The organism is Pseudomonas sp. ANT_H4, from assembly GCF_008369295.1.
Lineage (GTDB): Bacteria > Pseudomonadota > Gammaproteobacteria > Pseudomonadales > Pseudomonadaceae > Aquipseudomonas.
Map to the genome: position 1 here is coordinate 1 of NZ_VOBG01000032.1, position 57,627 is coordinate 57,627.

Below are 57,627 nucleotides of genomic sequence, written 5' to 3' on the forward strand. Positions count from 1 at the left end.
ACTACCGCGCCTACGGCCAAATCGCGAAGCTTGACGTTAACACCGTCAACAACCCGCTGCGCTTTCAGGGCCAGTACTTCGATCAAGAAAGCGGGCTGCATTACAACCGCCATCGCTACTACAATCCGGACAACGGTCGCTACCTGACGACCGACCCGGTGAAACTGGCGGGTGGGCTGAACGGATACCAGTACGTACCTAACCCTACGGGGTGGGTTGATCCGTTGGGGTTGAGTACGTGCCCGGGTGGGGATGGGTGTAAACCGGCGACCAAGGTTCAGAGCCCCGCTGGCAAAGCTACAATTGATCCCGGCGAACCATCTACCCCACAGCCAGGAGTAACAGTAAGACAGGCAAAAATCGAAGAGTTGACTGAAAAAAATGCGAAACGTCGAATTACGGAATTCGAGGGTAAGTACGGAATGCACATGGTTACCAAACATGGTCCTGAAGTACCCCATGCTGCACTGGTCCAGCGAGCGATAGATGGTACTGACCCAATAACTGGCTACACCCCACCAAAATCAAAAGGCAATCCCAGCTCTCAGTTCACAAGTTGGAAAATGCAGTTAAATGCATGGATTGAGGCGACCACAAGAACCGATAGAGGCATGACCCGATATACAGGACTTGACGATAAGAAAAACCACATAGTACGAATAGAGCAACCTGGAGCGGGAAGAGGCTACAGACCCAATAAAAATGATAAACAGAATCCTGTATTTAATAACTCCATGAATGGCGCCGAGATGAAATTTCGGCAAGACGGAACCCCCTTCACACTATTTCCAATAGAAGGAAAATAAAATGCTGTTCCATCCACTTTCAGACCACCTACCTTTCGACGCAAGCTTGAATTATTTCGTAGGAATATTTGATATATATGACCGAGAGGAGACAAAAGGTGTAGAGCTCGCAAAATACAACCCAAACGATCCAAAAGATAGAAAAGAACTGATACTCAAGTACTGCCTCGACCCAGACAAAATTTTTTCATATAGGCACAAATACAAACTAATGGAGAACTTAGAATTCGCACTAACCACGAAAAATTTCGACTTTCATATTTATTTTGAGGACAATCATGACGAGTACACATCTATGGCCTGGGACGAGACCGAAATAGATGATCCACGAGGATTTTTCGAAGAGGTTTTTAGATTAGCTAATAAGGAATGGGAAGATGACATCCAGAAGGCCAGCCTAGAAGATCAGTCTACTTGGTAAGAATCAAGATCTTTGGCGACTGCCAGGCCGCCATCGCAGACAAGCCAGCTCCCACATTTGGTCTGCGTACAACCATGAAATCTTTGTGACCTTCAACATAAAGTGGGCGGATATATTTACGTACAACTTCAAGATAAAAGGGACGTACCTATTTACGTAAAATCTCAAAAAACAAAATAGATCCGCCTCCGTTACACAAAGTCAACAGCAAAGCTGGTGCGATGCCTTCTATAGACATGGAAAAAGTCATTGGCGAGGGATATAAAAATGATGGCCTTAAATATGGTACACAAACCAAAGCAATTGTGGTTCTCGACAAAAAACGGCAAGCCCATTACCGCCTTACGGAGTTTGGAAAATGAAAAAGCCACCTAACCTTTCGATAATTCGAGGCCTTCTATTCACATACAGCACTGAAAACATCAAAGACTTAGAAATAGAAGAACTTATCGTCTCGAAAAACGTGAACAACACAACAGAACTATCAGAGCTTTTCGATACCCTAACCAAACCAGAGTTTATTTCATATACAAAGGACGACCAGAATTGGCTTATTAGTACCTTAAGTCATTACTTGTCCACCGATGATAACTTCGACTCCGTTTTCTACCTATTCGATACATATTTTGATGATGAGGTTTCTGATCATCGCCAATTTATGAAAGTTTTACTTGAGTGTTTGACACGATATCAGACGGAAGCCACAGAGAATAAATTCGACTAGCCAGTAGCAATCACAAACACACAACACACTCTGCAAATAAAAATTAAATAGATCAGTCCCTTTTACTCCTAATAGAGAGCACCCATGAAATCACGTAAAATCACCATCATCCAAAACAACAGTCGTGAAAGCGCAATAGTCGAATACGAGGGAGGAAAGCCAAACCTTACACTATCACTAAGTAACGGACTTAAAAAAATCTATACAGCCAAAGACCTATACGACTGTTTTGGCCTAGCTAGATCAGACTTTAAAGATATAAGATTCTTATGCAAGGGGGCCAAAATTAATGTACACACCTCTGGAATGTCATCGCACATGTCAAATGGGCTTGTTGCTTACGAACTTACAATGGGAGAGCCCGACGGCGAACTAGTCCATATTTTCGATCACGAAGAAAATGACTTAACCAACGACATTCAGGAGCAACATGATTTCTGCACACGCTGGGCAGCCTCTTTCTAATTGAGCTCGGCATCCAGGTTGCCGATAAAGCGATAAAGGAGACGAATCTATTTACGTACAATATTAAAAATCCGCTCGGGCTGATGAGCGCGCAGAGGAAAACCACCTACCTACGCTTAGACGTAGCACGAGCGTGCGATGTCCTCATCCAGCGATTGCGTCGTACTTCCCAAAGCCCAAAACCTCATACCACCTACTGCAACCGACTAGACCGAAAATCCTTAGGCGACACCTCAAACTGCTTCTTGAACGAGCGACTAAAGTGCGCCGAATCAGTAAACCCCCACTTATACGCAATCGAGGTGATCGACTCACTGCGCAGAAACGGATTAGTCAGATCATCAGCACTACGCTTGAGCTGAGCCCGCTGGATGTAGCGGCAGACACTGTCGTCCTGCTCTTCAAACAACCGGTACAAATGCCGCACCGAGATATTCAGTCGATTGGCCAACCCCACCGGGCTCAGTCCAGGCTGGGTCAGGGATTCATCAATGACTTTCTGCACGTAGCTGCGCAGGTTGCTACCCTGCAACACCCCGCAGTCGTCCCGTTCATCATCCTGCTCAAAAGCCGAGCCAAGCAGTGATACAAACGCCGCCTGCAAAGCCTCGACTTCGCCCACGGCGCCTTCGCCTGCCTGGGTGTCCTTGCACAACTGGTCCATCAACACATGAAGCATCCGCCCACAGGCCTTGCTGGAGGATATCTTGCCGAAGGTTTTGGGTTGGCTGCCTAACTGCCCATTCGGCGTGATCACAACCACTGCTCCAGCCCATTTCACCGTTGAACAGCACACCGCCTTCGGTTTCTTCTGTACGGCCGAACGGTGCGATGCTGCTGCTGGCCGTGGCATCCGGGTTATCGCCCCAGACCTCTTGCTGCAAGGTGGCCGAGAACAACGCCAGTTGATGGCTGTGGGTACAGAGCAGGCTCATCGCCCAGGCGGTGCTGGCGCAAGAGCCTGCGAGCAGGGCAATGCAGTCGGCAAATTGCGGCAGCATATTTCCATGCCACCGAAAGTCTTGGGCTGGAAGGCACGGTGCATGCCGATGCTTTTGAGCAGCGTAATGTTTTCGTCAGGAACCTTGCGGTCCTGCTCGGCGCGAAAGGCATTGGCGGCGATGGTCGGCAGAATGGACTTGAGGTCTTCAAGGAACGCGTTTGGCTTTTTCATGGATGGCCCTGCTTATTATTGGATGTCCTGCACCTGTTCAAAATCGAGGAACGGTGCTGGATGCAGGGCAAGTATGGGATCGGCCCATCGAGACGAAAATGCACCTTCCACAGCCAAGATTGCACTTTTCACAGCTGACGGTCTGATCGAGCTGGCAGCCACAGTCAAGCCCCGGCAGCCACCTCTGGTTAACCTCAGGCTTTCCTTTATTCGTAATCAGGAAACCCCATGAGCGATATTCCCCTGCTACCCCAAGTCGAAGCCTTCCTGGGTCGAGACTACAGATTGTTTATCGACGGTGGCTATGCCCAGAGCCATTCCAGCCAGACCCTGGAAGTCATCAATCCCGCCACTGGCAATGCTATCGCCCGTGTCGTCGATGCCGATCACGTCGACATCGATGCGGCGGTGGAGTCAGCCAATCGCGGTTTCAAGCTGTGGTCCCAAGTCGCACCGGCAACCCGTGGCAACGTGCTGCTGAAACTGGCGGCCCTGCTGGAGCGCCACCGCGAGGAACTGGCGCAGATCGAGACCTGCCAGTCGGGCAAGATCATTCAGATTTTCCGGACCTTTGAAGTCGACCAGGCGGCGCACTTCCTGCGTTACTACGCCGGCTGGGTGCACTGAATATCGGCTCACCCCTGGATGAACGCACCGAATTCGGGCCGGTTACCCATCGTCAGCATCAGTTGAAACTCGAAGGTTTTTTCGCCACCGCACGCGCTGAAAACAACACCATCATCCACGGAGGCAAACGGATGGATCGGCCCGGTTGTTATGTCGAACCCACGGTGATTCTCGCCAACAGCGCCAACGACACCTTGCTCGACCCAGCGGTGCCGTTTGGTGGCAACAAGTCCTCGGGCATGGGTCGGGAGTTTGGCGGTGCGTTTATCGAGGATTACACCGAGCTGAAGTCGGTGATGATTCGCTATTGAGCCCTGGGTGACCATAGAAGCTTGCTCAGTCAGGAATCAACGCCTGCGCCTCAATCTCGATCAACCACTCGGGCAGTGACAGGCCGCTGACGATGATCCACGACGATGGCGACAGATTGCTCGGTGATGTCGGGGCCGACAGTGTTCTCGTCGGCGTCCACACCCACCTGGCCAGACAGCAGAATGCGCCGACCGTCGCGCACTTTGATGGCCTGGCTGAAGCATCAGACGCCAAACCTGAGGTAGCGGACGAGCGTAACCGTCACGGTTAAGACCGCTCCTCCAGCCTGTACCTCAAGAAACGATGATCGGCTGAAAACAGCCGTCGGTAGGTGAGCAGTACAGCCCCTACCGTGCCCAATGCCGATGACGCGGCGATCAGAAACATGATGACGATCTGGTAACGAACCGCGTCCGCCGGGCTCTCTCCCGCCAACACCTGGCCGGTCATCATGCCCGGCAGGCTGACAATGCCGACCACCGTCATCTGGTTGAGGGTCGGGATCATACCGGCCCTGACGGCCTGGCGGATCGCATCCTGCGCCGCCTCCCACCGCGACCCGCCCAACGCCAGGATCATTTCGATGGTGTTGCGTCCCGAGGTCAACTCCTGGGTCATGCGTTCAATCCCCAGGGACACGCCAGTCAGCGTGTTGCCGAGGATCATCCCCAGGATAGGGATCGCGTACTGCGGCTCGTACCAAGGATGAATGCGGATAACGGCGAACAACCCCACGGCAGTCACCAGCCACGAACTGCCCCACACCGACACAATGCTGTCGACACGCTGGCCCGCATACGTGCGCTTGCCCCGCCCCGCTGCCGACATGCCGGCGATCAGGGTCATCAAGCACATCAGCGGCAACACCACATACCAGTAGGCAAACTCGAACACCCAGCCCAGCAGGTAACCAATCGCCAGCAGTTGAACCACCGTGCGGATAGCGGCCCAAACAAGTTGCCGCTCAAGGCCCAGCTTCAGCAGCAGTGACAGCGCACCGTTGATGAGGATCAACGAGGCGGCGATAGAAATATCCAGCGCCGACAGGTTTTGATAGTTCATGACGGGACGGCTCCGGTTAACACACCGGCGCTCATGTGCAACCGGGTGGTACTCATTCGTTGCGCCTGGGTCTGGTCGTGGGAAACCCAAATGTAGGCATGGGCCGAACCCGAGCCGTTGTCAAACCAGGCCTGTATCAAGGCCTCAACCTCTAGAGACGATGCAGGGTCGAGTGCCGCTGTCGGTTCGTCCAGCAGTAGCACCTGCGGGTCCAGTTGCAGTGTTCTGATCAACGAAACGACCTGCGACTCGCCGCCCGACAGATCAGCCGCCATTTTTGACAGGAATCCTGGCTCTTTTCCGGCATGGGCCAGCAGGACTTTTACCGCTTCCAGATCGAAGTCCAGGTGCTGCCAGATATTGAGGCTGTAGGGGAGACGCAGGTTATCTTCCACCGTGCCGTCAATAAGTGCCGGCCGCTGCGAGAGGTAGCAGATGCGACTGCGATACCTAGGTATTAGCGCGTTGGGGACGGGTTGGTTGTTCCACAGGATGTCTCCAGACGTCGGCGCGTCCAGCAAGGCAAGCGCCCTGAGGAAAACGCTTTTTCCCGAGCCTGATGAGCCGGTGATGGAGATACGGTCTGCGCGGTACAGCTTGAAGTCAGTAGTGTGCAGCAGCTGAGCCTGATGGCGCTCATCCATTCGCGTCAGTGCCCTGGCTTCGATCAACGGGTAAACGGTGTCCGTCATGGACTCAATCCTCTACTGAACGGCTTGCAATCAAATACGCCACTGCCTATATTCCCGCAAGGCGCCATCTACGCCTCCATCCGCGGAAAGGGCTGCGCCCAGGACCTTGACTGAATACCACATCTCTACGACTCCCAACCTTAAAGCGGACAAGGTTTGTGCAAGGAGATCGTATGTCGCAACATCCAGCATCCTCGTCCCATGACGGCCGTATCAACCTTGAGCAGCAACGCAAACGCGCCAAGGAACTTCTGTTGCGCATGAAAAGTGGTGCGGCGCCCGAACAACTTTCCCTGATCCCTGGCGGCCCTCCATCCTCACCGCCCATCTTGTCCGACGCCCAGTGGCTGATCGCCAGACAGTTGGGTTTCAGTAGCTGGCCCAAACTCAAGGCACACGTGGATGCGGTTGATTTCGCTGCTCGCCATCCAGACTTTGCGGCGAGCGATGAAGCGCTGACCACCCACTGGCGATGCGGCAACGATATTGCGCATAGCCTGCAGTTGGCGGGGTTCAAGGGCCACTTTCAAATGCTGTCCGACCCATTATGCATGGGGCCTGTTCCAAACCTGCCTGCCGAACAATACCAGGCAGTACGCAGCCGCTATATCAGTGAGGCGTTTGAGATGGACAGCGCCGATGTAGCGCGCAGACTCAACGACGAATACAACCACCTCACGTTATTGGCCAACGACGAACACAGCGTGCTGTGGTGCGAGGCGGACGCCTACGACCAACTGTTCCTGATTCGTGCCCTGGCAGGACTTGAGCGCGTACCATTCAAGCTTGAGCTGATAGAAGTCGACCGCATCCCCGGCGTCCAGCGCTTCATCGGCATCGGCCAACTGGCTCCCGACGTATTGGCCTGGTTATGGCCGCAGCGCCGCCCCATTGATGAACAAACCGTACAACTGGCCCGGCAGGCATGGCTGGCCTATTGCGACAGCTCACCGGTCAAACTTGCCGAACTCGCCCACGGCACGCATCGCTGCTTGCCACTTCTAGCGCCGGCACTGCTGCGCCAGTTGCAGGAACTTCCGGGGGTTCGGGACGGTTTATCATTGACTGAACACCTGGCGTTACAATTTATAGAGGAAGCAGGCCCGGTGGCATTCGCCAGGGTTTTCGCCGAGTTAATGGCCCAGCGCGAGCCGCTGCCGTATCTGGGGGATTTGATGTTCCATGCGCTTATGCGCCCGCTGATTGACTGCAAGACGCCGCTGTTGACCGAGTCAGATACCCATCTGCAATGGCCCCGGAGGTTGCTGACGCTGACACCGCTGGGGCATCAGGTGCTGAAGGGAACGGCGTATTGGCTGGACCATGGCGCCAAGGAGCGCTGGGTAGGTGGCGTATGCATACAGGCCGGCCAGCCTCATTGGATGGTTGATGATCGGTGCATGCCTGTGTGGCGTAATTGACCCGCAGTGTCTGGAATACTTCACTGGCGGCTGTGTCACCCAGCAATGCTAGCGAACCAGGATTTTTCCGTTTCCTCTATCTTCCCCATGCAACACTGACGATGGCTATCAACTAAACATGCCCTCTTGCGAAGAAAACGGGCAAAATTCCTACCTTCTAAAATGGAGTGAATGCATGAAGTTGCTCAAAGGCGTAATTCTAGTTGCTGTACTGCTTATAGTGAGCGCTGGCGCACTGGGGCTTTTCTACGTCCTCCCTCAACATGATGTGGTGCTGATCACGGGAGTTGAAGTCAAGCGGGTCGACCACGATGGCGTCATCAATGCTGAAAACCCAGCTGATGGCCCGACCAGGGACGTTTATTTCATCAACACCGAAGACCCAGACTCCAAGAAAGTCATGGTCTACCGCAATGAAGATACTGGCTGGTCCTTCCCCTGGTATTTCAAGTTCGACTCTGCAGACGTCCAAGCGAAGGCCCAGGGCTACTCTCGTGATGCTGAGCAGTTGGCGATCATTCGGTACTACGGATGGCGCATTAAGATATTTTCGGTTTTCCCAAACATCACCGCTATCGAATCCACGAACAGCCGTGCGGAGCCATTTCCATGGTTCAATACGGTGTTCTTCAGCGTAATGACGCTAGTGCTTATTTTTGTAGCTCTGTTCGTAAAGCGTCGCCTGAAGCGGCGTCACCAGACCTTGGTAAATTGATCCAAGTCCTACAGATGACATGACCCTGTTATAAAAAATCCGGCCATCCGCCGGATTTTTTGTATCTGACAATTGATCAGCCGCTTGATCGAACGACAGGCACAGCCAGCCATGCATGCGTAAAAGGCAGACAAGAAAAAGCCCCGCTCGAAAGACGGGGCTTTTTTTCAACCCTTTGGGTTAGCCAATGCTAACGCCGTGGGCTTCAGCCAGAGGCTTCAAGCCGCCAGCAAAACCCTGGCCGATCGCCTTGAACTTGAACTCTTCACCGCTGCGATAAAGCTCGCCGAAGATCATCGCGGTTTCGGTCGAAGCGTCTTCGCTCAGGTCGAAACGCGCCAGTTCTTTACCGTCAGCCTTGTTCACCACACGAATGAAGCTGTTGGCAACCTGGCCGAAGGTTTGTTTGCGGGTTTCGGCATCGTGAATGGTGACGGCGAATACCAGCTTCTTCACCAGCGGGGCCAGGGAAGTCAGTTTCACAGTCACTTGCTCATCGTCGCCTTCGCCGGCACCGGAGCGGTTGTCGCCCATGTGCTCAACGGAGCCGTCAGCCGTTTTTTTGTTGTTGTAGAAAATGAAGCTGTTGTCGTCTAGCACTTTGCCATTTTCGCCCACGACGAAAACCGACGCATCGAGGTCGAACTCGGTGCCGTCAGTGACGCGAGGATCCCAGCCCAGACCTACGACTACTTCAGTCAGGCCTGGTGCTTCTTTGGACAGGGATACGTTGCCGCCTTTGGAGAGACTTACAGCCATGATCAATTTCCTTGCTCAATGGACGTGGAGTTTAGAAGTTCATACCGAACGAGTTGGCCAAAGCCTTCAGGCCACCGGCAAAGCCCGAACCAACGGCGCGGAATTTCCACTCACCGTTGTTACGGTACAGCTCGGCGAAGATCATCGCCGTTTCGGTCGATGCGTCTTCCGCGAGGTCATAACGCACAATTTCAGCACCGCTGATCTCGTTGACTACGCGGATGAACGAGCCACCGACCTGACCGAAATTCTGCTTGCGAGCGTCAGCATCGTGAATGGTGACCGTGAAAGCGATCTTGTCGATATCCGCAGGTACGCGGCTCAGATCGATTTTCAGCACTTCGTCGTCGCCATCGCCGGCACCGGTGCGGTTGTCGCCGGCGTGCTCGATGGAACCGTCAGCGCTTTTGAGCTGGTTGTAGAAAATAAAGTCGGCGTCGCTACGTACTTTACCGTTGGCACCCAGCAGGAACGCGCTGGCGTCCAGGTCAAACTCCGTGCCGTCGGTAGCGCGCGGATCCCAACCCAGACCGATCAGAATCTTGGTCAGTGTCGGATCGGTCTTCGAGAGGGACAGGTTGCCGCCTTTTTGAAGGGTCAGTGCCATGAGTACAACTCCTTAGTGGGTAATGTATTTGACGTTAAGGTTTTTCAGCTTCTGTTTCTTCCTTTTGCGGGAAGAGCAGACTGGCAAAAACACCAATGGCCAGAACCACGACAACGATGATCAAACTGGTGTTCGGATCAATGGTGTAGCCGTGTTGGAAAATATGGTCCGTCGCACTCAAGCCAAGTTTTACGGCAATGAAGAACAGCAGTGCGATGACGGCTTTTTCCAGGTGCACCAGATAGCGTTTCAGGGCTTCCAGCACAAAGTACATGGTCCGCAGACCCAGAATGGCGAAGAGCATGGCCGAGAAAACGATCAATGGTTCGCGGCTGACGGCGATGATTGCCGGGACAGAGTCGAACGCAAACAGCACGTCGGAAACTTCCATCACCACCAGGCAAAGGAACAACGGAGTGGCGAACAAACCGCCTTTGGCGGCCAGGGACATGCCCTTGTTTTCTGGTTTGGTCAGTTCGGCTTCCAGGGTCTTGCGACGCACGAAAAAGTCATGACCATGCAGTTTCGGCCACACAGGGAAGAGTTTCTGGGCGAAACGGTAAGCCATATGCGTGGAGTAATCCTCTTCTTCTTCGTCGTCTCCACCGCTTCTGAGCATCATCACAGCGGTCCAGGCAACGATCAGGGCAAAGACCACCTCGACCCACGGCCCCAAGGCCAACAGGCCGGTACCAATGGCCACGAAGATCAGGCGGAACACGATCGCACCGAGAATGCCCCAGTACAGTACGCGGTGACGCAGACCATTCGGCACCTTGAACCAGGCGAAGATCGCCATGAACACGAACAGGTTGTCTACGCTCAGGACTTTTTCAAGGGCGTAACCGGTGATGAACAGCGTAGCGACTTCCGAACCGTGCTCGAAGTACAGGAACCCTGCAAAGGCGAACGAGATGAGGATCCAGAACACCGACCAGGCCGAGGCCTGGGCCAGGCTGATGGGTTTGTCACCACGATGGGTAAACATGTCGATAATCATGGCGCCGAGCGCCAACGCCACGAACACGGCGATGGTCAGCGGGGGGAAACCCAGTTGGCTAACTTCCACAGTGTCGTTCCTTACAGTTCAAAGTCAGCTGGGGGAAGGCCCAGCTCAAGGCAGATCAGGCGGCAAACGGCTTTTTCCTTGTCGTCAAAATTGCCGTCCGAGGCACCGATAGCGCAGGCGACACGAACGAGCAAGCGTCCAGCACCGTCCTTGCCTTTGATCTTGCTGATGTTTTTCAGGGCTTCGGCCTGACCGATCTGAAAGTCGAACTCGAACTTGGCACAAGCGTCGTTGAAGACCTTGATAACGTCGGTCAGATTGAACACTTTCAGTTCAGGCGAGTTGCTGATGAATCCGGCCATTTTCGTTTTTTCTGCCGAACTGACTTCACCATCAGCCGCTGCAACCATGGCACAGCTGTTGGCGACCGCTTCCATGAACTCTTTGTTCTTGAACTTGGCCACCTCGGTGGTCAGTTTCTCGCGGGCAAGCGCCGCATTGGTTTTCAGCCATGACAACATGTTGTTCACCTCAAAGGCGGACCGGAATGGTCCGCCGCATTCAACTTTAGTTTGATAATCGGATTACTTGGAACCTGCCGCCCAGCGCATGCCCCAACCGTAAGCCTTGTCCATGGCCGAATGTCCATTGTGGAAGTCCACGCGTCGGCTCACCTTGACGCCGCCGCCAACATTTTCCAGCAGGGCAATTGCACACATGCCCTGACGGCCTCCTTCTTCATTCAGCCGAACTTCAATCGGCGGCTGGCCCGGGACATGAATGGTCACAACACCATCGGTCTCCCGCCAGTTCGGTGCGCCTTTGTAAATGAACGCAAACACCAGAACCTGTCGAATATTGCCCCAGTGTTTACCGTTGATATGAAGCCATTCGCCATCACTGACGGCGCCGGTACGGTCGTCACCCTTGAGCTGAATGTAGGGCTCGTAATCCAGATCGCCGAAGCAGTTGCCCAGCGCCTGAACGACGCCCTTGGAGCCGTCCTGCAACTCGTAAAGGCACCCGACATCCAGGTCGATGGAGGTGTTGCGCGCGAAAAAGCCACCACCGCCCTTGCCTTTGTTCCAGTTCAGGTTGACCTTGATTTCGCCAAAGCCCTCGGACGTTTTTTCCAGACTGATCGACGAGCGCGTCTTGTCGAGGGTGATTTTGCTGAGACTGACCGAAGGCTTCGGCGCCGCTACCGGAACGGGCGCGGGGGCCGGAGCGGGTACAGGCGTTACGACCGGAGCAGGCGCCGCAACTTCAACACCAAAGTGCTTGGCCAACGGCTCCAGGCCGCCGGCAAAACCCTGGGCCACACAGCGGAATTTCCACTCACCCTGGCGACGGTAAAACTCGCCAAGAATCAACGCAGTTTCCTTCATGCCCGTGGTGGGTATCTGCGCCTCGATACCGCCCGTGACGGTCAGCGCAAGATGAGATACTCGGTCAAAGCTGGCTTTGTTCTCGTAAATCGTCGCGGTCAGCGCCACTTTCTCGACCACAGCCTCAAGGCGCGACAAGTCGAGGGTGAACACCGCGCGACCGGCCGAGGACTCGGTCATTTGCACCGTGCCGCCCAGTACCGTGGTCTGCCCGTAGAAACACATGTCGGTGTCGCCACGGACTTTCCCGGTGGCCCCCAGAACAAACGCAGACACATCAATATCAGCGCCCGGAATCGGCGAGTAGCTGATCTCGACCTGCGCCTGACCGGTGGCGACCGGAGCGTTTGCGCCTGGTCCCAGGGTCGTCATGAGCGCACTGCCTGAACGGCCAGGCTGACCAGATCGTCAGCGGTGCGGCCGTTGGTCACTTGACCGATGGCCTTGAATTCCCAGTCGCCGCCCTCGCGCACCAGGCTTGCCATGACCACACCGGTATGACGGCCCTTCTCGGACAGATTGAAGCGCGCCAGTTCGGTCTTGTTGCTCGCATTGACAATGCGGCAGTAGGCATTGGCAATTTTTTCGAAGTTCTGCCCCGTGAAACTGTTCACGGTGAACACCAGCGATTTGACCGTAGCCGGCAGGCGCTGCAGGTCAACGGTGATGGTTTCGTCGTCGCCATCGCCTTCACCGGTACGGTTGTCGCCGGAGTGTTTGATCGAACCGTCGCGCGATTGCAGTTGACGGAACCACACCAAGTCAATCGGCTTGAGGTTTTCATCGAACAGAATGCAGGAAGCATCCAGGTCGACTTCACCGCTGTTGCCCATCAATCGGCCCAGGAACCCGGACTTCTCCGGGTCCCAGCCCAGGCCAAGGCTGATCGATGTAAGACCACCACCGCCCGCTGTTTTTTCTAGGGAGATTGTTTGGTTTTTAGTCAGAGTCAGGGCCATCTGTACGCTCCTTGTTGATCGTCGTTTTCTGGTGTTTATCGTTGTTGCCTTCAGCCGGGTGAGTTGCAACGGCCATAATGCCTGCACCTCGATCCCCGGCCTTGGCTACCCGCATACGCCCACGGCGCCATACGGGGTGAAAGTGTCGCCAGTGTGGATCTTGTGCTGCGGCCAACAGTTCTTGATCGCCGCGCGTATCGCCCCAGGCGCGCAGCCGGTAGTGGGTCAAGTCGCCGTACACAGCTTCAAGGCGATGTACCTTGGCTTCACAACGGCAGTTATTACCCGATATACGTCCTGTCAGACGTCCATCAACAACCTCTAGTTCAGTGCCGATCAATTTGATATTGAGACGATCGGCAAACGGCTTCAAGACTAACGCTGGGGAAGCAGAGCAGAGCGTGACCTCATGGCCAGCCTGCCTTTCGGCCGCGACAGCAGTCAAACCGACCGGGCGCATCAGGCGAGCCCAATACAGGCCGCAGAACTCTGCAGCCTTGTGCCGTACCCATTCTTCCTTGGTATCGGTCAGGAAAGCGGCAATCAGCCTTGCCTTGAGTTCGTCCCGCGACAAACGACGCATCAGGTAGCTCACGCTCGGGCCCAGGAGACGCGGCAGGCGCTGGATAAATTCTCGCTTACCAAATGCAAATTTAAGAAACGGTACAAAACTGTCATGGCGCGTCAACGTGCCATCAAAGTCAAAGACAGATAGCACTTTGGCTCCCACAGGGCCGCGCTCAAGCATTTCCTGGGTCATCGGCCAGCCTCTGCAAGACGGATTAACGGGTCGGCATGACCCGTCTCGGCAAGCCTGACACCGTGCCACTTGGCGCGTTCAAGGATATTGGTTGCCCATTTGAGGTGAGTCGCTGGTTCGCACATAGCGTCATTGTGTTTGAAAACAGCGGGCGCAATTTCATTCAGCATTAATTTGGCACAATTTAGATCCTCCAGGCTAACGCGCAAGCTGTCCTGGATGGTGTTGATCTGGCTTGGATGAATCGCGGTTTTACCCACCAGGCCATGGGCAATATCGAGACTCAACTCTTCCAGCAGCAGATGGGGTGTCGCCAACTGCTCGAACACCGGCGCGGTCAAGGCAAACCCCTGGGACCCCATCACACCGGCAAGCATGGGGATTACATAGCCCATCGGTGTGTCGTACAGGGTCGTGGCCGGATTGCGTCGTAAACCCAGGCAGCCCATTAAGTCGTTACCGCCGATCCGCAGCGCAATGATCCGCGGGAACAGCGTTTCTTTAAGGGCTTCGCCCAACTCGACCATGGCCCCCGGGTTGAAGACTTCCCGGGTCTCCAGGGTCGGCATGAGCAGAATTTCTGGGTTAGTGACCGCCGACTCCCAGGCGCGCAGGTTCGACAGGCTCAACTTGGGCACGACAAAACCGTCGACATGGACCATCAGCGGCCACTCGTTCAGAACCGCGGCCATTTGCGAGTCCCGCGGGCGCACGAACAGCATCGGCCCGTCATCCGAACGCCCGCCCTGCTGTTCAATGGCACTGAGCAGGCGGTGCAGGTTGCGCAATGCCGTGTCGACATCTATTTCGGCAACCGCATCCTCAAGGCACACCACCATGGACCGCAGTTCAGGCAGTTTTTTGCGAAAAACCACGTCCAGGATGTCCTCCCGGGTGGCCGGCATGTAGAGCGTGGCGCCGAGGGCGTAAGGCGAAAATCTTTTCATCAACTCAAACTCCGAATCACGGTCACGGCACGGTAAGGGCCAAGGGCCGCACCGACTTCCTCGACCGTCAAACCGGCCCGTTCGGTCAGGTGCATCAGCAACTGCACGTCCGGGTCACTGCGATCACGCACCAGAACCTGATCCGGCACACGGCGCAGTACGGCCCGCGTGGCCTCGGCAATACCGGGTTTTACCCGATTCAGATTGGTAATGCCAAAACGCCCGGAAATAACATCGATCACCTCCAGCGCCGCAGACTGCAACTCGGTGCGCCGCGCTTGCGTCCACGGGGCGACAGCCTCGACCGCAGGCAACGTACGGCGCACAGCCTCGATCTGGTCGATGAAGTCGCGAGTCACGTCGTGTTCGTGCAGGTGGTCGTAAACCACGCAACCATGCAGCCCGCCCTCGGCAGGCCAGATGGAGCGCGAGACCAGGCCGGAAACCGTGGCCCCGAGGATGCCGGATGGAATCACCCAGTCCTCGGCCGAAGCCGCCATCCAGGCGCGCCCACAGGGGTCGGCCAGCACCACAAGCCGTGGCTGCTCAGGAAACCGCGCATCGCCCTTGAGGCTACGCTGGATCTCGCCAGAGATCGCGCCCTTACCCGTCCAGCCATCCACGAACACAATGTTTTCAGCGCCGTGAGCTTCGATAACGGCTTCCAGGGCGATCATGTCGATACCGCGATCACGTACGATGCTGATGCCGTAATGATGGGCCTCACGCCTCAGGTCCAGTAGCGCGCGGCGCAGCAGCACGCCCAGCGGAAGACCCGCACGAACGAAAGACACGAGCGCAATCGAAGGGCCCTTGCAGGCCTGATCCAAAGCGATGGCCAGGGACTGCACGTCGCCAGCCATCCTGGCCGCATTCTGCTGCATGGCGCGCTGGTACAGTTCTTTGTGAACCTCGGTAGGCGCCGACTCTTGGCTGATCATCTCCGAGTAATGCTTCTGTTGTGTCTGGATCAGGCGCTCTTTCTCCTGAACATCCGTCACTTCGATCTCGACGGGCTGCAACAGGAAAAGCACGTCGTCGGCCAGGTAGCTACCGCTGCCGACGGTTGTCAGATGAGCGAAAGCATCAAGCATGGATCATCGCCTCCACAACCTTTGCCAGCTGGCTATTGGCCGGCGTCGCCCAGAAGTTGCATTCGTTCATGAAACCCAGGTCGGTGACACTATCGCCAAACCCCAACACCGGGCGTTCGCCATTAATGGCTCGGTCTCGACGCAGCAATTCCTGGACCGCCTGGCGCTTGGCCAAGCCATTGGGCAGGAAGGCCAGGTTGTTGCCATTGCCGTGAATATGCAGACCTTCCAGCAGGCCACGGGCCTGCACTTCAGCCAGGACCTTTTGCAGCACCGAGTCGTCGGACTCGTTGTGCTTGGTCACCACGTAGTTGAGCAGGCCTTGTTCTTCGACTACCCAACCGCGCAGGGAGAACCCCATTTCCTGGCCAATGGCCAAGGTCGCCGCGCTGAGCGCAGGCAGGCGACTTTGATAGGCCGCGAGCACATCAGTCATCTGCCCATGCCAGTCCATGTCCAACGTCCCATCGGGCTGAAGGATCACGCCACCGTGGGAGCACACCGCACCCGCGACAAAGGGCAATTGCACACGGCTGTAGGCTTCGACACTACGCGCCGTGACCGGGACCACATCGGCAGACTCCAGCAGCCACTCCACGAAGGTTTTCTGCACCGAACTCATGTAGCCATTGGGCTGGCCATCGACATCCAGCGTCGCAGTATGCCGGGCTGCGCCTTCGGGCATCTTGCGGGCAGTCTGAAACAGCGTGTCATCGAGGTCGATGAGTATCAGGGGACGCTTACTGCTCATCGACAATGACCTCTGCGCTCAGTGCGTCAATCAGCGATTGGGGAACCGCTTCGACAGGTGTTTCGCTACAAATCAATACCCGATCGAATTGCCCTGGCCGCACGTTGTAAAGAAAATTAGGAATACCTAGACCGTAGTTGTCGGCAAACGACAATGCGCTCCCGATCTCATGGCCCAAGGCAATCGGCGAGCGAGTAGTGGAGCTGAAATGGACGTCAGCCCCTGCCTTTTCAAGGCGCTCAGCCAACAGGAACGGACGCCACACGAACTCGCCAGTCCCCACAACGATGATCCGCTCACCCGGCTTGACCTGAATATCCGGTGCCAGCGTGTCATCCACATGACGCACGCCCAGACGGCCCCAGTCATTGCACGGATCAATCGGCCACTCACCCACCGCAACCGCCCCCACATCGGGCATTTGTGGCAATGGCGCGCTCACATCCTCAAGGAAACGATACGTGCCCTGCAGCAGGGACACCTCATCGGCGGTCTCGCCCAGCGCATTGCGCACAGCGCCCTGGGACCAGTCGGTAAGCACGCAGGTCACTACCCGCTCTACCTTGCTCAGCCCGGCCTCTATCAGTGCCCGGTGCAGATTGATGAACGTCTTGCCGGTCGAGGCTTCATCGTCCACCAGCACCAGGGAGCGCGCTTGCTGCATCATTTCCCGAATATCGGGGTCGGTGGGCTGATGGATCAGGTGTGCACTGGCGTGACTGTGCTCTTCTTCAAAATGGGCGAACATTTCAGTGCCCACCGGATGGCGCGTGCTCACCAGATAAACCGTGTCCGGGCGAGTCTTGCTAAAAGCGCGGTGTACACCGGCCCCCAGGCCCACTGCGGTCTCGGCCATACCGATCACCAGCACTGGCCCCGGCAAGTCCGCGGGAATCTTGGCGGCCAGGCTTTCGTAACTGGCCTGCATAGTCGATGGGCGCACAGGAATATGCTTGCCCAGCACGCGGGATACAAACAGGAACGCACGCTTTGGATTACGGCGCTCGGCGAACCCGAACAAGGATTCGGGGGCGATGGAGGATTGCTCTACATCAACTTCCATTAACCCGCGCTTGAGCTGTGCGCTGAGTCGATTGATCGGTGCTTTCACTACTGCGGCTTCCATGTACAACATTCCTAAAAGAGGCGTTTTAGTGAGTCAGACATCGCTCACTATTGTTTCAAGCAAGGTGCCTCTACGGATTTCTGGCCTCGATCCGCCAGAGCGAGGATTGTGCTTCACGGGCCATTTGCGAGGTCGAATACAGGCGGCCCGTTGGCGATTTGGAAGGGGACACCTGGCAGGCATCCAGGAAAGCCAGAAGCAGGCCGGCCTTGACGGCAAAGTTCATGTTTTGCGCGTCCGGCAAGGTCGACGTCACCATGGCGATGACCGCGCCGCTGGTATCAAACAATGGGCTACCACTGGACCCAGGCTGAATCGCTGCGGTGAATTGCAGCAAACTGGCATCGTTGTGTAGCCCAAACAGGCCCGACACCCCTCCCTGTGTCACATGAACGCCACCGCCTGCCAGGCCCGCCATCGGAAAGCCAAGGGCAATCACCGATTCGCCCAACGCGCCGCTGGCGCCTTCCTTGAAGACCACTGGCGCCAGTGGCGGGCAATCCTGAACCCGCAACAGGGCAATATCATTTCGTTGATCGACCACCACCACTTCGGCGCGGTAACGACCGGCAAAAGAGGAAATGTGCAGCTCCTGCATGTCCTCAATCACATGGGCACACGTCATCACATGACTGGGTGAAACGGCAAAACCGGTGCCCGTGGCAGAACCACGGTTTCTCGGTGAATCGCCTGAATACGAACGGCGGGTCGGGTGTGCGTCATCGATGACAATGCCCATCCGTCGCCCCATCGCGGCAAGGCCATAGGCCGAGCCTTCGGCGAGCGCGCGGAACTTCCACTGGTTGTTACGTTTGTAAAACTCGCCAATGACAATGGCCGATTCGCCGTTATTGCGCAAATCGAGGGACAGTTCGACCTCGTTATCGACCTGTAGACGCAACTCCTTGAGCTCACTGACAGGGCCTGCTGCTGCGAACGTATAAACGACCAGCAACACCCCCTCACTGCCGCCGGGCAGCGCTGACAAATCAAGGGAGCAACCAATTGAGGCTGGCGTGCCGCTCCACTCCATCCATTTCTGGGTGACTTGAAACAGCGCAGGGTCCCCCGTCGGCATACGCTTCTCGGTGACAGGGAGCAACGCCACGGCGGCGTACTCACCGAAGGCGCTGGAGTTACTGCAGTCCAGTGTCCATGCAGTCTTTACACCTGAAATCGCGGTGTTTGCTCCGGGTGTAAGCGCCTTCATCCTGGTCTTCCTTGAACGATGTGGCTGTAATTATGCCAACACATCAAGAATCATTCACTGTCTGTATGGCCCTGTAATATCAGGAAGATGCTATCACGGCAACCGTGATGGGCTTCACGCGCACGCCCTCGACCCACTGCCTCGCAGGCTCCGGCAGACCCAGCCGACGAGTGGCAAATATTCCGGCCAGGTTCACCCCTGTCGCCCGGGTGTAGCCAATACCTCCGGAGTAGCGCGGGTTGATCTCCAGCAGATGGGGAATACCCTCGTGGTCATCCCGCGTCTGCACGTTCACCAAACCATCGCATTTAAAGTGCGCGGCTGCCTTGAGGGCTAACTCCACGGCGGCCGACTCGCGTTCGAATGTCTGGTGAACGCCCTGCTTTCTTCTGCCCACGAATGCCACGGGCCTACCCGCTTCGCACACCATGTCCACCGAGCACTCGTTGCCGGCCAGATAAGGCATAACCAACATGGGCACCCGTTCTGCCCCGGACATGTAAATCTTCAGGTAGGTATCAAAGTCGACTTCCCGCGCGTCTGGGTTTTCCAGACAGCGGAACGGGTCGACACCCGACTTAAACCGCCAGAACCCCTGGCCATAGATCCCGACCACAGGCTTGATGCAAACCTCTCCCTGGCTCGACAACACCTCATGGGCAGCGGCCAGTTCCTGGGCATTGGTCACCGTCAGCGCCGGCGTGCAAGCGAGCCCCGCACGCTCGGCCTCGGCAGTGAACAGGCTTTTATCGTCCACGTTATTGAAGGTATCCATGGACATACCGCCAGTAACAAGGCGCAAGCCAGCCGCGTCGAACCGATCTCGGGCCGCTTCGTACAAACTGCCGATACGGCCAGCAAGCACCACCTCGATGCGATGCTCAAGTGCCGTTTCAATCACCCAGTCAATACGCTCCTGGTTGTCTTGAGGCTCTTGAAAGCTAACGTCGGCCTGCCCTGTAATTTCGGGCCGGTCCTGACGATGGGAGGCAAAAACCCTGACACTCGCCGGCAATGCTTCACGCGCGCCCATAATAATGTCGCGTTGGCTGGATTGACCTTCAAGAAACCAGATCACGTGTACGCTCCTAAATGAACATCGGCGGAAATTGCCGCACTCGTCGGGTAAGAACGCCCAACGCTAGGTAATTTTTCCGACACGATAACGGACATCAAGCAAAAGGCTACTTAAATCCTGTGTCGCCATATCACTGGCTGGAAATCGGCTGCCTAGAGCAGCAAGCGTGCAAGCTGCGGTGGGAATGGGAGATACGGGGGCAGGATCTACGCACCAGCGTGTTTCTGATACTGGCCGGTTTCGGCGGGAGAAGTGACAGAGCCGGAGTGGAGGACGGCGTGTCGGTCAGCTTTTTCTATCGTTATCGGTGGGGCGACCAGAACAAAGAGTACTCCAGAGGAGTCCTGGCCGCGTAAATCCCTGACTGACATCCGCAATCTGGCACTCGGCAAGATTGGTGTGCCAGCCTGTCGATCTATCAGCATCCCTTTAGATGGGTAAGTGCCTGGTTCTTAACGCCAATTAGAAAAGCACGCCGGCCTCAGCAAGCACACGAACCTGATCGTGCTGGGTACCGCTGTCGCCAAAGGTTGAGCCAGAGGTGGCCTCCTCGGCGCGCACGTAGGCGAGTTCGCCGCGCACGAAGAAGCGACCATCTTGATAGGTCGGCGTAGCAGTCAACGACCAGGCGTTGGAGCCTGCTCCATAAAGCAGGTTGGTGGGCGAGCAGTCCTCGTCGGCTCCGCAGCCGCCGCCGTTGCTGTCCAGGTATTCGGCGCGGGCACCGATCGACCAGTGGCTAGAGAAGCTGTACTTGGCAAGGAACGCTGCCCCGTACGTTTGCGCTGCGCGATCTATACCTGCTTTCGCGTCCTTATCGACCCGGGTGTATTGCAGGTAAGGCGTGAGCGTCAATGCCCCATCGGTGTGGGTGAAGATCACGTTGTAAATCTGGCTGTTGTTCTGCGCAGTGGGTGTCGCGGCCGAGGACTTCGAGTTGCTGGAGACGTTTGCTCCCCCGATCACGCTCAAGGTGTTGGCGGCATCAAAGGCATATGAGAAGGAGCCCGTCACCCAGTTGTACTTGCGGGAATAGAAACCGTCGTTCAGCGATAGCGCTGCATTGGTCTTGCCACCGGAATAGTTGACCTGCACACCACGGCTGATGGCAGGTTCCTGGTTCCACAGCAGCCCGCGCTGGATGTTGATGTTCTGGAAGGTGAAGGTCGACTCGGCCCCGATCATTGTGGGCAGCGAGCCGGCCATTACGGAGATTTCCGGGCTGATCACTGCCTTCAGGTAACCAACGGGAACGTCGCCGTAAAGCCTGTCCACGGTCTTGCTCGACTTGAGATAGGCGGTACCAAGGGAGGGCAGCACATACGATCCGGCCTGAATGTAGAACTGCAGCGGCCCCTCGATCGTCTGGATTTCCACCTGGGCGTTGCTGACATCGGCCAGCGACCGCGAATTGCCGGTGTCGGGTGCATCGACCACATGGTTTTGCCACAGGGCGATCCCTGTCAGTTGCCCGCTTACGTAGACTTTCCCCAGAGGGCCAGCATCAATGGCAAAAGGGTTGTCGTTCGGCTGCAACGTGCTGGAAAGACTAGGTGCGGACAGCGGGTCGGCTGAAACACTGGTGACCGCAAGCAGGGCTGCAACACCACCATATGTACGGAGAAACATACTGGCTTGGTTCGAACTTTTTTCCGAAACGAGGAGACAACCATCAATACCTGAAAAACGCGTGACGCACTGCTTCATAGTGATGCTCTCGATACCTTGGATAAACAGCGAGAGAGCGTATTGGAGTCGCGCATCAAGGCGCTGTTGTCTTTTTCTTTGTCCGCATAAATTTTCAATAAAAAACAATAGGTTGTTATGGTTTAAACAATGCAATGCCTTCAAGGTCACTCTATTCCAAGTCAATCGACCCAACGCCATGTTGCAGGGATCTCATCAATGCATTCACGTGTTCAGGAAGGCCAACCCTATCCACTCGGAGCGACATGGGACGGTTCCGGGGTCAATTTTGCAATTTTCTCGGCCCACGCTACAAAGGTCGAACTTTGCTTATTCGATGCCGATGGGAAAGAGGAAATCGAGCGAATTGAGCTGCCAGAGTTCACTAACGAAACGTGGCACGGTTACCTACCCGACGCCCGGCCTGGCACTTTATATGGCTATCGAGTGCACGGGCGTTATGAGCCGAAAAACGGCCATCGTTTCAACCATCACAAACTTCTAATCGACCCGTACGCCAAGCAGATCGTGGGTGAACTGCAGTGGGACGATGCGCTGTTTGGTTACACCATAGGCCATCCCGATGCTGACCTATCGTTCGATGAGCGCGACAGCGCGCCGTTCATGCCGCGCTGCCGGGTGATTGATCCAGCGTTTACCTGGGGCAACACGCCCAAGCCAAATATTCCATGGGCCCGTACCGTTTTCTATGAAGCCCACGTGCGCGGTTTTACCAAACAACATCCCAGTGTGCCGGAGGTTGCGCGCGGTACGTTTGCCGCTTTCCACGAAAGTGATGTAGTGGAATACATCAAGTCACTAGGCGTAACTTCGGTTGAGCTGATGCCCATCCATCACTTCCTGGATGACAACCACCTGCTTGAGAAAGGCCTGCAAAATTATTGGGGCTACAACACGCTGGCGTTCTTCGCGCCGCATGCACGCTACATGGCTGGCAGTTCGATCGGCGAATTCAAGATTATGGTCTCGCGACTCCACAAGGCTGGCCTTGAGGTCATTCTTGATGTTGTCTACAACCATACTGCCGAAGGTAACGAGATGGGCCCTACTCTCTCACTCAAGGGCATCGACAACGCCAACTATTACCGCCTGATGCCGGACGATGCGCGCTACTACATCAACGACACCGGTACGGGTAACACCCTAAACATGAGCCACCCTTGTGTACTGCAAATGGTCACCGACTCGTTGCGTTACTGGAGTAACGAGATGGGCGTTGATGGCTTTCGCTTCGACTTGGCGACCATCCTGGGCCGCGAACCCCAGGGCTTCGATGAAGGCGGTGGCTTTCTCGACGCCTGCCGCCAAGACCCTACCCTGAACCACGTCAAATTGATTGCAGAACCCTGGGATTGTGGCCCTGGCGGCTATCAGGTCGGTAATTTTCCCCCAGGCTGGATGGAATGGAACGACAAGTTTCGCGACGTCTCCCGCGCCTTCTGGAAAGGCGACGATGATCGCCTCGGTGATTTCGCCAAGATCTTCCTGGCCTCAGGCGATCAGTTCAACCGACGCGGGCGCGAGCCAGCCTCCTCTGTAAACTTTATTACCGCCCACGATGGCTTCACGCTCAACGATTTGGTGTCTTACAACGATAAGCACAACGAAGCCAACGGCGAAGATAACCGCGATGGCCACTCGGACAACCGCTCCTGGAACTGCGGCGTCGAGGGCGAAACCGATGACCCCGAGATCATCGAATTGCGCTACCGACAGATGCGCAATTTACTCGCCACGCTGTTCCTGGCTCAAGGCACGCCCATGCTGCTCGCCGGTGACGAGTTTGCAAGAACTCAAGGCGGTAGCAACAACGCTTACTGCCAGGACAGCGAGATCAGCTGGATCAACTGGAACATCAGCGAAAAAAGCGCCGAGCTGCAGGACTTCACGCGATACCTGATCGAGCTACGCAAGCGCTACCCATTGCTGCGTCGCAACCGGTTCTTCACAGGCGTCTACAACGAGCACCTGGATATCAAGGACGTCAGCTGGCTACAGCCCAATGGCCAGGAGATGGGCAACGAGCAATGGAGTGATGGTAGCAACCGATGCATGGGCATTCTGCTGGATGGCCGTGCGCAACCTACCGGCATTCGCAAAGCGGGCGGAGAAAATTCGCTCTTGATTATCGTCAACTCACATTTCGACGTAGTCGCCTTCGTCTTGCCCGAAGTGCCGCAAGGGCAACATTGGAAATTACAGCTAGATACCAACCAGCCGGAACTGGTGGCGGAGGAAGTGTTCAAGTTTGGCGACCACTACCAAGTGACTGGGCGTTCGACATTGCTGTTTGAACTGGCCGTCAGCCAGAAAAGGAAACGCCGATAGCCTGCCCCTGAGCGATCCTGCCGGCTGGAAATACCTGACGGACTGAAGCGAACGTCAAAACACCACACTCAGCAGCCATCCGGCAACACCACCACCGATCACGACCAACCATGGCGCTAGCTTCCAGAACATCAGAGCGACCAGGCACGCCAGCGCCAAGCCGAAGTCCTGTGGTTGGTGGATCGCGCTCGTCCATACCGGCTGATAAAGCGCCGCGAGCAGCAAGCCCACCACCGCTGCATTGATACCAAGCAACGCTGCCTGGGTGTGTACGCTGCGTCGTAACTGCTCCCAAAACGGCAAAGCGCCAACGATCAGCAAAAAAGACGGCAGGAAAATGGCCAGCAAGCAAATGAACCCACCGATCCAGCCAGAGGGTGCGGTGCTCATCGAGGCACCAAGGAATGCAGCAAACGCTAACAGCGGCCCTGGGACAGCCTGCGTTGCCCCATAGCCAGCCAGAAAGGTTTCATTGCTGACCCAGCCTGAAGGCACGACTTCTGCTTGCAACAACGGTAAGACCACATGCCCGCCACCGAACACCAGGGACCCGGAGCGATAGAATGCATCCACCATGGCGAGCGTCTGACTGGGGAGCAACTGACTCAAGATCGGTAAACCAACCAGCAACGCGAAAAACAATGACAACCAGAATAAACCTGCCCGGTAACCGACCTTGATCGGCAATGGATCATGTTCGGCGGCTTGTGCCGGCTTGAACAGGAATAAGCCGGCAACAGCGGCTACGGCAATTGCACCGATCTGCCCCCATGCAGACGGCACCAGCAACGCCACACACGTCGAAATCGCCATGATGGTAATCCGCAACGCATCCGGGCATAGATTGCGAGCCATTCCCCATACCGCTTGAGCAACTACCGCGACAGCCACGACTTTCAGGCCATGCAGCACACCAGGCGCGATGATTTCACCGTAGTTGGAAATACCTAAAGCAAACAGAATGAGAAGGATCGCCGAGGGCAATGTGAATCCCGCCCACGCAGCCAGCGCCCCACGGTAACCCGAACGTGAAAGCCCAAGTGCCATGCCAATCTGGCTACTCGCGGGTCCCGGCAGGAATTGGCAAAGAGCAACCAAGTCGGCGTAACTGCGCTCAGTTAGCCATTGTCGGCGAGTGACAAACTCGTCGCGAAAATACCCAAAATGTGCAATTGGACCGCCGAAAGATGTCAGTCCTAGACGCAAAAAGATAAGAAATACAGAGAGCGGTCCACGATCATCCGTGCTGTTTATTCTCATGCGCATGCGTTCCGCATATAGAGGTCAAATCCTCACATCTGTTTACAGGAGATTGATGAACATCACATTGTTAAAACAATCAGCTTCCCCCGCCCAATCAAATTCGGGCAGAGCAAACAGGCTGAAATATATTTTGTCGTCGCAGAGGTGGAGGCCTGGTTGGAGAGGCAAATTTTCGAACGAGATGAGGAAGCGCTAGATCCGGGTGAGCACTGCCAATTTGATTTACAACGAGAGTTGCCGTAGTAATGTAAAGGCCTGCTTCATTTGGTCCTCACTGACGACGAACGCCCGTAGCTGCCCTGCCATGTCCAGCCCTTTGGCTACCAGCCCCTGTGGCTCAAGGCTGATCTGCCATTGCAAGTCCTTCCGGTTGGTTTCTCCGGCCAGGTGCATCGGCATTTCCGGGGTCTTGATCTTCACCAGCATCGCCGGAAACTTCACTTGCTCATCGCCACCCAGCACATTACGCGCCAGGGTCATGGCGCTTAACTGAATGGGTTGCAAAAACGGCAGCAGCTTGCCCTGGATTTGCGCGCAATCGCCAACGGCAAATATGTGTGGGTCAGAGGTGCACATGCGTTCATCAACTTCAATGCCACGATCAACCCGTAGGCCAGCCTGCGCCGCTAACGTCGTATCAGGTTTCAATCCGATTGAGGCAATGATCACATCGGTGGAGATTTGCCGACCATTGGACAAAGTCGCCAACAGGCTATCGTCTTTCTTTTCAATGGATTCCAAAGCCTGATTGAACACCATTTCCACACCCATCTGGCATAACCGATGCTGCAAGCGGCTACTCACCTCAACAGGCAGCAACGATGCCAGCAGGCTGTAGGACTTATCCATCAGTACCACCTGCTTTCCGGCACGATTGACATCCATTGCCAGTTCACTGCCAATCAAGCCGGCTCCGAGGATCAGTACGCGCTGTGCAGCTCGCAGTGCATGTTGTGCCTGACGGTATTCCTGCTGACTGTTCAAAGTCACCATCCACTCCCGTCCGGGAATCGGCGGAACGATGGCTTGCGCACCCGTGGCAAGAATCAGTTTGTCGTAGCTGAATGCCTCACTGCCGGCGCTGATACGCTTGTTTTCGCGATCAATTGCAGTCAGTTGGCAACCAGAATTCAGGGTTAACCGATACATCTCGGCAAACTCCGCCGCAGACTGACGAGTCATGTCGTCAGCTGTCTGATTGAGACTGATGACGTGACTCAGGTCGGGCTTGTTGTACTCATCGCAACTGTCTGCAGCGATCAACCGAATGGGCACCGCTGCATCGAGCCTGCGCAAGTTCTTGACCACCTGACGAGCCGCGAAGCCGGAGCCCACAATGACGATTTCCTTGTTCATTTCGCCTCCGAAGCAAGCTCATCGAATACCGATTTACCCAGTGAACATTCAGGGCACAGGAAGTATTCAGGCACATCACACCAGGCCGTACCGGCCTGTACATCCTGCATCGGCTCCCCGATCGCCGGGTCGTAAATCCATTGGCAGACACTGCACTGCATGCGCGGGCCGTTGTCCGCGATTGGTTCTGCCTGGGCAGTTGCGGTGGCTGCAGGTCGTGCGACTTGTGCGTCCGTCAATGAATGCAGCGCCCATTGCCGAGCGATTTCGCGACCATGAGCTCGGCAAACCTCAAGCGAGTCACCGTCTGGCCGCCACTTGGCTTTGAGCGCCAATGTGGTTTCAAAACCAGCGTCCATCAAGCGCGTCTGGATACGGTCTACCGCCCCGCCATTCCAGCCGTAACTGCCAAACGCCGAAGCCTTTTTGTTCCGAAAACGCAGCCCGGTTATTTCCTCCAGCAGGGCGGCGACTTTCGGCATCATGACGTTGTTCATGGTGGACGAGCCCACCAGAACACCTTTTGAGCGAAACACGTTGGTCAGAATCTCATTCTTGTCGTGGCGCGCGACGTTGAAAATCTTCACCGCCACACCCGGATCGACTTCGTGAATGCCTTGTGCGATGGCATCGGCCATCATGCGGGTGTTGTTCGACATGGTGTCGTAAAACAGTGTGATGCGGTCCTCCTGATAGTCCGCCGCCCATTCCAGATAGCGGTGCACAATCTGCGTCGGATTATCACGCCACACCACGCCATGAGCGGTGGCAATCATATCGACCGGCAGATTGAAACCGAGGATCTCGGTAATCTTCGGAATGACCAGACGACTGAATGGCGTGAGGATGTTGGCGTAGTAGCGTTGGCACTGATCGAACAGTTCGTTTTGATCCACTTCATCATTAAACAGGTGTTCGTCGCAGTAATGTTGGCCAAAGGCGTCGTTACTGAACAGCACGGCATCGCCGGTCATGTACGTCATCATGCTGTCTGGCCAATGCAGCATCGGGGTTTCCACGAAAACCAACTGTTTGCCATTGCCGACATCCAGGGTGTCGCCGGTATATACAACGTGGAAATTCCACTCTGGATGATGGTGATGACCGTTGATCGAGTCCACGCCATTGGCGGTGCAATAGATCGGCGTATTCGGGATCAGCGACATCAACTCTGTCAGCGCCCCTGCATGGTCCTCTTCGGCATGATTGATGACGATATAGTCCAGCGTGTTCAGGTCGATTTCCATCGCCAAGTTCTGTATGAACTCCCGGCTGAACCTGTGATCAACCGTATCAATGAGTACGGTCTTTTCTTCACGGATCAGGTAGCTGTTGTAACTGCTACCTTTGTGGCATTTGTATTCTGTGCCATGAAAGTCCCGCACTTCCCAATCGCGCTGACCGACCCAATGAATGTTGTTCTTGACGTGAATTGACATGACCTACCTCGGTATAGAAATGATGTTCTACACCAAAGATGGCAATGTTTATGCCAGATCATAAGCTGTTGATAACAAAGGATAAATAAAAAAACGATTGTCAATATGACATTGCCCGACTATTGTCTTTATGACTAATTCATTGTCAAAGTGACAAAATATGAGTCTCTCCGTTGAATCCCTGGCACGCATCGCTATTCAGTTGCAAAGCGGCATTTCCCATCAGGACCGCTTTCAACGTCTAATCAATACCTTGCGCCAATTGCTGGGTTGCGACGCTTCTGCCTTGTTGCGTTATGAACAGCGACAGTTCCGTCCGCTGGCGATTGACGGCCTGGCACCGGATGTTCTGGGGCGTCGCTTCAGCCTTGATGCACATCCGCGACTGGAAGCCATTGCCCGCGCCGGTGACGTGGTGCGCTTTCCGGCAGATAGTCATTTGCCTGATCCCTATGACGGACTGATACCGAACCGGCAGGACCTCAAAGTACATGCCTGTATCGGATTACCGTTGTTCGCGGACCAGACACTGATTGGTGCGCTGACGATCGATGGCATGGACCCGGCACAGTTTGATCACTTCAGCGACGAAGAGCTGCGACTGGTGGGAGCCCTCGCTTCTGCTGCCTTGACCAATGCATTGCTGGTGGAGCAACTGGAAAGTCAGACCATTACTCCTCTCTCCATCAGTAATATCCCGGCGGGCAAACCCGGCACCGAAATGGTCGGGCTCAGCGAAGTCATGCGACAGTTGAAAAGAGAGATCGAAATGGTGGCAGGTTCCGACCTGAACGTCTTGATCACTGGAGAAACCGGAGTCGGCAAGGAACTGGTCGCCAAGGCCATACATGAAGGCTCATCACGCGCCGGTCAGTCTGTAGTCTATCTGAACTGCGCTGCGCTGCCGGAATCAGTGGCTGAGAGTGAGTTGTTCGGCCATGTCAAAGGGGCTTTTACCGGCGCTATCCATCATCGCACCGGCAAGTTCGAAATGGCTGATAACGGCACACTGTTTCTCGACGAAATCGGTGAACTGTCACTGAGTCTGCAAGCGAAACTGTTGCGGGTACTGCAATACGGCGACCTGCAACGGGTCGGTGACGATAACGTCTTGCGGGTCAACGTACGGGTGCTTGCCGCGACCAATCGTGATCTGAAGCAGGAGGTGTTAGACAATCGGTTCCGTGCAGACCTGTTCCACCGTTTAAGCGTATTCCCGGTTCATGTACCACCACTGCGTGAGCGAGGGCAGGACATCACATTGCTAGCGGGTTTTTTCTGCGAGAAGAGCAGGGAACGCATGGGATTGAAACGGGTGGCTCTGGCTGCCAACTGTCTGTCGTTGCTCAAGCAGTATACGTGGCCAGGAAACGTTCGCGAACTGGAGCATGCTGTTTATCGAGCGACAATCATTGCTCGTGCGACCCAGCAAAGTGACGAGCTGCTGCTTGAAGCACAGCATTTCAATCAAGTACCCGAGCAGATGGATACGCCGCCTGTTGCTCTGGATGTTCCTTCCCTCGGCGTTGACCAGGGTCTGCGGGATGCGACGGATGACTTCCAGCGTCAGCTGATTGACAACACGCTGAATAATTGCGCAAGGAAATGGTCTGCCTGTGCTCGAATGCTGGATATGGACGTAGCCAACCTGCACCGACTGGCGAAGCGGCTTGGTTTGAAATAACACTCACGACCGATCAGGGCTCAATTCAGCCAGAACCAAGCATTGATCGACTGACCGATTGTAGGTCACTCAAGGTCGCTATCGACACCGGCGTTGCGAAGCTGCATTACCCGACGCAGCGCCCGCTCTAAGCTGACGTCAATCATGCTGACCCACATGTCGGTCTCGCCGCCAAGCCGGCCTGTCCCGGGATCATCGAATCTCGGGGGTCAGGCAGGCTCCCAAAGCTTGGGAAGACGGTTTTTGAATCCGCAGGGGTAGAGAAGAAAACCCGCTGGCAGGGAAAAACGCGTTCACTGGTTCCTTATCCGGCGCCAGTATAATCCGGCTGGTGCGTCCAAGCAGTTCTTCCATCACTATCCGTAGCTCCAGTCTGGCAAGCGGTGCACCGGGGCAGACATGAATGCCGGCACCATAGAGCAGGTTCAGCTCGGGATCGCGATCGAGGCGCAATTCATCGGAATCTCCAAAGACCGCTTCGTCCCGATTGGCGGACGCCCAGTTGAGGGCGATACGCGAACCCTTCGCCAGCGTGCGCCCGCCCAGCGAGACCTGTTTCGTAGTTACCCGACGGTTCATGATCAGTGGTGCATGAATACGCAGTATTTCATCAATGGCGGCAGGTAACAGCGCGGGTTGTTCGCGCAATTTCTGCTGCCACCCGGAGTTGATGGCCAGATAATGCGCGAGAATGCCGACTGAGGCGGAAATGGTTCCGAGTTCGCCGACCGTCCAGTTACGTAAAATGCTGACGATCTCGTCGTCTGTCAGGGGCCTTCCCAAGGACTGATCGCGTAGCAAGATGGTCGTGATGTCGTTCGGCGCAGCAGCGCCGGCTGTACGGCGCACGTCCAGCAGATCCTTGATGTAACCGTCAAACTCGAGGGCCACGGCACTCAGGGCGGCGTCGTCTCTGGACAGGGTGGCCGAGTGATTCTTCAGCGTCCACAGGCGCAGCGGTTCATGAAGATCCGCCGGCCAGCCCAGCCAGGCACACTGGATCTGCAACGCAAAGATCTGAGCAAATTCGCCTATCAGTTCTGAAGGGCCTTCATCCGGTAACGCCCGCACCAGACGAACCGCTATGTCACGGCACGCCGGGGCAAAGGCATCCATATGTTCCGGGCTGAAATAAGGTTCTATGAGGTTCCGGTACACCGTATGCACGGGCGGATCCATTCCATTGGGGACCGAGGGGAAACGCGAGACAGCATTACTGAAGGTTTCATGATCCTGAAGTACGCGCAGCACATCCTCATGCCTGAATAATGACGTATAGCCATATTGACTGTATGCGACCGGGCAACGGTGGCGCATGTCGTCGTAGGCTGTCGTCTGATCCTTTAATACGGCTTCAGACCTGGGATCCCAATCAGGTAGCGATTTCTTGTCCATCGTTTACTCCATAAACCCGTCCCGCTGAATCCGGAAACATGGTAGCCAGGTTTGTCGACCTACCCGTACTAGGTCGGGATATGTCGGAAAAGCCCGCTAGACCGAAACAGTGCACGACGTCCACTATGTCGGCATCACACGGGTGAAGTCTGTACGGGAGTGTAGGGAAAACCGGGCCACTAGCTGACCAGGGAGACGTGATGAGTAAGCTTCAGCAGTGGTTAAACTCGCAGGACAGCACTGCACTGTGGGTGGTGTTCTGGCTCTACGGCGTAGTACTCAGCAATTTACTGTTTGGCCTGATCCTGGTCGCCTTCAACAAAGTTGCCCCCTCCCTGTTTGGTCTGATGCTGCTGGGTTTTGTGGCCTACATCGCTTGCATGCTCAATGCTGTATGGCGCAATGCGAATAATGTCTGTGACCCCATCTACGGTCAGATCGCTCGTTTCCTCACGGTGGCCTGGTCGATCAACGCGGTATTGGTTTCGGGGTTTCTCTTCCTGGGCCATCTGAATGCCATTGCCTTCCCCCTGCCGCTCCCTTTTTAACCCCAAATAACCAGGGCCCTCAATGTGGGACTTGAACGTTAAAGCCCTGACTATTTACCTTCTCGATCTGGTCAAGCCTCAGTAAACCCCTCAGCTATAGTCGAAAACAGCGGCAGGCGCGCAATGTCAGCCTGGGCGATTTCAATCTCAAGAATGGCATCCCGGGCGTGATCGGCCTTTACCCAAGTCATTGCGGAGTCACCGATTATCGCGCTAATTGATTGCCTGCATAGTTGATCAATATCAAGTCAAGGATGAAAAACGTCTTTTCGAGAAGCGATTTTTAATTTAACCACCGCGGACATATTGCCGAGCGTACACAAGGCTTTGCTGACGTCCAACATATCATTCTCGCCATACTTTAAATTCAATATATTCTAGTGACTTACGCAACACCAATTTAAAGGAGCGATTATCAAGATAAATCACCAGCACTCAACTCCGGTAGTTGCGAATACGACACACTTAGCGCACAACAATTAATTATCCACTGGCGACAATTAACCACACGCATTCCAATATATCCTGATAAAATTGAACGATTGCTCAAGATGGCAAATCTAATAAAGGTGTAAAGAGCGTTTTTACACCAGTCGGCTCCCCACCGACAATCATCAACACCTGAAGAAATGAGTTTGTATTGCCGACAAACTCACCCTAATAATATTCAATACGATGCCTGTTGAATAAACCGGAAGCGGGTCGTTTCGAATCTGCTTCTTTGTCTGAGGAGACACTGATGAAAAGTATTCTTGTTCCACTGCTGGCCCTGGGTGCCGCGCTGACTTTGCAATCAGCTCAAGCCATTGATGGCGAGGCGCTCTTCAAGAGCAAAACCTGCGTTGCCTGCCATATGGTCGACGCCAAAATGGTCGGTCCAGGCTACAAGGAAGTGGCGGCCAAATACGCCGGCCAGGCCGACGCATCGGCAACCCTGGTCAAGAGCATCAAAGAAGGTAGTACGGGCAAATGGGGGCCGATAGCAATGCCGGCCAACCAGGTGACCGACGAAGAAGCGAAGACCCTGGCCGACTGGATCCTGACGCTGAAGTAAGATTGCCCCAGTAAAAAAACCACACACCGCAGAAGCGAGCCCGCTCTCTTCTGCGAAACGGGCCGCTCGGCTACATCGTCGGGGTTTGCTGTAATAGCGCCAGATCGATTTCATCAAAACGCAACACCCTGCCCCCCTGCTCGCTGGCCAGTTTGCGTGCGGTGGCCTCCTCGGAAAATGACGCCAGAACGACACCCATGGAACCTTTAAGCGAGGTGCCGACGACATAGTAGGCTTTGGTTGCATCAATCAGATAATGGTCGTCGGGTTTCTCCCAGGCACTTTTCCCCATGTCGTGCACATACAATTTCGCCTCAGTGTGGTGATTCTCCGGTTGAAGCCACCATCCGAGCATTTCCGCAGTGGAGCAGAATTTCTTGACCGTACCTTTTTCCACGACCTGACCTTTGGGGCCCGGAAAGTCGGCGATGACCATCCCGCAGACATGACACTCGTCACTCTGATGGAAGGCCACGGGCCCAAGGGTTTGCTTTTCCTCTGCGCGATCGTTGCACGCCGCCAATCCCAAACAGGTAATGATGATGACCAGGACACGGGCCCCAGCCAGGTACAGAGTGTTCATATCAATTGTCCCGAGCGTAAAAAATCAAGTAAGCCGCCGGCGAAACATCCAATAAGCCAACAGCAGCGAAACGCCTACCCAGAGCAGCAGACAGAGCCATAGCAACGAAGTCGGCACGGGTAAATCGCTGCTCAATGCCATAAGGCCGACGGCATTGCCGCTGCCCTCGAAACCGGAGAGGTTGATCAAGCGGTAGACATCGGTCGGGTTGAGCAGCAGCAACCACGGCAATAGATCCGGGTTGAACGTGCCTTTGCTGAGCACCAGCAACGCCAGCAGCGCCAGATCGAATACCAGCACGAAGAGAAACCACACGCCCAAGGCCATTCCGGCTGCGCTGGATTTTTCGCTGGCCTTGCTGCTCAGCACGTAAGCCAGCGCCAGAAACACCCAGCCCAGTAGCGTGGAAGACACCATGAAGCGGCCAAACGCCCAGAGCAGCATTCCCAAATCAACATCATCGACCAGCAAGGCAATGGCCACGGCGGCACAGCCAAATCCGATCAGCGTGGCCAGCGCCAGGATCAGACCGTGACCGACAAACTTGCCCAACAGGATTTGTCCACGCCCCAAGGGGTAGGTCAGCAACAGCATCAGCGTTCCGCCCTCGTCCTCGCCGACGATCGCGTCATAGGCCAACAGCAAGGCAATCAGCGGCATCAGGAACGTCGCCAGGCTGGCGAGGCTGGCGATGGTGGCCGGAATGGAAGTGAAGCCCACTTGCCCGGACGCCGCCGCGCCGAGCCAGGCGATACCCACCGCCAGAATGGCGAACAACAAACTGATTGCTAGCAGCCAGCGATTGCGCAGCCCGTCGCTGAACTCCTTACCGGCGATACTCCAGATCTGCATCATGGCTGGGTGCCTTCTGTGCCGGTGGTCGCACGACTCATGTAGTAGCCGTAGAGGTCTTCGAGGGACGGTTGCAGTATCTCGATGTCCTGCGGTTGATCCTCGTGGAACAACTGGCGCAGCAGATCAACTTTGTGGCCATTGACAGCCATCACCTCGACCCCGTTGCCGCCCATGGCCGTAGCGATGTGCCCGGCGGCATTCCAGCGCTGCAACCATTGCTCGCGTCGGCAAAGACCACTGGCCCGGATCCGCACCGGCAAGTCGGCGTCTTCACGCAGTCTGGACAGACTTCCGATCGCCTGTAAGCAGCCATTGGCCAGGATGGCCGCACGGTTGATATGCGCTTCGACGCCTGCCAGCACATGGGAGCAAAGGATGATACTCGCGCCCTGTTGGCGCAGACGGTCGATCAACAGGTAAAGATCCTGGGTAGCAATCGGGTCCAGCCCCACCGTCGGTTCGTCCAACAGCAAAAGGCGCGGCTCGCCGAGCACCGCCTGAGCCAGGCCCAGACGCTGACGCATGCCCTTGGAATAGGTTTTCACCCGACGGTCTGCGGCCCCCGCAAGCCCGACCTGCTCGAGCAATTCGTCCACTTGCGTCAGGGCGGCTCCTTTGAGACGGGCGAAATACCGCAGGGTTTCGCGGCCACTGAGTTGCGGGTAGAACGTCACGTTTTCCGGCAGGTAACCAAGTTGGCGACGCACGTCGGCTTGTGCGGGTCGGCAGCCGAGTACATGCACCTGGCCGGCGCTGGCCTTGAGCAGGCCAAGGATCAATTTCATCACCGTGGTCTTGCCCGCACCGTTGTGGCCAAACAAGCCCAGCACCTCGCCTTCACCCAAACTCAGGGTCAGATCGTGCAGCACGGTCATGCTGCCGTAACGCTGGCTTACCCCTTCGATCTCGACGGCGTTCATAAGGTCGGCCGCTGTGTTTGGGGCATCGTCGGAAGGTTCATCAGCGGGAAACTGTCTTTGACCCCCGGCGATTTTGTCACGGGGAAACTGCTCTGAACCCAACGCAGTAATTGAATACTCGGGCTATTCATCAACAGACGGACCTGCGGGTACAGCCACAGCAGACGGTCGACGTTGTCGTTGGGTTCGTAGATCACGTCGCCCACCGCATCGTTATTGCGATCCCAACCCAGGTAATCGCTCCAATAATTGCCCTGTCCCTCGGCCGACCATTCCTGCAAGCGGGTGGCGACGTATTTGACTTGCTGCTGATTGTCGACGAAGGCGTTGCTGGCGATTCGGTTGTCTTCGGAGCCTGCAGTGAGGTGAATGCCCACGGCACTGCGCTCGAAGTGGTTGTGTTCGATGACATTGAACAGCGAGTTGTAGATAAACAGCGCCTTGCCCTCGGCACCGCTGACCATACCGCCATCGGCGGAGCCGCTGCGCACGTCGCTGACGAAGTTGTCGCGCAGCTCGGAATAGGTGATGTAGTTCATCAGGATGCCATAGCTCTCGTCCTGCTCGGAACGGTTGCCAATCACCGTCAGCTTGCGGCTCTGCATCAAGGCATAGCCGGTGCGTGTCCGGCGGGTGGTGTTGCCGAGCAACTGGTTGTCGTTGGCGTACATGTAGTGCACGCCATAGCGCAGGTCTTCCAAAGTATTGCCCTGCAGCAGGTTGCCGTTCGAGGTGTCGATGTAGATCCCGTCGCGGGTCTGTCGCACGTGATTACCGATCACCTTGGCGCCGTGCACGGCATACAGATGAATCCCATTGCCGCGATCCTGGGAGCGAATGCTCGGGTCGCCTTCGATATCGTTGTCAATCAGGCTGACGTCGTGGGTGCTGTCCACCCAGATGCCGAAGCCTGGTCCTTTCATGCGGTTGTTGCGTATCACCGCACCCCGGGCTTTGGGACCGATGAAAATCGCTGAGTTCATGGCCGTCATGTCGCGCCCCCAGTCAAGCAATGTGCAGCCCTCGATCCGAACGTCGGGAGCGCTGATGAACACAGCGTTGCCCTGCCCCTGCGCATTGATGACCGCACCTTTCTCGCAATCAATCTGCATCGGCTGATCGATAGTGAACTGCCCCGGGTACTCTCCGGCCGGCAACTTCCAGTGGTGATCACCATCGGGTTGCAGGGGCAGCTCGGTGATGGGCCGTGGCGACGCCTGGGCAAATGCCGATAGAAACACCAACACAAAAAGTGCCATGCCGTGTAATGAGTCATTTGTCAGGGGTTTGAACACTGCGTTTACCTTTTTGCGGCCCTGATGCGACCAGCCCTCAAGCCTTCTCGACCAGCATCCGGCCGACCATTTCCATGTGCAGCGCATGGCAGAACCAGCTGCAGTAATACCAGTGCAACCCCGGCTTGTCGGCGACGAAGGTGATCGAGGATGTCTGCTGTGGGCTGATCTCCATGCTCACACCGTGGTTGGTCATGACGAAGCCGTGACTCACGTCTTCCACCTTATCGATGTTGGTGATGGTCACGGTGACCTCATCACCCTGCTTGACGGTGAACTCAGTGACACCGTAGACCGGGGCCATCGAGGTCATGTAGACGCGCACTTTCTTGCCGTCGTGGATGACCTTGTTGTCGGTCTCCAGCTTGATCCCGTCTTTGGCGGCGATCGCCACGGTCTCGGCGAAAAACGGGTCGTCACGGTCCCAAATCTTTTTGGTCCGGATCTGGTCACGACGGGCCATGACGCAATCGTGGGGTTCGGCAAAGGCCGGGCCGTCGTGCACCAGTTTCATCTCGTCGCCGGAAATATCGATCAACTGGTCGTTCTCCGGGTGCAGCGGACCGGTCGACAGGAAGCGGTCCTTGGAAAACTTGCTGAGCACCACCAGCCACTGGCCGTCGGCTTCACTGGTTTCGGTCAGCGAGGCATGGTTGTGGCCCGGCTGATAGTGCACGTCGAGTTTCTGCTTGATGCAGTTGACCTTCTCGCCGCCGTAGGCGCGAACGGCTTCATCGATGTTCCACTTCACCACCTGGCTGTCGATGAACAGTGTGGTGTAGGCATGACCGCGCCCGTCGTAGGTGGTGTGAAGCGGCCCGAGCCCCAGTTCCGGCTCGCCGACCACCACGTCGCGCGGGTCCTTGAATTTGTCGTCGAACAGATCATCCAGTTTGGCGGTGGCTATGATCGTGCAGGTCGGTGAGAGTTTGCCAGCGGCAATGAAGTACTTGCCATCGGGCGTCATATTGATCCCGTGAGGGTTCTTCGGCACCGGGATATAGCGCGTGAACTCGCTGTCCTTGCCCTCAGTTCTACGACCATCGACCACCGGTGACTTGGCGTCACCCAGGGTGATGAACTTGCCGGCCTTGATAGCCGCTTCGATGCGCGGGATGTTAAACACCACCACCCAGTCGCGCTCGTTACGCATCATGCCGCCCAGGTCGTAGGCCTTCTCGGAGTTGTAGCAGGTCGACGCTGCGTACTTGCCAGTGTAGTCAGCGTCGGTGTTATCGAGGTTGCCCTCGACGATCACCTGAAAGGCCATCTCCATTTTTTCGGCATCAATGACGTTGAACATGGTGTAGCTGTTCTTGTCCTGCAGGTCGAAGGTGCTGCCGTCATTGGGGTGCGGAATGACAAACTCGGAATTGGCAAACACGTATTTGGTGTGCGGCATTTTCTGCAGGCGCAACCCATGAATGGTCTGCACGTTCGGCACGGTGAGCATCTTGTCGCACTTCATGATGTCCAGACGGATACGCGCAACGCGGCTGTTGGCCTTGTCATTGATGAACAGGTACTTGCCGTCGTACTTGCCGTCGGTCATGGACAAATGCGGGTGGTGGCAGTCGCCATTCTGGAAGTGGGCGCTGTCGCCCATGACCCGTTTGCTTTCGTTGGTCAGGCCCCAGCCGGTAGCGGAATCGACGTTGAACACCGGGATGCGCAACAACTCACGCATGGATGGAACGCCCATGATCCGCACTTCACCCTGATGGCCGCCGCTCCAGAAACCGTAGTACTGATCCAGCTCGCCCGGCCCTACATGAATTTTTGACTGCGCGTCCTTGGCCGCCGCGGCCCAGGACTCACGAGTGAATACCGCGCTACCCAACGCCGTGCCACCCGCCAGCGCGGCACCTGTCAGGGCTGAGACGCCAAGAAAACCGCGTCGGTTAAGGCCAGCGCCAATCACTGGTTCATGATCGTTTTTCGACTTTTTATCGCTCATGGGTTTTGCTCCATCGGGGGCAGATATGAGAAAGCTCGGTCAATCGATGCGTGTCCGGGTCAGGGCTCGAACACTTGCACCACCGGAATCAACTCGGCGTGCTCTGGCACGGGTGCGGGCTTGTCCCGCGTCTTACGCTTGTTCTTGAGCACCAGCGGCGGGCATTTGTTTTCGTTGTGGTAGGTCATCTGGCAATCGAGGCAGTAATGGCACTCGTTGCCGTTGATGTGACCATCCGGGTGGATCGCCTGGATCTCACATTCCTTGGCGCACAGCTGGCAGGGGGTGCCGCATTCTTTCCGGCGTTTGAGCCAGTCGAACAGACGCAGCTTGCTGGGGATAGCCAGCGCGGCACCCAACGGGCAGACGTAGCGGCAATAGACTTTGCGCGTGAAGATGTTGATGACCAGCAACGCCACCGCATAGGCCACGAACCACCACTGGCGATCGAACTTGAGGGTGATGGCGGTCTTGAAGGGTTCCACTTCGGCAAATTGCTCGGCGGTAGTCATCGACTCAAGCGAGATGCCGAACAGCACCAGCAGAATGATGTACTTCACGGCCCACAAGCGTTCATGCAATGCGAAGGGCAATTCAAATTGCGGAACCTTGAGTTTGCGCGAAGCTTCGTTGATCAACTCCTGCAAGGCGCCGAAGGGACACAACCAGCCACAGAACACTCCTCGCCCCCAGAGCAGAATACTGGCGGCGGTGAATGTCCAGAGGATGAAAACAATCGGGTCAGTGAGAAACAGTTCCCAGCGGAAGTTCTCAAACAGGGCATGGGCGAAGGTCAGGACATTGACCACCGAGATCTGCCCCAGGGCATACCAGCCGATGAACACCACGGTGAAAACCAAATAGACGCGACGCAGCCAGTGGAGAAAGCGCGGGTATTGGGTGAAGGTATCCTGCAGGAACAAAATCACCATCAACACAGCAAGGGCCGTGCAAAGGATCCCGATCTGAAACGCTTTCTGGTACCAGATATTGACCCACGTCGGTCTGTTGGCAACCTCGATGGCGGCCAGTTCTTCGGCGCTAGGCGGTGGACGCAAAAGGTATGGCTCGGGCAACTGGTAAGACAGCTCGAAGCTACTGAACACACCGCTCACCGCGCCGATCTGGCGACGCACCAGTAACTCCAGGGACCAGGGCGATCCTGGGTCGAACCGGGCCGGCTCGCGCACAATGAAAATCGACATTTCGGTGAATTCCGGCATGCCCTTGGCAAAGACATCGGAGAGCCGCTGATGGTCCATGTCGCGGAAGCTGATGATGTTGCCGAACTGGCGTAATTGCACCCGATCGAAGATCCCGCCGCGCACATACCCCGAGCCTTTATAGGAATACAGGCCACGCCCCAGCACCGCGATGGCCTGCTCGCCGGGCTTGAGATCTTGCATGAGGAAACGGTATTGATTGTCGCCCAGCAGCGCGCGGCCGATGGTCGGCGGGTTCAAGTCGGCGGTGTAGAGCTCGATAAAGGTCTCATCAACCTGATCGGCGCTGGCGTTGTCGACGCCTTCGGCTTCGGTGCCCTTGAAGGCAGCGTCGACCTGGCCACGGGTCAGGTTCAAGCGGCGGATGGCGCCGTTGCCCGTCAGTTGCTCCCAAGTGGCGGGTTCGTAAAAGTCCTGGCGCACGGTGGCGGGCTTCTGTGTTGCGCCACCCTTGTCCTCAATAAGCTTCAGCGATACGGCCACCTTGTGCGCAGCGCGCATGATGATCTCATTGACCACCATGACGGTGACCGTCGCTCCAGAGATCCCATCGACTGTCACCGCCTCTGGATCACTGGAGTGACCGACGACCACCCTTCGGTCGGCCTTGATCCCTTTGTATTTGGCATCAAAGGCATGAAGCTTTTCCACGGGAATGCCGATCAGCAGAATCGGCTCATGGTGTTCCAGCACGTAGGCATCCTGGATGACACCGTGGGTATCGAGGATGACCTGCATGTTAATCGGCTTGCCCGAGTAGGCTGGAATATCCACCACGTCCTGACTCTGGAACACATAACCAAGCACCTCTTTGCCGGTGCCGATGGTGCGAACCTTGAACTCGCCTGTCGGCTCGGAAAGCTTATCACTGCCAGGAAATATGGCGTCTACACGCTGCTGCTCGAGCCCGCCGTAGTCCTTCGCCTGTAATCCGGAAAACCCACCTAACACCAGGCACAACAAAATGATCAGCCCATATTTTAATGGACGCCGGACACCGGGCAGTGAGAACTTGGAAGCATGCATGCGTTCGCTGAGCGATCGACCTCTGACGAATGACCCGCCGAGTAACGATTATGCTCCATCGCCTCTTAATTAAGATTATGTAATCAACACTCCTCCTTACTCACGGACATTGCAAATCATATTCTATAAGCGGGTCAAAACAACTTTCAGCACCAATGGTTCAATATTTATTTAAGGAAGGAAGGCCATCCAGTAGACAAATAATCATCTTCAAATAGGTCGGTATATTTTTAGTCATTCCACATGCCTGATTTTCATCGAGTTTTCGTCTAAAACACAGACCTGAATAAATTATTTTCTTGACTATAAACTGGAATTTCCGAATCACCCCCCCCTTGCGAATACAATTTCAGGCGAAGGACCATCAATCGATGGTGAAGCGCTTGACCTTTCGCCTAAGCGTTTCTAGGAGACAGTAAACGAAGTCGATTACTCATTGTCATATTTAGCACTATTGGTATTTTGGACCCAGACTAATGTTCGAACTTCCAGTAATTTATACAATAGGCCATTCCACCAGAACCCTATCTGAGTTCATTGAACTACTTCAGGCCGAACATATTGAATGGCTCGCGGATATTCGTACCGCGCCCCTATCGCGAACTAACCCTCAATTCAATTTCAATACATTACCGCAAGCGCTTGCTGCGCAAAACATCGATTATATACAACTGGCCAAACTTGGCGGATTACGAAAAAAATCAAAAACTGTGGCGCCAGTTATTAATGGATTCTGGATCAACCAAAGTTTTCACAACTATGCTGATTATGCATTGTCTAATGAATTTGAATCGGGACTATCACAATTGTTAGCGCTCAGTCAGAACCAGCAGTGCGCGATCATGTGTGCGGAGGCCGTCTGGTGGCGTTGCCATCGTCGGATTGTTGCTGACTACCTTATCCACCGCGGCCGGATAGTCGTTCATTTGATGGGCCGGACCATAGCTAAATCAGCAACATTGAGTAAGGCTGCTACCCCTATGGGGCATTCTCTTGTCTACCCGGCGCAGACCTGTCGGATGAGGTGCTCCTGACATGGAGGTTAACGGCGCGCTCATGTCCCGGACAGTTTTCGAAATCTCACCGCACGGTCGACGCTGTCGACCATTTGGGAGGCAGCATGAATCGTCAGCGGGTGCTGGGTGAAACCCGGTCTTGGTGTGATGTAGCTAGCCATTTCGCGCGCGACAGCAATCTGTTGATCCGACCCTTGGGCGAGCAAAGCGATCACCAGATTTTCCAACGCAATCACACGGACACGAAGATGTACCAGTTCGGCATTCGACAATTCAGGAATATCACTAGCCCTTTGGGTAAGGAGGCCTTCTGCTAAATCTTCATTGTCCCATTTTGAAAGCGTCGTCTGGAGTCGTTGGGAAGCAACTGACGAGATGGTCTTTTCTTCAGGCATAAGAGAATTCCCTAAAAGGAGGTAGATGTCGGATCGCTTGAGACAACTTAAACGATGATAACCGGATGATCTATCAATGATGTTGAACGAGCCCCATGAAAGACAGGACACCGTTTCCCCCTTACGAGAAGGGGTAGGCAAACGGTTATGTTTATGACTAATAGCAACGATAAGAGTGGTGAGCTTTTGGGTCAGGAGCGGCGGCGCCGCTGGAGCTCAGAGCAAAAAATGGCAATGGTTCGCGAGAGCCTTGAGCCAGGACAAAGCGTTTCGGTGGTGGCTCGGCGTAACGGCATCAATGCCAACCAGCTGTTCCTGTGGCGCAAGCTTTACCAGGACGGCAGTTTGTCGGCGGTCAGTGCCGGTGAAGCTGTGGTGCCTGCCTCCGAGCTGAGCGATGCGCTCAAGCAGATCCGTGAACTGCAACGGATGCTGGGCAAGAAAACAATGGAAGCAGAGATCCTCAAAGAGGCCGTGGAGATCGCCCGGTCGCGAAAATGGATTGCGCACTCACCCTTGTTGCGGGGGGACAACCAGTGAAACTGGTCAGTAGATGTCTCGGTGTAGCACGCTCGCAATTAACGGTTCGAATCAAGCAATCGGTATCGCCCAAAGTACGGCGAAGCAGGCCTGTGGACGATGCTGATCTGGTGGTTGAAATCCAGTAACAGGTCAGCGAACTGCCCAGCTATGGCTACCGTCGGGTCTGGGGATTACTGCGTCGCGCCCGTGAAACCCAGTCGCTACCGGAGATCAATGTGAAGCAGGTTTACCGGGTCATGCGCGATCATAACTTGCTGCTTGAACGCCGAATCAAACATCCCGGCGTGCCACGTCGGCACGAAGGCCGTATTGCGGTGAAAACCAACGATACGCGTTGGTGCTCGGACGGCTTTGAGTTCCGCTGCGAGGACGGCGCGAAACTGAGCGTGACATCCGCGACTTGATGCTGGAAAGCGTAGAAAAGCGCTTTGGCGATCAACTGCCCATAACTCCTGTGCAATGGCTAAGCGATAACGGCTCGGCGTACACCGCCGAACAGACACGCCTGTTTGCTCGACAGATCGGTTTGCAGCCGGTGACCACTCCGGTACGCAGCCCCCAGAGCAACGGCATGGCCGAGAGCTTCGTGAAAACGATCAAGCGCGATTAAGTGGCGCATATGCCCAAACCGGATCGGGAAACAGCGTTGCGCAACCTGGCAATTGCCTTTGAACATTACAACGAGCAGCATCCGCACAGCGCTTTGAAATATCGCTCGCCAAGGGAGTTCAGGTGCTTGGCGGCGGCATCAATTTAACAGAGAGTTGGTGTCCGGTTTTGTAGGGGCAAGTCCAGCCATCAACCTAGCTGGTGAGAAGGGCTAAACCGAAAGGCAGGATATTGTATTCTCTTTGTGCAAGATGACTGCTCATAAAAACAATATAAATCATATGATTAAAAATTGAATGGCCTAATTTTCAGTTATTTCGACATGACCCCCGGTAGAGATCACCATACTTTTTGGTTGAGGTGATACGTCATCTATCGCTGGTCAGCTCGAATGCAAACAAGTGGTCAGTGGGAAAGCAAACGACAGCCTGCCCGACTGGCATCGGAACTGTGGCCTTTACCGGCATTGCAGCTTACAAATGTTAGTTGAGCACTGGAGGCGTCGGAATATCCCTAGCATTGGTACTGCGCCCCCATGTCAAAGTCACTCATCGAGTACCAATCGTCCAGCCATGCACGCACAAGCTATCAGTCGAGAAGTCATATTGACTATTTGCTTGTCATTATGACCTTTTTATAATCAGGTCATAATGACCATGCAATTTCCTAAGTAATTGAAATCAATCGATAAAATTATTGGCCCGTTTTGTGTATTGAATAACGAACTTAACGCAAATCCCAAAGGGACAATGTCATGACTCGTTCAATCGCGCTCGGTTTTACCCTGTGTACACTGCTGTCTCCGCTATGCCAGGCAGACCAGATAATCCGTGAAGTCCCCGACACAACCGCTGGCAAGGGTTTCGGCGCCTTGGCCGGAATGATGGTTGGCGCGGCAGGCGGCCCGATTGGTGCATTAGTCGGCGCAGCTGGGGGTTTTTTCGCAGGCAGTGCGGTGCAAGTAGGCATTGGCAAATCTGAAACCGCTTATGACGTGAAAAACGCCCAAGGTGAGATTAGTACGGTGCGCTCACCCAATGCGAGTTTTGAAGTCGGGCAGCAGGTCACGCGTAAAGGTGCGCGACTGGTGGCATCTGAGGAGTAAGAAGCTGAAACAGTTTCATGCAACTAATAGAACCGTTTTTTAGGCTCGCTTGCGGGCCTTTTTTAAATCCCTTTTTGAAATTTATTATTAACGAGTTCGATGATTGATCAGCTTTCTTATAGATCCCCACCACTCGATGTTCTTCCCCCCATGGCTTGCCCGGTCAACCCTGAGGTATGATCCTCTTTGTCGTCGATTAGCCCTTCTGCGCTACGCAAAAATCGACCACATACAAATACCGGAGCTTGATGAGTTTCGAAAATAACCGCGCACTAAACATCAAGGTATTTTGGATCAACCAAAGTTTCCATAACTATACCGATTATGCGTTGCCCGAAGAGTTTGAACATGGATTTTTACAGTTGTCGGTACCCAGTCAGGACCAGCGATGCGCGCTCATATATTCGGAAGCCGTTTTGTGGCGTTGCCATCGTAGAATTGTAGTTGACAACCTTCTCCATCGCGGCAGGAAGTTGTACATTTGATGGGCCGAGTCAAAATCAAAGCCGAACCCAGAACGTTGACCGGGCCGCGACTCCTTTGGGGGATTCGCTTGTCCCCATCGGCAACTGGCGGATGATAAGGTGTCCGGCAGGTACGTCGATGGCGGGCTCACAACTCGGACAGTTTCGAAATCGCACCACACGATCGACGCCATCGATCATTTTGGAGGCCGTATAAATCGTCAGGAGATGCAGAAGCCCGGTCTTGGATTTTCGGTCAAGCCGAAGTATGTCTAAAGCTGATGCTTGAACGTAACAACCAGCTGTTCAGCGAAGCACATAGCTTGAGCTGCGCCGCCCTTGATTTTCTCGATAGGCTCTATCTGGATTGGAAGTTTTCAGCCAGTATCATGAGAAGAGACGAAATACCGACCTCAAATATCATGACGCCATCGAGCACTTATGGTTGATCATGACTGAATACTATGCGCCTCCGTCCTCAATAGAGATACGCTGATCATTTGCTTCGCCTCGATTATTTCAATCTATTCTGTATGATGGCCACTACGACTGGTTCAAATTTTATTTGATTTCTTGACAGTTATGCGAACTCTACTACCCTCAAGATCATTCAATTTCCCAACTTGAACCACGGCACTCAAATATGCAGCGCTTGGTATCGTTAATAATTAGTGCCTGTTCTCGGCTATTTGAATCCTGACCTCAGGCAATCGTCAGGGCAGCAGAAGTCGAGGTCGCCCGCCTCGTTCTGAGCAGCGCAAAGCCGCTGTGCATGCGCCTAACGCTCTTCCTGTTGATTAATACCCACCCGGCAGAGCGCTTGTCCGGGAACTTTCCACCTGCACTTTCTACTCGGGAGGCAGCCGTGCAAAAAGCTTTGAAGATAGTCAGCTATGCCGTGCTCGTGCTGATGGCCAGCGCGGTCGTTTATGCCAGCGTTATAGGCATCACCTACTGGACTGGTATCGGCGTCTAGGGAGGTCGCAATGAACAAACGCCAGACACGCTCGTTCGCACTGATATCGACGGCCATCGCCGCCGTGGTGTTTCTCGGCATGACGGTTGATAGTCACCGCCAGTTTCCAAAATTGACCAACGCTCAACAGATCACGCCAGAGGTCACTCGCGGCAAGGATGTATGGCATGAATACAATTGCATCAATTGCCATACGTTGTTTGGTGAAGGCGCGTATTACGCTCCGGACCTGACGAAAATCACCCAGCTGCGCGGCGCACCTTATCTCACCGCGTTCCTCAAAGACCCCTCAAAGTTTTATGACGAGCAACGCCATCGCCGGTTGATGCCGAATCTGAATCTCAATGACGAAGAAATCGCGGCGTTAATCGCCTTTATGGATTGGGTGAGCAAGGTCGACAATCAAGGTTGGCCACCAAGGCCGATTCTGGTGACCGGCACGTCAATTCCCGGCATGGACTTAACCGTTGCGCAACAGAATGTCGCCGGTGGCAACCAGCCACCCGCCGCACGCCCGGTGTCCGACAAGGAAGACCCGATTGCCCTGGGTGAGGCGCTGTTTCGAACCACGGCCACACCGGTGTGCAGCGCTTGCCATTCGATTGCACCGGGGGTCAATCTCGCCGGACCGACACTGGCCGGGTTGGCTGCTCGGGCCAAACAGGTCATGGCCTCGCCTGACTACAAGGGCGAGGCCAAGGACGTCGAAGGCTTCATCCGCGAGTCCATCGTCACGCCAAGCGCCTACCTGCATCCGGGCGACATGTATTCCGCCAATGGCATGTCTTTCATGCCGGACACCTTCGCCAAATCGCTAACGCCCGAACAGATCGATCAACTGGTCGCCTATCTGGCGTCGTTCCAGTAATCAAAGGGGATGACCATGCGTTACAGATCTCAATCCGTCGCTTACTGGTACTTCGCCGTTGCCATGGCACTATTCGGTCTGCAACTGGTATTCGGCTTGCTCTCGGCGGCCAAATACCTCGGACCGGATCCCCTGCTGGACGTGTTGCCCTTTGATGTCACCAAGGCGATACACACCAATCTGTTGATCGTCTGGGTGCTGACCGGATTCATGGGGGCAACCTACTGGATGGTGCCCGACGAGTCCCGTGGCGAGTTGCACAGCACCAAACTGGCCTATATCCAGCTCGGGTTGTGGACGGCCATGGGCGTCACCGCCGTGCTGGGCTACCTGTTCGGTTACGGCACCGGGAACAAATTGCTCGAACAACCGCTGCCGCACAAGATCGTGATCGTGATCTGCATGCTGATGTTTCTCTACAACATCGGCATGACCATCAAGAAAGCCGGGCGTTTCACTGCCACCGAAGGCGTTCTTTTGTTGGGTTTGGCCAGTGCCGCTGTGCTTTATTTGCCGGCGCTGCTGCATTATGAAAACTACGTGGTGTCGATCTACTACCGCTGGTGGACGATTCACCTGTGGGTCGAAGGTGTCTGGGAAATGATCCAGGGCGGCTTTCTGGCCTATCTGCTGATCAGGCTGTCCGGCGCTGATCGCGAGGTCATGGAGAAGTGGCTGTACGTCATTGTCGGCCTGGTGTTCATTGCCGGCATCCTTGGCACCGCCCACCACTATTACTGGATCGGCGTCCCCCATTACTGGCTTCCATTGGGCGGCTTCTTCAGTGCACTTGAGCCTATGGCGCTAGTCGGCATGGCGATCTATGCCTACAACGCAATGCGCCGCTCCGGCCTCTCTCATCCCAATAAACTGGCCTTGCACTGGACCATAGGCAGCGCCCTGTTCACCATGTTTGGCGCCGGCCTCCTGGGTCTGGCCCACACCTTTCCCGACGTCAACAAATGGACCCATGGCACCCTGATCACCGCCATGCACGGCCATGCGGCCTTTTATGGAGCCTACGTCATGATTGTCCTGGCGATGATCACCTATGCGCTGCCAGGCATGACCCGTCGTCCCGTGGAAGAAAGCAGTATCGGTTATTGGGCATTTTGGCTGCAGTTGGGAGGGATGTTCGGCATGACCCTGTCATTTGCCACTGCGGGCATTGCTCAGGTGTACCTTGAACGCATTCTCGGCATGGGCTATCTGGATGTGCAGTTGAAGATTCAGGTGCATTTCCTGATGCTGGTGGCGACGGCGTCGATGTTCAGCCTGGGTGTCGGGCTGTTTATCTTCGATTTTTTCCGCCATGCGCCGCAATTCAATGTCGATGAAGCCGATCCGGTTCTGGACGCGCCTCGTGCGTCGGGCGCAGCGTTGTGATGGATCGTTCGCGAATGCAGCAGAACCTGTCGGCCGCAGAATCCGCGCTGCTGCAAGCTGAACCCTATTACCAGCCCAGCGGCGCCGAGGTGGCGATCTTCGAGCAATGCCATGCACAGCAACTGGCAGTCATGCTCAAAGGACCCACCGGGTGTGGCAAGACCCGTTTTGTCGAACACATGGCTTGGCGTCTGAAGCGCCCGCTGATCACTATTTCCTGCCATGACGACTTGAGTGCCAGCGACCTGGTCGGGCGTTTCCTGATCGGTCACCAAGGCACCCACTGGACGGAAGGCCCGCTGACCCGAGCCGTGCGCGAAGGCGCGATCTGTTATCTGGACGAGGTGGTCGAAGCGCGGCAAGACACCATTGTCGTCTTGCACCCGCTGACCGACCACCGACGCATTCTGCCCCTGGACAAAATCGGCGAGATCGTCGAAGCCTCGCCACACTTTCAATTGGTGGTGTCCTACAACCCCGGCTACCAACGGATTCTCAAGGACTTGAAGCCGAGTACCCGACAGCGCTTTGTGGCGCTGGATTTTGACTTCCCGCCGGCCGAGCGCGAAATGGCCATCGTTATCCATGAAGGTGGAACCGACTACGCCACCGCCCACGCCCTGGTCACCCTCGCCCAGCGGCTACGCGCCTTGCAGGATCGAGGCCTGGCGGAAGTCCCCAGTACCCGTCTGCTGATTGCCACTGCGCGACTGATTACCAGCGGCATTGCTGCGCCCATCGCCTGCCGGGTTGCGCTGATCTCGCCGCTATCCGATGACGCGGTGCTGGTCGCTGCCATGCGCGACCTCGTCGACCTGTCGTTTATCTAGATGGCCGAAGCCGAGGACGTCATCACCGATGTCGCACGCCACGCGACAGTGTATGCACAGGCGTTGTGGCGTCGTCACCTGGCCCCTTCGGACACTGCAAAAATCGTCACCCTTGGGGATGTTGCACAACACCTCGATCTGCTGATCAAGGCGGTGTTTAACACCCATTATTCGCTGCGCGTTGCGCAACCACCCTCGCCGCCCACGCTACTGAAAAAGCTTTTGCTACGTAACGAAAAACCGTGTGGGCAAAGCGCCATCCCGGCGACCGACGGCGTGTCCTTATGGCTGCCGGCGCACCTGGGCAGCGGCGAAAGTCCGCTGACGCTGGAACGTTATAGAACGCTGGCCTTGCAACAGGCTATGCGCGCCCGACGAGGCAGTGCCAACGCCCTGTCAGCCCTCGACAACCCAATGCAGCGTAGCGTCTATCGGCTCCTCGAAGCCTGGGCGGCTGATGCGGATCTGATACGCCTGTTACCGGGGTTGGCGCCATCAATTCGTGGCTTGCGCCAACATGCCCTGGCGACCCGTCCACCGCTTCACGCCTTTTCCAAACAGCGACAACCCCTGGAAACCTTCCTTCGGTTACTGCTGAGCAGCGAAGTTGGCGCGCCTCTGGAAGGGCTGGCGATCCCCACCGAAACGGCCGACTCGCTGCAACTATCAGAAACCCTCGCGCAACGTCTCCAGTGCGCCGAAGCGTCTCACGGGCTCGGCGCTCATCTGCTGTTTCTCGATGCCTGGACCGGCGACCTGCGCGAGCCACCGGCGGGCCAGAAGGTGTCGCCCCTGCCCGGTGAAATCGACAACGAAGACGCCCTGCCACGCAGTGCCCGCCTCACACGTCAGCCCACTGCGCGCAAGGCCTGTGCCGACGAGGACGACGAGCGGGAACAAGGCATGTGGATGGTGCAACCCGCCGAACCGCTGGAAAAAGCCGAAGACCCTATGGGCATGCAACGCCCGACCGACCGGGATACTGATACCCCGGCGGCTGATTTCGCCGAGTCATTGTCCGAACTCAACGAAGCCCGACTGGTGGTCACGGCAGGCCGACCGAAAGAAGTGTTGCTGTCTGACGACCCGCCACAGACCCGGGTCCAGCGCGCTGCACAGGACATTCCCCGCAACGCAATCAGCTACCCCGAGTGGGATTACCGCCGCCAGATCTACCATGATCCGGGTACCACCCTGCAACTGTGTCCCGCCCAGGATGGCCCGCAGCAGTGGGTCGATCGAACCCTCGAGACTCACCGCCCGGTGCTCGATGCCATCCGCCGGCAATTCGAATGCCTGCGGGCGCAGCGTGTCAGGCTGCGCAAACAATGGGAGGGCGACGATATCGATCTGGAGGCGTATATCGACGGTTGCGCCGAGGCCCGCGCCGGCCTGAGCATGCCGCAGGCGCTGTATCAAACCCAGCGTCGTGGCCGACGCGACATGGCGATCATGTTGCTGATCGACGTCAGCGGCTCCACTGACAGCTGGCTGTCCAACCATCGCCGGGTCATTGATGTCGAGCGCGAGGCATTGCTGCTGGTCTGTCTGGCGCTGGAGAGCCTGGGCGAGCCCTATAGCGTGCTGGCGTTTTCCGGCGAAGGGCCGCAGCGGGTCACAATCCGCACCCTGAAAGCATTCGATGAGCGCTACAGCGATGAAGTCGGTCGGCGCATTGCCGCCCTCGAGCCGGAACGCTATACCCGGGCCGGCGCCGCCCTGCGCCACGCCAGCACATTGCTGATGCGCGAAGCCGCCACGCACCGTCTTTTGTTACTGCTCTCCGACGGCAAGCCGAACGATGTTGACCAGTACGAAGGCCGCTATGGTGTCGAAGACATGCGTCAGGCCGTGACCGAAGCCAAGCTCCAAGGCATCTATCCGTTCTGTTTGACCATCGACCGCCAGGCGGCGAATTACCTGCCGGCGGTATTCGGCTCGCGGCAATATGCCTTGCTGCACAGACCAGAGTTGCTGCCCAGTGTGCTGCTGGACTGGATCAGACGACTGGTATCAGCGTGAACTAGAGCCGCCCCGCCAAGACTTTTTCGCGGCACGCGGTTTTCGGCTCATTACTGAGTTTCCCGCCAGTGGGGCGATGACTTCAATGACGAGAACAATCTCGACGTCGGGGCATCCCGCATACCTCGGAGCAAAACTTTCCAAGGCAATGCGCAGCCCCCATTTCATCCGAGAGTTTGCTCTATTGTTGCCGGTGCTCTATCGCCATTGCTGGCGAATATCTATCTTCACTCCGTGCTGGTTCTGTGGACAAGGCAGTGGCGCGAGCAACATGCCCGTGGCGATGTGATCGTTGTTCGCTACGCGGATGACAGCGTGGTGGGCTTCAGGACGCAATGGCAGACTCAGCAGTTGGTGGGTTCCAAATACTGCGCCTGACGGTCAAGAATCGAATGCGTGCGACGCTGCTGGCTATTCGGGATGAGCTGAAGCGCCGGTGTCATGAACCCCTCCGGGCTCAAGGGCAGTGGCTCACTCGGGGGTGAGTGGTTACTTCAATTACCACGCGGTGTCAGGAAACATAAAGCTGTTGAGTGGCTTCAGGAAGGCCGCATGAGTCATTTGCGCACAGTTAGATGAGGCCGCGAACGTGTTACAAAAGCCTTACGGTCTGAGAAAATTCGGGGCTACGTTGAGCACCGAAAACACGATCGAAAGGATGGGGCGTTCTCTGCCGATCGTCACTACCGCGTGTGCCGGTCAAGTCGAATGCAACAGTTGGTCAGCACGAATGCAATTGACCAGTCAGTGGCAATGCGAATGGATGGTCAAGTCAATGCAATTACGCGCCTGGCTAACGCCCCTCTGAGAGGCCACCCGCTGATACCCATCAACTGCCGCCAGACGTAATCGCCGGTCAGGTTGATGTGCTCCCATCCCCGCGGCGACAGGTGTTGCAGCAGCTCGCTGTCCACCGGCTGCCGGTCTCGCCCAACCCTTATGTCGCGCGCTCCAGGTACACCGTGTTCCACAGCACGATGGCGGCCGTCACCAGGTTGAGACCGCTGGCCCGGTAGCGCTGCTGGCACGATTGAAGTTGCAGTTCAAATCAAGGTTGCCGATACGCCATTGTGTCTTTACGGGCGATTGTCACGAACGCGCGCACCGTCGGTTTTGTTGGCGCGGCTAATCAGCCACAGATCGGCGACTCATGGGGTGGGAGCAACGGATAGAATGTGCACTTAAGCCACGCTTGTCTTTTGCCCCCATCTGGATAGATGACAACTGAGCTTAGCGTACGTTTTTTTCCAAATGCTGCGGGCTCCTCTTAATGAACGAAAGCGAAGACGACCTCATCCAGCGCGCGGTAACCGGCAATCGGCAGGCCTTCGCCGCCCTGGTAGGTAGCCATCAGGCGCGCGTTTTCCACTTCATCCGTCGCCTGCTCGGCTGCTCCGACGAGGCTGCAGACCTTACCCAAGAAACCTTCATCAGGGCATTTCAGGCCTTACCGAGGTGGCGTCCCGAGGCCCGCTTCCAGACATGGCTACTGCAGATCGCGCGCAATGCCGCGCTGGACACGCTGCGCAAGCGACGACGGCATGCCGAAGACCCGCTAGAGGACCATGCAGAGCTGGTCGACCCCGCGCCGTCGCCGCTGAAGCAACTGGAAAGCGGGCGCCGCCTCATGCTGCTGGAGCGGCTGCTGGCCGGCCTACCCCAAGAGCAGCGGGAGATCCTCCTGCTACGAGAGGTCGAGGGGCTGTCCTATGACGAGTTGGCTGCCACGCTGCAGATCAACACCGGTACTGTCAAATCGCGCCTAGCTAGGGCTCGCGGAGCGCTGCTGCGCGCCTATCGCCAGGCTCACGGAGGCCACACCGATGACTGAACATTTGGATTTGGCGACGTTATCCGCCTACCTCGATAACGAACTGGCACCCGACGAGCACACTCGCGCTGCCAATCACCTACCCGTCTGCGAACAATGCAGCGCAACCCTGGCGGAACTGGGCGCACTCAGTCGCAGTCTGCAGGCGCTGCCCTGCGCAGCGTTGCCAGACAAATTGAGCGAACGCCTGCACGCGCAATTCGCACCCGCACCAGGCCGCACGCGCTGGCAACGACGCTGGATGCAGATAGCCAGCGCTGCCGCGTCGATCATGCTCGGGCTGCTTATCGGCAGCGCCCTCCAAGAACCGCCGCAAGCCCGCCCTGCCGCCGCCTCCATGCTTGCCGTGCTCGGCAGCGCTCCGCCCGGCGCGCTGTGCGCACGTCCCGAACTCTGCTACCTGAAGGTAAATCTGAAATGACCCAATCGACCCTGCGCAATGCCCTGGTCCTGTCCCTGCTCGTCAACCTTGGCATCATTGTCACGGCGGGCTGGCAGAAGCTGCAGCACGACGGACTGCCGATGCCCTCCGGCGCACCCACCGAGCTGTCGCGCCACCTGCAACTGAGCACCAGTCAGCTGCAGCGCTGGCACGATGCCGAGGCGCCTTTCCTGGCGTTCCTGCATGATTCCAACTCAGCCATCGGCGAGCACCGCAACCGACTGATCGAGGCAATCTTCGCCGAACAGCTAGACCGCGCGGCGATCAATGCCGAACAACTGAGGATCGCCGAACTGCAGAACGAACAACAACGCCTGCTCATCGAGCAACTGCTGCTGGAGCGGGAAATCCTCGAACCACAGCAACGCGAGAAACTGGCTCTGTTGTTGATGCAGCCCATCGGCGCCGGCACCATCGAGCAGTTGCATCGCCAATGACGAAATCGATGGAACAAATCCGGACAGCCATCGTTAAACGATAGGGGCCGCCCTTTGCTGCTCCAACCACCAGGAGTTACTCAGATGATCAGCAAACCCAAAGCCTTCGCTCTCGCCTTCATCCTCGGCAGCGGCACGCTGGGCTATGCCGGCATCGGCCTCGCCGCTACAGATCACGATCACGGCCATGCCGACGGCGCGACGGCGCTGCAACTCGACGAGGGCACCCGCTGGAACACCGATGCGCCGCTTCGCAAGGCGATGGGCAAGGTAAACGAGAGCATGCGCCAGGCCCTGCCCTCGATCCACGAGAACCGCCTGTCTGCGGTGCAGTATGACCAGCTCGCTGAAGAGGTCCGAAGCCAGGTCGCCTACATGGTCGAGAACTGCAAGCTGGGCGCCGAAGCCGATGCGCAGTTGCACCTGATCATCAGCCGGCTGCTAGCCGGCGCCGATGCCATGGCAGACACTCGGGCCACACAGCGTGACGGTGCAATCACCATAGTGGGCGCATTAGGCGACTACACCAGCTATTTTGCCGACGACACTTTTACCCCGATCAAGCATTGACAGGCTGCCAGGACACCTCTTGTCCGGCTGAGCTGGCGCGCTCGCAGAGGTGACCGACTCGGTCGCCAGAGGCATGACGAGCGCACCTTTTTCGCGGTCGCCACTACGGTTGGCCAGCAGGCTGGCAGTGGCTGGCTGCAGATAGGCTTCCAGCTGGCGTTGCAGCATCGTATCGACCACCCGCCCGGGCGATCCGCTCACCACCCGGTTCGCAGCCCAGCCGATAGCGATACAGACGCGCTGGCCGCCCCTTCGGCTGAACCCGTAAGCGATCACAACGAATCATCGCCACCGTCTGGTCGGCACCACGTCGACCTGAGTGCCGACCACGTCGCGACGGCTGCCGAAGCGCTCGCTGATCGGAACAGGTCCATCTCAGTCACTTCCTTTGCCCTAGGGCAATTCGTTGCTGCTCCAGATCCTGACCTTGCGTCGAAACCCAAACGTATCCAATCTGCTGAGCTTCGTTTTCCATGAAGCACCTGTCGCATTTATTGTCACAGGTAATTTATGACGTGCGACAGATTTATGCGACATCTCATAGGCAGCAAATTCAGCAGCGACGCTTCTGTCGTATAACTTAGGAGTAAAGCGACGACTGTGGCTTGGAGCGACGAACAGCTCAGGGCTTATCGCCTTGAGGCGGACAAGGGGTTTGAGAAGTATGGAACTGAAAGTACACTTAAGCTCGAAGGTCTTGGAGACGACCCTTCACCAGAGAGATATCACAGATCTTCGTCTGGATTACGCAGCGATCTCAGCTCACCTCGGGTGACCTCTTCCGGTATCGCGAAGGAGTATCGCCCCAGCATATGATGTGCTCGTAGATCAGCGGCGACAGCCGAGCCAGATCCTCGTCCTGCACCGGATACCCATACCGGAGAGCAGGAGTTGAACTTGGCCAGCTCAAGTGGTGTGGCTGCTTTGTGGCTCGGCTTTTACTGGGTCGTTACTCCGATGAACTCGGCACACGCGTCTACCAGTAATAAACGGTCTCTGGCAACCTGACAATCCTGAATGATCGCTTTCAGCTTATTATTCTGGATAGTCCCACTAAATTAACAGATTGACTGAAAGTCAAATCAGTGAGGTAATATTTGCCTGATGCTTTTAACTGTTTGCATAACAGTCAGGTTTGCCGCTTCCATTGCACTCACATGCTTAAGCGTATTCTTCAGATCACCTTTGGCATGAGCAACAATCGCCGCCAAACCACTGCTATGTACGAGTTTGTGGGGTATTTCCAAGCGGCGTAACGCTGCATCATGGGGAGTCTTGGAATTTTTTTGCTCATAGTACCACTGGCCAAATAAGCATTCGGTTTCATCAGGCAGGACCAGGGGTTCTTGGCGAGGATTGATCAGCCGATCATAGACTGCAACTTTTATAGTAAGCTCTTCCATATTGGCAAGTTCTATTTTTGAAAGGACATGCGACCGATCAATTTCAAGCTGCATAGTTTGAGCTTCTTCGAACATGCTTGTCATTGCCTGTGCGGTATGATCAATGACCGAGGTGAATATTTCCGATGCCTTACTTTGTCTGGAAATAGCGTCTTTGGCGATGCCGACTTCTTTTTGGATAGCCGATGTTTCGTTGACTATCTCCTGGGTAGCTTGAGCCGTCCTTTCCGCCAGATTACGGACCTCATTTGCCACGACGGCAAAACCTCTTCCCGATTCACCGGCCCGGGCTGCTTCGATCGCCGCGTTGAGTGCCAGAAGGTTGGTTTGACGTGCGATATCTCTAATCAGATCGACGATACGATCAATTTCGCCAGCACGACTGACTAAATGATTTATCACGTTTTCGAGCGCCTCCACCCCCATTTCCAGAACGTGAGATTGATCCTGCAACTCTTTGATCTGTCCACGATTACTGACCGCTGCACACGCTACGTTTTCGGCACGCTGATGATTGAGTTCGAGTTGTTGGTTAAGCGTGGAGAAAGACTCACTCACGTGTGATAAAGAGTTACCACATGTCAAAAGATTTTCAGACAGTCCTCGATAGAAGTCTCGCTGCCGCAAGTCTTCCGCGCGCGTTTCGGTGAGAGAGGGATCGATCGTAACAGGCGTTAGAAAGGTTATTATTGGACCTTCCGTGACCGGATCTGTTTTGTGTAAATTTTTTCGCCAAAATGGACGCATTTTTAACACCCTTTCCAGATTTTAATAGAACACCCATTATTATTCGCAGCACATCGACTGCAGAATAAGACATAGCTTCTTGAATTTCGACGCCGGACCGTCATTTAACTTCTTTTCGATTAAAGGTGACAATCCGTTGATTACCTTTCCGTAGAGTTGTCGAGTCAGGACTTCGCTAGCGACAATAATTTTCTGTTGCTCAGCTCTTATTTAAGACAGATGATCATACCGATAAAGATCAATATTCTTTTTGACCGCGATCAACAAACTCTATTTTTGCAGGACGCAACAGGGCAGACGGTCTCAAGGAGCAAGTGCAACAGTCCGTTAATTAAAAAGCAACTATGGTTTTTTGCTTAGGGTACGGTTGCGCTCGATTCTTTATTGGGAACTGCGAATGGCGTCGTTTTCATCGAGGACAGCAAATCAACTCTCAACTTCAGAAACTTTTATTACAACAGCGACATCCGTGATACGCATAAGCCCACCGCAGATGAATGGTGGCAGGCGTTCGTACTCAACGTACAGTCTGGCTTCACCGCAGGCACCATTGGCCTGGGGACGGATGCCATTTGGCATTTATGCAGTCGGTCTCAAAGAGCAAGCACAACGTTTGATGTAAGGGATTGCCATGTCTATCATCTAAGTACCGAGGAGCCGTCACCATTATGGTGATGCTATTTCCTCGGTGCCGTGCCTACCCTGAAATTTGATAGTGGGCGATCGCTGAAAACCGATTTGCGCTGGTTCAGGACACGTGGCGATAGGGCGAACGTCCTGGGTACTCCCGGTTACAGAACTTCGAGCTACACAAAGAACGACGACTGGGAGATTGACGACTGAATCGCCCCGGATTCTCTAGGCACCTTGCAAGCTCATTGCGTAACGCTTTTCAAACTCTAGGCCCAGTCAACATCGGGCCGGAGTTCTTCACAGGTCACTGCCCTGCTCGACTCTCGCTCAAGATTGATAGCGAGGCCTGGACCTGCCCGGCACAGGACAAGGCCTCGCCGCGAGCTGTAGCGGTTATCGAGAAGCTCGTCCGGGCTGCGGCTAAAGGCAGGCTCAAGGATTCGGACCTAGCCCTGCTCGAGGGCATCGCCAGCCTGCTAGAGATGTTAATCAGCGTGCAAAACTTTCCAGATTTCCGGGGTAAACAGCGTCCAATAGTTTCCACCCCGGGGTGTGCAACCATCCGGTCTTTCGGCCGGAGAATCTGGGGTGTTATCGATGGATATAATTG

Annotated in this window: 51 protein-coding genes and 8 pseudogenes; 26 read left to right on the forward strand and 33 right to left on the reverse strand. The window is 55.7% G+C overall.

The genetic code is table 11. The annotated features are described in order from the left end of the window. The 4 genes from FQ182_RS26120 to FQ182_RS26135 all read left to right on the forward strand — a co-directional run. A partial coding sequence (locus FQ182_RS26120; RefSeq protein WP_149415131.1) for an RHS repeat-associated core domain-containing protein occupies positions 1-806 on the forward strand: 806 nt, incomplete at its 5' end. Position 807: 1 nt separating this feature from the next. After that, positions 808-1,227, forward strand: a complete 420-nt coding sequence (locus FQ182_RS26125) for a hypothetical protein (RefSeq protein ID WP_149415130.1) — start codon at positions 808-810, stop codon at positions 1,225-1,227. A gap of 358 nt (positions 1,228-1,585) precedes the next feature. Continuing rightward, positions 1,586-1,951 carry a hypothetical protein gene (locus tag FQ182_RS26130; protein ID WP_149415129.1) on the forward strand — a complete coding sequence of 122 codons (366 nt, stop codon included), beginning with the start codon at positions 1,586-1,588 and terminating at the stop codon, positions 1,949-1,951. An 84-nt stretch (positions 1,952-2,035) separates the two neighbouring features. Then, a complete protein-coding gene (locus FQ182_RS26135) occupies positions 2,036-2,416 on the forward strand; it encodes a hypothetical protein (RefSeq protein ID WP_149415128.1) in 381 nt (126 codons plus the stop codon). Positions 2,417-2,609: 193 nt separating this feature from the next. Here FQ182_RS26135 and feaR read toward each other — a convergent pair. Both feaR and FQ182_RS26145 read right to left on the reverse strand, forming a co-directional pair. After that, a pseudogene (gene feaR, locus FQ182_RS26140) lies at positions 2,610-3,155 on the reverse strand (transcriptional regulator FeaR); the annotation flags it as partial. Beyond that, a pseudogene (locus tag FQ182_RS26145) lies at positions 3,151-3,590 on the reverse strand (flavin-dependent monooxygenase); the annotation flags it as partial. The pseudogenes feaR and FQ182_RS26145, both read right to left, overlap by 5 nt. Before the next feature lie 228 nt (positions 3,591-3,818). Between FQ182_RS26145 and FQ182_RS26150 the strand changes: the two are divergent. Beyond that, positions 3,819-4,528 (forward strand): annotated as a pseudogene (locus FQ182_RS26150) (aldehyde dehydrogenase family protein). 25 nt (positions 4,529-4,553) lie between these two features. On the opposite strand, the pseudogene FQ182_RS26155 reads toward FQ182_RS26150, so the two are convergent. From FQ182_RS26155 to FQ182_RS26165, 3 genes and pseudogenes are all read right to left on the reverse strand, one after another. Continuing rightward, positions 4,554-4,737, reverse strand: a pseudogene (locus tag FQ182_RS26155) (hypothetical protein). Between the two features lie 59 nt (positions 4,738-4,796). After that, the gene (gene fetB, locus FQ182_RS26160; RefSeq protein ID WP_149415127.1) at positions 4,797-5,591 is read right to left on the reverse strand and encodes an iron export ABC transporter permease subunit FetB; all 795 of its coding nucleotides are present in this window, start codon (positions 5,589-5,591) and stop codon (positions 4,797-4,799) included. After that, complete coding sequence (locus FQ182_RS26165) at positions 5,588-6,283, reverse strand: ATP-binding cassette domain-containing protein (protein WP_149415126.1); 696 nt, start codon at positions 6,281-6,283, stop codon at positions 5,588-5,590. The genes fetB and FQ182_RS26165 overlap by 4 nt, the downstream gene beginning before the upstream one ends. 173 nt (positions 6,284-6,456) lie before the next feature. Here FQ182_RS26165 and FQ182_RS26170 point away from each other — a divergent pair, with 173 nt between their 5' ends. Together FQ182_RS26170 and FQ182_RS26175 are read left to right on the forward strand one after the other, a co-directional pair. After that, on the forward strand, positions 6,457-7,704 hold the full coding sequence (locus FQ182_RS26170) for a DUF1835 domain-containing protein (protein WP_149415125.1): 1,248 nt from the start codon (positions 6,457-6,459) through the stop codon (positions 7,702-7,704). Between the two features lie 175 nt (positions 7,705-7,879). Next, positions 7,880-8,419, forward strand: a complete 540-nt coding sequence (locus tag FQ182_RS26175) for a DUF1523 family protein (RefSeq protein ID WP_133102773.1) — start codon at positions 7,880-7,882, stop codon at positions 8,417-8,419. Positions 8,420-8,599: 180 nt separating this feature from the next. On the opposite strand, the gene FQ182_RS26180 is transcribed toward FQ182_RS26175, so the two are convergent. From FQ182_RS26180 to FQ182_RS26250, 14 genes are all read right to left on the reverse strand, one after another. Further along, on the reverse strand, positions 8,600-9,178 hold the full coding sequence (locus FQ182_RS26180) for a TerD family protein (protein ID WP_149415124.1): 579 nt from the start codon (positions 9,176-9,178) through the stop codon (positions 8,600-8,602). 31 nt (positions 9,179-9,209) lie between these two features. After that, positions 9,210-9,785: a TerD family protein gene (locus FQ182_RS26185; RefSeq protein ID WP_133102779.1), complete on the reverse strand. Its 576-nt coding sequence runs from the start codon at positions 9,783-9,785 to the stop codon at positions 9,210-9,212. A gap of 34 nt (positions 9,786-9,819) precedes the next feature. Next, positions 9,820-10,854 (reverse strand): TerC/Alx family metal homeostasis membrane protein, encoded by a 1,035-nt coding sequence (locus FQ182_RS26190; protein WP_149415123.1) that lies wholly within the window; start codon positions 10,852-10,854, stop codon positions 9,820-9,822. A gap of 11 nt (positions 10,855-10,865) precedes the next feature. Then, positions 10,866-11,315, reverse strand: coding sequence for a tellurite resistance TerB family protein (locus FQ182_RS26195; RefSeq protein ID WP_133102781.1), 450 nt, complete (start codon positions 11,313-11,315; stop codon positions 10,866-10,868). A gap of 63 nt (positions 11,316-11,378) precedes the next feature. Further along, positions 11,379-12,554: a TerD family protein gene (locus FQ182_RS26200; protein ID WP_149415122.1), complete on the reverse strand. Its 1,176-nt coding sequence runs from the start codon at positions 12,552-12,554 to the stop codon at positions 11,379-11,381. Beyond that, positions 12,551-13,141 (reverse strand): TerD family protein, encoded by a 591-nt coding sequence (locus tag FQ182_RS26205; RefSeq protein ID WP_149415121.1) that lies wholly within the window; start codon positions 13,139-13,141, stop codon positions 12,551-12,553. The genes FQ182_RS26200 and FQ182_RS26205 overlap by 4 nt, the downstream gene beginning before the upstream one ends. After that, on the reverse strand, positions 13,122-13,901 hold the full coding sequence (locus FQ182_RS26210) for an HAD family hydrolase (RefSeq protein ID WP_149415120.1): 780 nt from the start codon (positions 13,899-13,901) through the stop codon (positions 13,122-13,124). Before FQ182_RS26210 ends, FQ182_RS26205 begins: the two co-directional genes overlap by 20 nt. Then, a complete protein-coding gene (locus FQ182_RS26215) occupies positions 13,898-14,848 on the reverse strand; it encodes an HpcH/HpaI aldolase/citrate lyase family protein (protein ID WP_149415119.1) in 951 nt (316 codons plus the stop codon). Before FQ182_RS26215 ends, FQ182_RS26210 begins: the two co-directional genes overlap by 4 nt. Continuing rightward, positions 14,848-15,942 (reverse strand): cysteine protease StiP domain-containing protein, encoded by a 1,095-nt coding sequence (locus tag FQ182_RS26220; RefSeq protein WP_149415118.1) that lies wholly within the window; start codon positions 15,940-15,942, stop codon positions 14,848-14,850. Before FQ182_RS26220 ends, FQ182_RS26215 begins: the two co-directional genes overlap by 1 nt. Continuing rightward, positions 15,935-16,693 (reverse strand): trehalose phosphatase, encoded by a 759-nt coding sequence (locus FQ182_RS26225; protein ID WP_149415117.1) that lies wholly within the window; start codon positions 16,691-16,693, stop codon positions 15,935-15,937. Before FQ182_RS26225 ends, FQ182_RS26220 begins: the two co-directional genes overlap by 8 nt. Then, positions 16,683-17,819: a phosphoribosyltransferase domain-containing protein gene (locus FQ182_RS26230; protein WP_149415116.1), complete on the reverse strand. Its 1,137-nt coding sequence runs from the start codon at positions 17,817-17,819 to the stop codon at positions 16,683-16,685. The genes FQ182_RS26225 and FQ182_RS26230 overlap by 11 nt, the downstream gene beginning before the upstream one ends. Positions 17,820-17,889: 70 nt before the next feature. Further along, positions 17,890-19,029, reverse strand: a complete 1,140-nt coding sequence (locus FQ182_RS26235) for a trypsin-like peptidase domain-containing protein (RefSeq protein ID WP_149494055.1) — start codon at positions 19,027-19,029, stop codon at positions 17,890-17,892. Positions 19,030-19,108: 79 nt separating this feature from the next. Continuing rightward, on the reverse strand, positions 19,109-20,107 hold the full coding sequence (locus FQ182_RS26240) for an ATP-grasp domain-containing protein (protein ID WP_149415019.1): 999 nt from the start codon (positions 20,105-20,107) through the stop codon (positions 19,109-19,111). Between the two features lie 462 nt (positions 20,108-20,569). Then, positions 20,570-21,958, reverse strand: a complete 1,389-nt coding sequence (locus FQ182_RS26250; RefSeq protein WP_218575107.1) for a porin — start codon at positions 21,956-21,958, stop codon at positions 20,570-20,572. A gap of 54 nt (positions 21,959-22,012) precedes the next feature. On the opposite strand from FQ182_RS26250, the gene glgX reads away from it, so the two are divergent. Further along, positions 22,013-24,142, forward strand: coding sequence for a glycogen debranching protein GlgX (gene glgX, locus FQ182_RS26255; RefSeq protein ID WP_149415018.1), 2,130 nt, complete (start codon positions 22,013-22,015; stop codon positions 24,140-24,142). Between the two features lie 54 nt (positions 24,143-24,196). On the opposite strand, the gene chrA is transcribed toward glgX, so the two are convergent. The 3 genes from chrA to norV form a co-directional block, all read right to left on the reverse strand. Beyond that, positions 24,197-25,402, reverse strand: a complete 1,206-nt coding sequence (gene chrA, locus FQ182_RS26260) for a chromate efflux transporter (RefSeq protein WP_149415017.1) — start codon at positions 25,400-25,402, stop codon at positions 24,197-24,199. Between the two features lie 225 nt (positions 25,403-25,627). Continuing rightward, entirely contained in the window at positions 25,628-26,761 is a 1,134-nt protein-coding gene (gene norW / locus FQ182_RS26265; RefSeq protein ID WP_149415016.1) for an NADH:flavorubredoxin reductase NorW, read from the reverse strand. After that, a complete protein-coding gene (gene norV / locus FQ182_RS26270; RefSeq protein ID WP_149415015.1) occupies positions 26,758-28,200 on the reverse strand; it encodes an anaerobic nitric oxide reductase flavorubredoxin in 1,443 nt (480 codons plus the stop codon). Before norV ends, norW begins: the two co-directional genes overlap by 4 nt. A gap of 160 nt (positions 28,201-28,360) precedes the next feature. Here norV and norR point away from each other — a divergent pair, with 160 nt between their 5' ends. After that, positions 28,361-29,884, forward strand: a complete 1,524-nt coding sequence (gene norR / locus FQ182_RS26275; RefSeq protein WP_149415014.1) for a nitric oxide reductase transcriptional regulator NorR — start codon at positions 28,361-28,363, stop codon at positions 29,882-29,884. A gap of 192 nt (positions 29,885-30,076) precedes the next feature. Here the strand turns inward: norR and FQ182_RS26280 are convergent, their stop codons facing one another. Beyond that, positions 30,077-31,279: a cytochrome P450 gene (locus FQ182_RS26280; RefSeq protein ID WP_149415013.1), complete on the reverse strand. Its 1,203-nt coding sequence runs from the start codon at positions 31,277-31,279 to the stop codon at positions 30,077-30,079. Positions 31,280-31,479: 200 nt separating this feature from the next. Between FQ182_RS26280 and FQ182_RS26285 the strand changes: the two genes are divergently transcribed. Continuing rightward, the gene (locus FQ182_RS26285) at positions 31,480-31,827 is read left to right on the forward strand and encodes a hypothetical protein (protein WP_149415012.1); all 348 of its coding nucleotides are present in this window, start codon (positions 31,480-31,482) and stop codon (positions 31,825-31,827) included. 739 nt (positions 31,828-32,566) lie between these two features. After that, on the forward strand, positions 32,567-32,881 hold the full coding sequence (locus FQ182_RS26290; protein ID WP_149415011.1) for a c-type cytochrome: 315 nt from the start codon (positions 32,567-32,569) through the stop codon (positions 32,879-32,881). Positions 32,882-32,951: 70 nt separating this feature from the next. On the opposite strand, the gene FQ182_RS26295 is transcribed toward FQ182_RS26290, so the two are convergent. The 6 genes from FQ182_RS26295 to nosR form a co-directional block, all read right to left on the reverse strand. Next, the gene (locus FQ182_RS26295; protein WP_149415010.1) at positions 32,952-33,464 is read right to left on the reverse strand and encodes a nitrous oxide reductase accessory protein NosL; all 513 of its coding nucleotides are present in this window, start codon (positions 33,462-33,464) and stop codon (positions 32,952-32,954) included. Positions 33,465-33,488: 24 nt separating this feature from the next. Then, positions 33,489-34,319 carry an ABC transporter permease gene (locus tag FQ182_RS26300; RefSeq protein WP_133102845.1) on the reverse strand — a complete coding sequence of 277 codons (831 nt, stop codon included), beginning with the start codon at positions 34,317-34,319 and terminating at the stop codon, positions 33,489-33,491. Then, positions 34,316-35,239, reverse strand: coding sequence for an ABC transporter ATP-binding protein (locus FQ182_RS26305; RefSeq protein WP_149415009.1), 924 nt, complete (start codon positions 35,237-35,239; stop codon positions 34,316-34,318). Before FQ182_RS26305 ends, FQ182_RS26300 begins: the two co-directional genes overlap by 4 nt. Further along, a complete protein-coding gene (locus tag FQ182_RS26310) occupies positions 35,236-36,498 on the reverse strand; it encodes a nitrous oxide reductase family maturation protein NosD (RefSeq protein WP_149415008.1) in 1,263 nt (420 codons plus the stop codon). Before FQ182_RS26310 ends, FQ182_RS26305 begins: the two co-directional genes overlap by 4 nt. A 73-nt stretch (positions 36,499-36,571) precedes the next feature. After that, positions 36,572-38,491, reverse strand: coding sequence for a TAT-dependent nitrous-oxide reductase (nosZ, locus tag FQ182_RS26315; protein ID WP_149415007.1), 1,920 nt, complete (start codon positions 38,489-38,491; stop codon positions 36,572-36,574). Positions 38,492-38,550: 59 nt separating this feature from the next. Beyond that, positions 38,551-40,740, reverse strand: coding sequence for a transcriptional regulator NosR (gene nosR, locus FQ182_RS26320; RefSeq protein WP_149415006.1), 2,190 nt, complete (start codon positions 40,738-40,740; stop codon positions 38,551-38,553). 476 nt (positions 40,741-41,216) lie between these two features. On the opposite strand from nosR, the gene FQ182_RS26325 reads away from it, so the two are divergent. Next, positions 41,217-41,774 carry a DUF488 family protein gene (locus tag FQ182_RS26325; protein WP_149415005.1) on the forward strand — a complete coding sequence of 186 codons (558 nt, stop codon included), beginning with the start codon at positions 41,217-41,219 and terminating at the stop codon, positions 41,772-41,774. Positions 41,775-41,794: 20 nt separating this feature from the next. Here FQ182_RS26325 and FQ182_RS26330 read toward each other — a convergent pair whose 3' ends face one another. Next, positions 41,795-42,151 carry a hypothetical protein gene (locus tag FQ182_RS26330; RefSeq protein WP_149415004.1) on the reverse strand — a complete coding sequence of 119 codons (357 nt, stop codon included), beginning with the start codon at positions 42,149-42,151 and terminating at the stop codon, positions 41,795-41,797. A gap of 153 nt (positions 42,152-42,304) precedes the next feature. Here FQ182_RS26330 and FQ182_RS30560 point away from each other — a divergent pair. The 8 genes and pseudogenes from FQ182_RS30560 to FQ182_RS30565 all read left to right on the forward strand — a co-directional run bounded on the left by FQ182_RS30560 (position 42,305) and on the right by FQ182_RS30565 (position 51,332). Beyond that, positions 42,305-43,451, forward strand: a pseudogene (locus FQ182_RS30560) (transposase). A 606-nt stretch (positions 43,452-44,057) separates the two neighbouring features. Continuing rightward, on the forward strand, positions 44,058-44,408 hold the full coding sequence (locus FQ182_RS26340) for a hypothetical protein (protein ID WP_149415193.1): 351 nt from the start codon (positions 44,058-44,060) through the stop codon (positions 44,406-44,408). Positions 44,409-44,656: 248 nt separating this feature from the next. After that, the gene (locus FQ182_RS31065) at positions 44,657-44,893 is read left to right on the forward strand and encodes a DUF488 domain-containing protein (RefSeq protein WP_149415194.1); all 237 of its coding nucleotides are present in this window, start codon (positions 44,657-44,659) and stop codon (positions 44,891-44,893) included. 965 nt (positions 44,894-45,858) lie between these two features. Next, the gene (locus tag FQ182_RS26350) at positions 45,859-46,716 is read left to right on the forward strand and encodes a c-type cytochrome (protein WP_149415195.1); all 858 of its coding nucleotides are present in this window, start codon (positions 45,859-45,861) and stop codon (positions 46,714-46,716) included. 15 nt (positions 46,717-46,731) lie between these two features. Beyond that, entirely contained in the window at positions 46,732-48,102 is a 1,371-nt protein-coding gene (locus tag FQ182_RS26355) for a cbb3-type cytochrome c oxidase subunit I (protein ID WP_149415196.1), read from the forward strand. A gap of 14 nt (positions 48,103-48,116) precedes the next feature. Beyond that, entirely contained in the window at positions 48,117-48,932 is an 816-nt protein-coding gene (locus tag FQ182_RS26360; RefSeq protein WP_149415204.1) for a CbbQ/NirQ/NorQ/GpvN family protein, read from the forward strand. Continuing rightward, entirely contained in the window at positions 48,933-50,954 is a 2,022-nt protein-coding gene (locus tag FQ182_RS26365; RefSeq protein WP_149415197.1) for a nitric oxide reductase activation protein NorD, read from the forward strand. It abuts the gene before it with no gap. 207 nt (positions 50,955-51,161) lie between these two features. Continuing rightward, positions 51,162-51,332: a hypothetical protein gene (locus FQ182_RS30565; protein ID WP_256666402.1), complete on the forward strand. Its 171-nt coding sequence runs from the start codon at positions 51,162-51,164 to the stop codon at positions 51,330-51,332. 389 nt (positions 51,333-51,721) lie between these two features. On the opposite strand, the pseudogene FQ182_RS26375 reads toward FQ182_RS30565, so the two are convergent. Then, positions 51,722-51,978: pseudogene (locus FQ182_RS26375) on the reverse strand (Tn3 family transposase); the annotation flags it as partial. Between the two features lie 246 nt (positions 51,979-52,224). On the opposite strand from FQ182_RS26375, the gene FQ182_RS26380 reads away from it, so the two are divergent. The 5 genes and pseudogenes from FQ182_RS26380 to FQ182_RS30570 form a co-directional block, all read left to right on the forward strand. Further along, positions 52,225-52,785, forward strand: a complete 561-nt coding sequence (locus tag FQ182_RS26380) for an RNA polymerase sigma factor (protein WP_149415198.1) — start codon at positions 52,225-52,227, stop codon at positions 52,783-52,785. Next, positions 52,778-53,206: an anti-sigma factor gene (locus FQ182_RS26385; RefSeq protein WP_149415199.1), complete on the forward strand. Its 429-nt coding sequence runs from the start codon at positions 52,778-52,780 to the stop codon at positions 53,204-53,206. Before FQ182_RS26380 ends, FQ182_RS26385 begins: the two co-directional genes overlap by 8 nt. Beyond that, on the forward strand, positions 53,203-53,664 hold the full coding sequence (locus FQ182_RS26390; protein WP_149415200.1) for a periplasmic heavy metal sensor: 462 nt from the start codon (positions 53,203-53,205) through the stop codon (positions 53,662-53,664). The genes FQ182_RS26385 and FQ182_RS26390 overlap by 4 nt, the downstream gene beginning before the upstream one ends. 84 nt (positions 53,665-53,748) lie before the next feature. Then, on the forward strand, positions 53,749-54,234 hold the full coding sequence (locus FQ182_RS26395) for a hypothetical protein (RefSeq protein ID WP_149415201.1): 486 nt from the start codon (positions 53,749-53,751) through the stop codon (positions 54,232-54,234). Between the two features lie 870 nt (positions 54,235-55,104). Continuing rightward, positions 55,105-55,193: pseudogene (locus FQ182_RS30570) on the forward strand (LysR family transcriptional regulator); the annotation flags it as partial. 123 nt (positions 55,194-55,316) lie between these two features. Here FQ182_RS30570 and FQ182_RS31070 read toward each other — a convergent pair. After that, positions 55,317-55,721, reverse strand: a complete 405-nt coding sequence (locus tag FQ182_RS31070; protein WP_371923917.1) for a CZB domain-containing protein — start codon at positions 55,719-55,721, stop codon at positions 55,317-55,319. A 12-nt stretch (positions 55,722-55,733) separates the two neighbouring features. After that, positions 55,734-56,009: pseudogene (locus FQ182_RS31075) on the reverse strand (methyl-accepting chemotaxis protein); the annotation flags it as partial. A gap of 759 nt (positions 56,010-56,768) precedes the next feature. Between FQ182_RS31075 and FQ182_RS26420 the strand changes: the two are divergent. Continuing rightward, on the forward strand, positions 56,769-57,059 hold the full coding sequence (locus FQ182_RS26420; RefSeq protein WP_149415203.1) for an OprD family outer membrane porin: 291 nt from the start codon (positions 56,769-56,771) through the stop codon (positions 57,057-57,059). Positions 57,060-57,627 lie beyond the last annotated feature (568 nt).

Coding starts and splice junctions, on each gene's coding strand:
- FQ182_RS26180 (WP_149415124.1), bottom strand. CDS start 9,178: ATGGCTGTAAGTCTCTCCAAAGGCGGCAACGTATCCCTGTCCAAAGAA.
- FQ182_RS26125 (WP_149415130.1), top strand. CDS start 808: ATGCTGTTCCATCCACTTTCAGACCACCTACCTTTCGACGCAAGCTTG.
- FQ182_RS26390 (WP_149415200.1), top strand. CDS start 53,203: ATGACCCAATCGACCCTGCGCAATGCCCTGGTCCTGTCCCTGCTCGTC.
- FQ182_RS26305 (WP_149415009.1), bottom strand. CDS start 35,239: ATGAACGCCGTCGAGATCGAAGGGGTAAGCCAGCGTTACGGCAGCATG.
- nosZ (WP_149415007.1), bottom strand. CDS start 38,491: ATGAGCGATAAAAAGTCGAAAAACGATCATGAACCAGTGATTGGCGCT.
- FQ182_RS26215 (WP_149415119.1), bottom strand. CDS start 14,848: ATGAAAAGATTTTCGCCTTACGCCCTCGGCGCCACGCTCTACATGCCG.
- glgX (WP_149415018.1), top strand. CDS start 22,013: ATGCATTCACGTGTTCAGGAAGGCCAACCCTATCCACTCGGAGCGACA.
- chrA (WP_149415017.1), bottom strand. CDS start 25,402: ATGAGAATAAACAGCACGGATGATCGTGGACCGCTCTCTGTATTTCTT.
- FQ182_RS26365 (WP_149415197.1), top strand. CDS start 48,933: ATGGCCGAAGCCGAGGACGTCATCACCGATGTCGCACGCCACGCGACA.
- norV (WP_149415015.1), bottom strand. CDS start 28,200: ATGTCAATTCACGTCAAGAACAACATTCATTGGGTCGGTCAGCGCGAT.
- FQ182_RS26225 (WP_149415117.1), bottom strand. CDS start 16,693: ATGAGCAGTAAGCGTCCCCTGATACTCATCGACCTCGATGACACGCTG.
- FQ182_RS26385 (WP_149415199.1), top strand. CDS start 52,778: ATGACTGAACATTTGGATTTGGCGACGTTATCCGCCTACCTCGATAAC.
- FQ182_RS26340 (WP_149415193.1), top strand. CDS start 44,058: ATGACTCGTTCAATCGCGCTCGGTTTTACCCTGTGTACACTGCTGTCT.
- FQ182_RS31070 (WP_371923917.1), bottom strand. CDS start 55,721: ATGACAAGCATGTTCGAAGAAGCTCAAACTATGCAGCTTGAAATTGAT.
- FQ182_RS26200 (WP_149415122.1), bottom strand. CDS start 12,554: ATGACGACCCTGGGACCAGGCGCAAACGCTCCGGTCGCCACCGGTCAG.
- nosR (WP_149415006.1), bottom strand. CDS start 40,740: ATGCATGCTTCCAAGTTCTCACTGCCCGGTGTCCGGCGTCCATTAAAA.
- FQ182_RS26235 (WP_149494055.1), bottom strand. CDS start 19,029: ATGAAGGCGCTTACACCCGGAGCAAACACCGCGATTTCAGGTGTAAAG.
- FQ182_RS26355 (WP_149415196.1), top strand. CDS start 46,732: ATGCGTTACAGATCTCAATCCGTCGCTTACTGGTACTTCGCCGTTGCC.
- FQ182_RS26380 (WP_149415198.1), top strand. CDS start 52,225: ATGAACGAAAGCGAAGACGACCTCATCCAGCGCGCGGTAACCGGCAAT.
- FQ182_RS26185 (WP_133102779.1), bottom strand. CDS start 9,785: ATGGCACTGACCCTTCAAAAAGGCGGCAACCTGTCCCTCTCGAAGACC.
- FQ182_RS26165 (WP_149415126.1), bottom strand. CDS start 6,283: ATGACGGACACCGTTTACCCGTTGATCGAAGCCAGGGCACTGACGCGA.
- norR (WP_149415014.1), top strand. CDS start 28,361: ATGAGTCTCTCCGTTGAATCCCTGGCACGCATCGCTATTCAGTTGCAA.
- FQ182_RS26350 (WP_149415195.1), top strand. CDS start 45,859: ATGAACAAACGCCAGACACGCTCGTTCGCACTGATATCGACGGCCATC.
- FQ182_RS26330 (WP_149415004.1), bottom strand. CDS start 42,151: ATGCCTGAAGAAAAGACCATCTCGTCAGTTGCTTCCCAACGACTCCAG.
- FQ182_RS26195 (WP_133102781.1), bottom strand. CDS start 11,315: ATGTTGTCATGGCTGAAAACCAATGCGGCGCTTGCCCGCGAGAAACTG.
- FQ182_RS26175 (WP_133102773.1), top strand. CDS start 7,880: ATGAAGTTGCTCAAAGGCGTAATTCTAGTTGCTGTACTGCTTATAGTG.
- FQ182_RS26220 (WP_149415118.1), bottom strand. CDS start 15,942: ATGCTTGATGCTTTCGCTCATCTGACAACCGTCGGCAGCGGTAGCTAC.
- FQ182_RS26325 (WP_149415005.1), top strand. CDS start 41,217: ATGTTCGAACTTCCAGTAATTTATACAATAGGCCATTCCACCAGAACC.
- FQ182_RS26360 (WP_149415204.1), top strand. CDS start 48,117: ATGCAGCAGAACCTGTCGGCCGCAGAATCCGCGCTGCTGCAAGCTGAA.
- FQ182_RS26170 (WP_149415125.1), top strand. CDS start 6,457: ATGTCGCAACATCCAGCATCCTCGTCCCATGACGGCCGTATCAACCTT.
- FQ182_RS26205 (WP_149415121.1), bottom strand. CDS start 13,141: ATGGCCCTGACTCTGACTAAAAACCAAACAATCTCCCTAGAAAAAACA.
- fetB (WP_149415127.1), bottom strand. CDS start 5,591: ATGAACTATCAAAACCTGTCGGCGCTGGATATTTCTATCGCCGCCTCG.
- FQ182_RS26210 (WP_149415120.1), bottom strand. CDS start 13,901: ATGACCCAGGAAATGCTTGAGCGCGGCCCTGTGGGAGCCAAAGTGCTA.
- FQ182_RS26285 (WP_149415012.1), top strand. CDS start 31,480: ATGAGTAAGCTTCAGCAGTGGTTAAACTCGCAGGACAGCACTGCACTG.
- FQ182_RS26295 (WP_149415010.1), bottom strand. CDS start 33,464: ATGAACACTCTGTACCTGGCTGGGGCCCGTGTCCTGGTCATCATCATT.
- FQ182_RS26300 (WP_133102845.1), bottom strand. CDS start 34,319: ATGATGCAGATCTGGAGTATCGCCGGTAAGGAGTTCAGCGACGGGCTG.
- FQ182_RS26230 (WP_149415116.1), bottom strand. CDS start 17,819: ATGGAAGCCGCAGTAGTGAAAGCACCGATCAATCGACTCAGCGCACAG.
- FQ182_RS26130 (WP_149415129.1), top strand. CDS start 1,586: ATGAAAAAGCCACCTAACCTTTCGATAATTCGAGGCCTTCTATTCACA.
- FQ182_RS26280 (WP_149415013.1), bottom strand. CDS start 31,279: ATGGACAAGAAATCGCTACCTGATTGGGATCCCAGGTCTGAAGCCGTA.
- FQ182_RS31065 (WP_149415194.1), top strand. CDS start 44,657: ATGAGTTTCGAAAATAACCGCGCACTAAACATCAAGGTATTTTGGATC.
- norW (WP_149415016.1), bottom strand. CDS start 26,761: ATGAACAAGGAAATCGTCATTGTGGGCTCCGGCTTCGCGGCTCGTCAG.
- FQ182_RS26290 (WP_149415011.1), top strand. CDS start 32,567: ATGAAAAGTATTCTTGTTCCACTGCTGGCCCTGGGTGCCGCGCTGACT.
- FQ182_RS26310 (WP_149415008.1), bottom strand. CDS start 36,498: ATGGCACTTTTTGTGTTGGTGTTTCTATCGGCATTTGCCCAGGCGTCG.
- FQ182_RS26135 (WP_149415128.1), top strand. CDS start 2,036: ATGAAATCACGTAAAATCACCATCATCCAAAACAACAGTCGTGAAAGC.
- FQ182_RS26395 (WP_149415201.1), top strand. CDS start 53,749: ATGATCAGCAAACCCAAAGCCTTCGCTCTCGCCTTCATCCTCGGCAGC.